This window comes from Leptospira dzoumogneensis (assembly GCF_004770895.1).
GTDB classification, from domain to species: Bacteria; Spirochaetota; Leptospiria; order Leptospirales; family Leptospiraceae; genus Leptospira_B; species Leptospira_B dzoumogneensis.
Map to the genome: position 1 here is coordinate 1 of NZ_RQHS01000005.1, position 57,671 is coordinate 57,671.

Annotated in this window: 50 protein-coding genes; 27 read left to right on the forward strand and 23 right to left on the reverse strand. The window is 41.1% G+C overall.

The window, feature by feature from the left end:
* Positions 1–359 (reverse strand): molybdopterin-dependent oxidoreductase (locus EHR06_RS01295; RefSeq protein WP_425269472.1); only part of this gene is annotated, 359 nt, incomplete at its 3' end.
* A gap of 93 nt (positions 360–452) precedes the next feature.
* On the opposite strand from EHR06_RS01295, the gene EHR06_RS01300 reads away from it, so the two are divergent.
* Entirely contained in the window at positions 453–2,492 is a 2,040-nt protein-coding gene (locus EHR06_RS01300) for an FAD-dependent oxidoreductase (RefSeq protein ID WP_244288460.1), read from the forward strand.
* Positions 2,493–2,522: 30 nt separating this feature from the next.
* Here EHR06_RS01300 and EHR06_RS19085 read toward each other — a convergent pair whose 3' ends face one another.
* From EHR06_RS19085 to EHR06_RS01325, 6 genes are all read right to left on the reverse strand, one after another.
* Positions 2,523–2,699 (reverse strand): hypothetical protein, encoded by a 177-nt coding sequence (locus EHR06_RS19085; protein WP_167492260.1) that lies wholly within the window; start codon positions 2,697–2,699, stop codon positions 2,523–2,525.
* 243 nt (positions 2,700–2,942) lie between these two features.
* Complete coding sequence (locus EHR06_RS01305; protein ID WP_008593886.1) at positions 2,943–3,356, reverse strand: nucleoside-diphosphate kinase; 414 nt, start codon at positions 3,354–3,356, stop codon at positions 2,943–2,945.
* Between the two features lie 13 nt (positions 3,357–3,369).
* A complete protein-coding gene (coaD, locus tag EHR06_RS01310; protein ID WP_135755372.1) occupies positions 3,370–3,855 on the reverse strand; it encodes a pantetheine-phosphate adenylyltransferase in 486 nt (161 codons plus the stop codon).
* Entirely contained in the window at positions 3,852–5,063 is a 1,212-nt protein-coding gene (locus tag EHR06_RS01315) for an argininosuccinate synthase (RefSeq protein WP_135755373.1), read from the reverse strand. The genes coaD and EHR06_RS01315 overlap by 4 nt, the downstream gene beginning before the upstream one ends.
* 87 nt (positions 5,064–5,150) lie before the next feature.
* Positions 5,151–6,731, reverse strand: coding sequence for a DUF2779 domain-containing protein (locus EHR06_RS01320; RefSeq protein ID WP_135755374.1), 1,581 nt, complete (start codon positions 6,729–6,731; stop codon positions 5,151–5,153).
* A 48-nt stretch (positions 6,732–6,779) separates the two neighbouring features.
* The gene (locus tag EHR06_RS01325) at positions 6,780–7,937 is read right to left on the reverse strand and encodes an ACP S-malonyltransferase (RefSeq protein ID WP_135755375.1); all 1,158 of its coding nucleotides are present in this window, start codon (positions 7,935–7,937) and stop codon (positions 6,780–6,782) included.
* A gap of 277 nt (positions 7,938–8,214) precedes the next feature.
* On the opposite strand from EHR06_RS01325, the gene EHR06_RS01330 reads away from it, so the two are divergent.
* From EHR06_RS01330 to EHR06_RS01365, 8 genes are read left to right on the forward strand one after another with little or no spacing between them, the layout of a single operon-like run.
* Positions 8,215–9,147, forward strand: a complete 933-nt coding sequence (locus EHR06_RS01330; protein ID WP_135755376.1) for an ABC transporter ATP-binding protein — start codon at positions 8,215–8,217, stop codon at positions 9,145–9,147.
* A gap of 3 nt (positions 9,148–9,150) precedes the next feature.
* Positions 9,151–9,879, forward strand: coding sequence for an ABC transporter permease (locus EHR06_RS01335; protein ID WP_135755377.1), 729 nt, complete (start codon positions 9,151–9,153; stop codon positions 9,877–9,879).
* A complete protein-coding gene (locus tag EHR06_RS01340; protein WP_135755378.1) occupies positions 9,876–11,801 on the forward strand; it encodes a motility-associated ABC transporter substrate-binding family protein in 1,926 nt (641 codons plus the stop codon). The genes EHR06_RS01335 and EHR06_RS01340 overlap by 4 nt, the downstream gene beginning before the upstream one ends.
* On the forward strand, positions 11,794–12,906 hold the full coding sequence (locus EHR06_RS01345) for a DUF4340 domain-containing protein (RefSeq protein ID WP_135755379.1): 1,113 nt from the start codon (positions 11,794–11,796) through the stop codon (positions 12,904–12,906). The genes EHR06_RS01340 and EHR06_RS01345 overlap by 8 nt, the downstream gene beginning before the upstream one ends.
* On the forward strand, positions 12,906–13,535 hold the full coding sequence (locus EHR06_RS01350) for a hypothetical protein (protein WP_135755380.1): 630 nt from the start codon (positions 12,906–12,908) through the stop codon (positions 13,533–13,535). Before EHR06_RS01345 ends, EHR06_RS01350 begins: the two co-directional genes overlap by 1 nt.
* Positions 13,532–14,932 carry a UDP-N-acetylmuramate--L-alanine ligase gene (locus EHR06_RS01355; protein ID WP_135755381.1) on the forward strand — a complete coding sequence of 467 codons (1,401 nt, stop codon included), beginning with the start codon at positions 13,532–13,534 and terminating at the stop codon, positions 14,930–14,932. Before EHR06_RS01350 ends, EHR06_RS01355 begins: the two co-directional genes overlap by 4 nt.
* Positions 14,929–15,954, forward strand: a complete 1,026-nt coding sequence (pheS, locus tag EHR06_RS01360; RefSeq protein WP_135755382.1) for a phenylalanine--tRNA ligase subunit alpha — start codon at positions 14,929–14,931, stop codon at positions 15,952–15,954. Before EHR06_RS01355 ends, pheS begins: the two co-directional genes overlap by 4 nt.
* Before the next feature lies 1 nt (position 15,955).
* Entirely contained in the window at positions 15,956–16,381 is a 426-nt protein-coding gene (locus EHR06_RS01365) for an acyl-CoA thioesterase (protein WP_135755383.1), read from the forward strand.
* Positions 16,382–16,413: 32 nt separating this feature from the next.
* Here EHR06_RS01365 and EHR06_RS01370 read toward each other — a convergent pair whose 3' ends face one another.
* Positions 16,414–16,875, reverse strand: coding sequence for an SRPBCC domain-containing protein (locus EHR06_RS01370; protein ID WP_244288461.1), 462 nt, complete (start codon positions 16,873–16,875; stop codon positions 16,414–16,416).
* Positions 16,876–17,007: 132 nt separating this feature from the next.
* Here EHR06_RS01370 and EHR06_RS01375 point away from each other — a divergent pair, with 132 nt between their 5' ends.
* Positions 17,008–17,805 (forward strand): helix-turn-helix domain-containing protein, encoded by a 798-nt coding sequence (locus EHR06_RS01375; protein WP_135755384.1) that lies wholly within the window; start codon positions 17,008–17,010, stop codon positions 17,803–17,805.
* A 103-nt stretch (positions 17,806–17,908) separates the two neighbouring features.
* Positions 17,909–19,255: a hypothetical protein gene (locus EHR06_RS01380; protein WP_135755385.1), complete on the forward strand. Its 1,347-nt coding sequence runs from the start codon at positions 17,909–17,911 to the stop codon at positions 19,253–19,255.
* Between the two features lie 30 nt (positions 19,256–19,285).
* Here EHR06_RS01380 and EHR06_RS01385 read toward each other — a convergent pair whose 3' ends face one another.
* The 5 genes from EHR06_RS01385 to EHR06_RS01405 form a co-directional block, all read right to left on the reverse strand.
* Positions 19,286–21,616: an ankyrin repeat domain-containing protein gene (locus EHR06_RS01385; RefSeq protein ID WP_244288462.1), complete on the reverse strand. Its 2,331-nt coding sequence runs from the start codon at positions 21,614–21,616 to the stop codon at positions 19,286–19,288.
* A gap of 4 nt (positions 21,617–21,620) precedes the next feature.
* Positions 21,621–22,133 carry a TlpA family protein disulfide reductase gene (locus EHR06_RS01390; RefSeq protein WP_135755386.1) on the reverse strand — a complete coding sequence of 171 codons (513 nt, stop codon included), beginning with the start codon at positions 22,131–22,133 and terminating at the stop codon, positions 21,621–21,623.
* Positions 22,134–22,251: 118 nt separating this feature from the next.
* Positions 22,252–22,686 carry a hypothetical protein gene (locus EHR06_RS01395; protein ID WP_167492271.1) on the reverse strand — a complete coding sequence of 145 codons (435 nt, stop codon included), beginning with the start codon at positions 22,684–22,686 and terminating at the stop codon, positions 22,252–22,254.
* A 55-nt stretch (positions 22,687–22,741) separates the two neighbouring features.
* On the reverse strand, positions 22,742–24,007 hold the full coding sequence (locus tag EHR06_RS01400; protein WP_086447775.1) for an acetyl-CoA acetyltransferase: 1,266 nt from the start codon (positions 24,005–24,007) through the stop codon (positions 22,742–22,744).
* A gap of 18 nt (positions 24,008–24,025) precedes the next feature.
* Positions 24,026–25,336 (reverse strand): 3-hydroxyacyl-CoA dehydrogenase family protein, encoded by a 1,311-nt coding sequence (locus EHR06_RS01405; RefSeq protein ID WP_135755388.1) that lies wholly within the window; start codon positions 25,334–25,336, stop codon positions 24,026–24,028.
* A gap of 401 nt (positions 25,337–25,737) precedes the next feature.
* Between EHR06_RS01405 and amt the strand changes: the two genes are divergently transcribed.
* From amt to EHR06_RS01425, 4 genes are all read left to right on the forward strand, one after another.
* Positions 25,738–27,837 (forward strand): ammonium transporter, encoded by a 2,100-nt coding sequence (amt, locus tag EHR06_RS01410; RefSeq protein WP_135755389.1) that lies wholly within the window; start codon positions 25,738–25,740, stop codon positions 27,835–27,837.
* A gap of 147 nt (positions 27,838–27,984) precedes the next feature.
* Positions 27,985–28,251, forward strand: a complete 267-nt coding sequence (locus EHR06_RS19215) for a hypothetical protein (RefSeq protein WP_010513955.1) — start codon at positions 27,985–27,987, stop codon at positions 28,249–28,251.
* A complete protein-coding gene (locus EHR06_RS01420) occupies positions 28,252–29,415 on the forward strand; it encodes an RlpA-like double-psi beta-barrel domain-containing protein (protein ID WP_135755390.1) in 1,164 nt (387 codons plus the stop codon).
* Positions 29,416–29,421: 6 nt separating this feature from the next.
* Entirely contained in the window at positions 29,422–29,964 is a 543-nt protein-coding gene (locus EHR06_RS01425) for a metal-dependent hydrolase (protein WP_135755391.1), read from the forward strand.
* Positions 29,965–29,973: 9 nt separating this feature from the next.
* Here EHR06_RS01425 and EHR06_RS01430 read toward each other — a convergent pair whose 3' ends face one another.
* The 4 genes from EHR06_RS01430 to EHR06_RS01445 all read right to left on the reverse strand — a co-directional run bounded on the left by EHR06_RS01430 (position 29,974) and on the right by EHR06_RS01445 (position 37,239).
* Entirely contained in the window at positions 29,974–33,138 is a 3,165-nt protein-coding gene (locus EHR06_RS01430; RefSeq protein WP_135755392.1) for a type ISP restriction/modification enzyme, read from the reverse strand.
* A 164-nt stretch (positions 33,139–33,302) separates the two neighbouring features.
* Complete coding sequence (locus tag EHR06_RS01435) at positions 33,303–35,309, reverse strand: M48 family metallopeptidase (RefSeq protein WP_135755393.1); 2,007 nt, start codon at positions 35,307–35,309, stop codon at positions 33,303–33,305.
* A 116-nt stretch (positions 35,310–35,425) separates the two neighbouring features.
* Complete coding sequence (gene cyoE / locus EHR06_RS01440; RefSeq protein ID WP_135755394.1) at positions 35,426–36,295, reverse strand: heme o synthase; 870 nt, start codon at positions 36,293–36,295, stop codon at positions 35,426–35,428.
* A gap of 5 nt (positions 36,296–36,300) precedes the next feature.
* Positions 36,301–37,239: a COX15/CtaA family protein gene (locus EHR06_RS01445; protein ID WP_135755395.1), complete on the reverse strand. Its 939-nt coding sequence runs from the start codon at positions 37,237–37,239 to the stop codon at positions 36,301–36,303.
* Between the two features lie 323 nt (positions 37,240–37,562).
* On the opposite strand from EHR06_RS01445, the gene EHR06_RS19090 reads away from it, so the two are divergent.
* From EHR06_RS19090 to EHR06_RS01490, 10 genes are all read left to right on the forward strand, one after another.
* On the forward strand, positions 37,563–37,721 hold the full coding sequence (locus EHR06_RS19090) for a hypothetical protein (protein WP_165780220.1): 159 nt from the start codon (positions 37,563–37,565) through the stop codon (positions 37,719–37,721).
* Between the two features lie 22 nt (positions 37,722–37,743).
* A complete protein-coding gene (locus tag EHR06_RS01450; RefSeq protein WP_135755396.1) occupies positions 37,744–38,589 on the forward strand; it encodes an SCO family protein in 846 nt (281 codons plus the stop codon).
* Between the two features lie 26 nt (positions 38,590–38,615).
* Positions 38,616–39,641 carry a cytochrome c oxidase subunit II gene (gene coxB / locus EHR06_RS01455; RefSeq protein ID WP_208757728.1) on the forward strand — a complete coding sequence of 342 codons (1,026 nt, stop codon included), beginning with the start codon at positions 38,616–38,618 and terminating at the stop codon, positions 39,639–39,641.
* 11 nt (positions 39,642–39,652) lie between these two features.
* On the forward strand, positions 39,653–41,236 hold the full coding sequence (gene ctaD, locus EHR06_RS01460; RefSeq protein WP_135755397.1) for a cytochrome c oxidase subunit I: 1,584 nt from the start codon (positions 39,653–39,655) through the stop codon (positions 41,234–41,236).
* Positions 41,223–42,002 carry a cytochrome c oxidase subunit 3 family protein gene (locus EHR06_RS01465; protein WP_135755398.1) on the forward strand — a complete coding sequence of 260 codons (780 nt, stop codon included), beginning with the start codon at positions 41,223–41,225 and terminating at the stop codon, positions 42,000–42,002. Before ctaD ends, EHR06_RS01465 begins: the two co-directional genes overlap by 14 nt.
* A 161-nt stretch (positions 42,003–42,163) precedes the next feature.
* Complete coding sequence (locus tag EHR06_RS01470; protein WP_135755399.1) at positions 42,164–42,823, forward strand: hypothetical protein; 660 nt, start codon at positions 42,164–42,166, stop codon at positions 42,821–42,823.
* Between the two features lie 112 nt (positions 42,824–42,935).
* Positions 42,936–43,499: a CarD family transcriptional regulator gene (locus EHR06_RS01475; protein WP_008593510.1), complete on the forward strand. Its 564-nt coding sequence runs from the start codon at positions 42,936–42,938 to the stop codon at positions 43,497–43,499.
* A 40-nt stretch (positions 43,500–43,539) separates the two neighbouring features.
* Positions 43,540–44,799: a PIN/TRAM domain-containing protein gene (locus EHR06_RS01480; RefSeq protein ID WP_135755400.1), complete on the forward strand. Its 1,260-nt coding sequence runs from the start codon at positions 43,540–43,542 to the stop codon at positions 44,797–44,799.
* A 126-nt stretch (positions 44,800–44,925) separates the two neighbouring features.
* Entirely contained in the window at positions 44,926–46,521 is a 1,596-nt protein-coding gene (gene pckA / locus EHR06_RS01485) for a phosphoenolpyruvate carboxykinase (ATP) (RefSeq protein ID WP_135755401.1), read from the forward strand.
* Between the two features lie 145 nt (positions 46,522–46,666).
* Positions 46,667–46,933 carry a phasin-related domain-containing protein gene (locus EHR06_RS01490; protein ID WP_008595105.1) on the forward strand — a complete coding sequence of 89 codons (267 nt, stop codon included), beginning with the start codon at positions 46,667–46,669 and terminating at the stop codon, positions 46,931–46,933.
* Positions 46,934–46,980: 47 nt separating this feature from the next.
* Here the strand turns inward: EHR06_RS01490 and EHR06_RS01495 are convergent, their stop codons facing one another.
* The 4 genes from EHR06_RS01495 to EHR06_RS01510 all read right to left on the reverse strand — a co-directional run bounded on the left by EHR06_RS01495 (position 46,981) and on the right by EHR06_RS01510 (position 51,297).
* The gene (locus tag EHR06_RS01495) at positions 46,981–47,697 is read right to left on the reverse strand and encodes a hypothetical protein (protein ID WP_135755402.1); all 717 of its coding nucleotides are present in this window, start codon (positions 47,695–47,697) and stop codon (positions 46,981–46,983) included.
* Positions 47,698–49,536, reverse strand: coding sequence for a CHAT domain-containing protein (locus tag EHR06_RS01500; RefSeq protein WP_135755403.1), 1,839 nt, complete (start codon positions 49,534–49,536; stop codon positions 47,698–47,700). It lies immediately after the preceding gene.
* A gap of 75 nt (positions 49,537–49,611) precedes the next feature.
* The gene (locus EHR06_RS01505) at positions 49,612–50,352 is read right to left on the reverse strand and encodes a hypothetical protein (protein ID WP_135755404.1); all 741 of its coding nucleotides are present in this window, start codon (positions 50,350–50,352) and stop codon (positions 49,612–49,614) included.
* A 39-nt stretch (positions 50,353–50,391) separates the two neighbouring features.
* The gene (locus EHR06_RS01510; protein WP_100722163.1) at positions 50,392–51,297 is read right to left on the reverse strand and encodes a sigma-70 family RNA polymerase sigma factor; all 906 of its coding nucleotides are present in this window, start codon (positions 51,295–51,297) and stop codon (positions 50,392–50,394) included.
* Between the two features lie 34 nt (positions 51,298–51,331).
* On the opposite strand from EHR06_RS01510, the gene EHR06_RS01515 reads away from it, so the two are divergent.
* Positions 51,332–52,240, forward strand: a complete 909-nt coding sequence (locus tag EHR06_RS01515) for a M23 family metallopeptidase (RefSeq protein WP_167492261.1) — start codon at positions 51,332–51,334, stop codon at positions 52,238–52,240.
* A gap of 51 nt (positions 52,241–52,291) precedes the next feature.
* Positions 52,292–53,356 (forward strand): histidine kinase dimerization/phosphoacceptor domain -containing protein, encoded by a 1,065-nt coding sequence (locus EHR06_RS01520; protein WP_135755405.1) that lies wholly within the window; start codon positions 52,292–52,294, stop codon positions 53,354–53,356.
* A 3-nt stretch (positions 53,357–53,359) separates the two neighbouring features.
* On the opposite strand, the gene EHR06_RS01525 is transcribed toward EHR06_RS01520, so the two are convergent.
* Both EHR06_RS01525 and dnaE read right to left on the reverse strand, forming a co-directional pair.
* Positions 53,360–53,902 (reverse strand): GNAT family N-acetyltransferase, encoded by a 543-nt coding sequence (locus EHR06_RS01525; protein ID WP_135755406.1) that lies wholly within the window; start codon positions 53,900–53,902, stop codon positions 53,360–53,362.
* Positions 53,903–53,940: 38 nt separating this feature from the next.
* Entirely contained in the window at positions 53,941–57,462 is a 3,522-nt protein-coding gene (dnaE, locus tag EHR06_RS01530) for a DNA polymerase III subunit alpha (protein ID WP_208757742.1), read from the reverse strand.
* Positions 57,463–57,671: the final 209 nt, after the last annotated feature.

The following is a 57,671-nucleotide window of genomic DNA, read 5'->3' on the forward strand; positions in this document are numbered from 1 at the left end:
CCCATCTTTTCCGCAAACTCCGTTAGTATCCAGGTATCAGCCTTTGCATCTCCGGGCGGATTGAAAATTTTAGGAAGATACGTTATCCTTCTATCCGAGTTGGTCATGGTACCTTGCTTTTCCGTCCAACCTGCAGCGGGAAGAACATAATGAGCAAATGGAATAGATTCATGGCGATTTGAAATATCTTGGACAACTACTAGTTCAGCGTTCCTAAGTCCGGCCTCTACAGTTCTTGCATCCGGAAGACTTACTGTTGGATTCGTACAAACGATCCAAATGGCTTTCATCTTTCCATTTTTGAGATTTTCGAACATCTCCGTAGCGGAATAACCAGGCTTATCCCGAATAGATTCCACTCCCCAAAAATCTGCGACTTCCTTCCTAAAATTTTCAATCCGCCCGGAGATGCAAAGGCTGATACCTGGATACTAACGGAGTTTGCGGAAAAGATGGGATTTGGTCCTTCTTTCAATTATAAGAATGAAGAAGAAGTTTTTCTAGAACATTGCCTTCTGACTAAAGGCACAAATCTGGATATTGGAGGTTTGGATTATTCTATCTTACAAGAAAGAAGGTCGGTGCAATGGCCTTTCCCTTCTAAGGATCATAAAGGAACTCCAAGATTATTTTCCGATGGAAAGTTTTATCGTCCGAATGGAAAAGCAAAAATACATTCCGTTGAGCCGGAAGATACCTCCGAGAAAACGAGCGAAAATTTTCCTCTTATCTTAACGACGGGCAGGATCAGAGACCAATGGCATACAATGACCCGCACCGGAAAGGTAAGAAAGCTTAAGGAGCATAAAAAGGAACCTTATCTAGAGATACATCCGATTGATGCGAAAGAAAGAGAGATCATAGAATCCCAGATCGTAGAAGTGAAAAACGAAAGAGGAAGTGTTCGAGTCAGAGCTACGATCACGGAAAGTATCCGACAAGGAACCGTATTCTTACCGATGCATTGGGGAAGAAAGAACGGAAACGATGAAGCAAGAGCGAATAACCTTACAAGCTCTAAGTTTGATCCATTTTCCAAACAGCCCGGTTTTAAAATTTCAGCGGTAGAAGTTCTTCCTTATAAAAAACCTAAGGAAAAGATCCTGATCATAGGAGGAGGCAACGGAACTCTTGCCTTTCTTAGAAAGTTCAGAGCGATCTCTACTGAGGATGAGATCACAGTATTATGTAAGGAAGAACATCCTTTTTATAACAGAATTCTATTGCCGGATCTGATCAGCGGAGAAAAACAATTTTCCCAATTATCTGCTGTGAGTGAAGAAGAGATACAATCTTGGAATATAGAAGTTAAATCGTCTATTTCCGTTTCGGAGATACTTCCGGAGGGGAAGAAGGTTAGAGATTCCCAAGGTAATTTATATTCTTATAATAAACTGATCATTGCAACTGGAAGCAGACCTTCTATCCCTAAATGCATTCCGGAGAAAATGTTGGGAATTTTCAGTCTTCGTTCCAAAAACGATGCGGATCGGATCAAAGGTTTTTTTGTTCCGAACACTCATGCTTTGATAGTAGGCGGAGGATTACTAGGTTTAGAACTTGCAGCCGCATTAAGAACTTTAAATGTAAATGTAACCGTTCTTGTGAGAACGGATCGGTTGATGTCCAAACAGTTGGACGAGATCTCAGGAGAAATTTTAAGAAAAGAAGTAGAAGCAAGAGGAATTCAGATCTTATTCGATACTGAAATTTCTAAAGTGTATGGAAGTGAAAGACTGGAAAGTGTCAAGTTCAGGGACGGTTCCAGTATTCGCCCCGACGGGATCGTATTTGCAGTAGGTACAGTTCCGAATTTGGAATTAGCTAAAGAAGCAGGGATCAATTGTAAGTCCGGGATTTTAGTGAACGACTTCTTACAATCAAGCGATCCGGATATTTACGCAATCGGAGAAGTCGCCGAACATTCTACTGGAATGTATGGAACTGTTGCGGCTACGGAAGAGCAGGCCGAGTTTGCTGCATGGCATATGTATGGATATAAGATCGGATCTTATTCAGGATCCATGCATTCGAATCTTCTTAAGATCCCTGGTTTGGAATTGGTATCATTGAGACTGCCAGAGGTTCCGATGGATGAGGCAGGTCCAGAATATGAAGAGATTGTATTCTTCGATAAAAGAAAAGGCCGTTATAAAAAATGTATCATCAAAGGAGATCGTTTGGTTGGGGCGATCTTAGTGGGAGACAAGTCGGAGTTTTCTGAATTCAAGGCGATGATCTCTTCCGGTATAGAGTTAGGAGATAAGAGAGATAGACTTTTGACCGGATCTTCTCCGCTTAAACCCCCGATAGGTGCATTGGTATGTTCTTGTAATGGAGTAGGAAAAGGTAATATAGAAGAAGAGATCCGAAATGGTGTCTGCGATCTTAAAACAATTTCTGAAAAGACAGGAGCGGGGACAGGTTGTGGGAGTTGTAAACCTGAGATACTGAAAATTTTAAGAGAGTCCGGAGCGGTCGCCCCGGCTTAAAGAACTTCAAAAGATAGAAGACGGGTTAGATTACTCTATATCCAGATCTATATCGGGTTTTTCCGAGATAAAATCGTCTTGGGAGTAGATCACTTCCAAAACATCGTCCATCCAATCCGGGGAGCCGTCGAACAAAGTATCCTTTGTCCTGTATTTTTCTATGATACGGCTATGCTTAATGATCTGCTCTTTGGTCACTGCGTTCATATTATTAGCTTCGGTCGAAACGGTGGTTTTATTTCGCCTACGTAGGAAAAATAGAGAAAGATATTTCCAAAAAGTACAAGAAAAATTTGTTATAATCCGGATTTTTTTCTCCGACAAGAATGCCGATTAAAGAAGCTCCTTATATAGAACGAATGTTAGGTTGTTGTATATTAGAAGATGATAATAAAAAACCCGGTGGTCTTTTCAGGGACACCGGGTCTATAAAAGGAAGGATCGGTCCTATTAGAACAGTTCGTTTCCTTTGAAGAAGAAGCTGATCTCTAATGCAGCGTTATCATCCGAGTCGGAACCGTGCACAGCATTTGCTTCTTTGCTTTCTGCAAATAGCGCTCTGATAGTGCCTGCAGCAGCTTCTTTAGGATCGGTAGCTCCGATCACGTCTCTCCAATGTTGAACTGCATTGTCTCTTTCTAAAGCGGCTGCAACGATCGGTCCGGAAGACATATAGCTGCAAAGGTCATTATAGAAAGGGCGAGCGGAATGCACTTTATAGAATTGTTTTGCGTCTTCCAGGGAAAGTTTCAGATATTTAAGTCCTAAAATTTTGAATCCTTCTTTTTCGATCCTTTGTAGGATATCGCCGACATGTTTGTTTTTCACTCCGTCGGGTTTGATCATGATAAATGTTCTAGCCATTTTTATTCCTTACTTACTTGTGGTATAATTTTTTAAGTAATGCTTTACTGACGTGATCCGGCACCTGAGCAGATACGTCCCTTCCGTGTCTCGCCACTTCTTTTACTATGGTAGAAGATACGAAAGAGTAATCGTTGGAGGACATCAGGAAAATTGTCTCCACTTCGGGAGCAAGTTTTCTATTCATTAGAGAAATCGCATATTCGTAATCAAAGTCAGTGACCGCTCTAAGTCCTCTGATGATACTTTTGGCTCCTCTCTTTTTGCAATAGTCCACTGTCAGTCCTTCGAAAGTGTCTATTTCCAGATTTTCCCAGCCTTTAGTCGCTTCTCTGATGAAATCTATCCTTTCTTCGATGGAAAATAGAAGACTTTTATTGGAGTTTACCGCGACACCGATGATCACTTTGTCGAATAGACCTACTGACCTTTGGAGAATATCCAAATGTCCTCTAGTTAAAGGATCGAAGGAGCCGGGATAAACAGCAATTCTTGTCATTTTTTTCTCAGCCTTGCCGCTTCTTTTGCAGGTAATCCGTATAGATTGATAAAACCTTCGGCATCTTTTTGGTTGTATAACTCTTCTTTTTCGAAGGTTGCCATTTCCGGATTGTAAAGTGAAACGGAGGATTTTCTTCCTACGATGATGCAGTTTCCTTTATATAGTTTCACTTTTACTGTTCCAGTCACGAATCTTTGGGTTTCAGAGATGAATGCTCTTACTGCAGCCATTCTGGAAGAGAACCAATGTCCGTTATAGATCAACTCTGCAAGTTCTACGGACAATTTATCTTTATGATGCTGCGTATCTCTGTCGATCGTAATGGATTCCAAGTCTCTATGTGCATGGAATAGGATTGTTCCGCCTGGAGTTTCATATACTCCTCTGGATTTAATTCCTACAAGTCTGTTCTCTACTATGTCCACTCTTCCGATCCCGTGTTTTCCACCGATCGTATTTAGAGTGTCCACAACCTCGTAAGGATTGAGTTTTTTTCCGTTCACCGCTACGCAGTTCCCTTCTACGAAATCGAGTTCTACATACTCGGGAGAATCCGGCGCCTTCTCCGGAGAAACCGTTAGAAGGAACATGTCCTCATTCGGTTCTCTATAAGGATCTTCTAATATTCCACCTTCGTAAGAGATATGCATTAGGTTCCTGTCCATGGAATAAGGTTTGGAAGCAGTTACAGGTACCGGGATACCTTTTGATTTTGCATATTCTATCAGGTCTGCTCTTCCTCCGAAGGACCAGGTCCTCCAAGGAGCTATAATTTCTTTTTCAGGAGCGAGTGATTTGAACGCTAATTCGAAACGAACTTGGTCGTTCCCTTTTCCTGTTGCGCCGTGAGCGAATGCATCTGCTCCTTCTTTCTTACCAACTTCTGCCATTGCTTTTGCGATCAATGGTCTTGCTAAAGAAGTCCCGAGCAAGTATCTCATCTCGTAGATCGCGTTTCCTTGGATGGCAGGGTAGATAAAGTCCCTTGCGAATTCTAAACGAAGATCTTCTATATAAACTTTGGAGGCTCCGGTCTTGATCCCTTTTTCTTCCAGGCCGGTAAGCTCTTCTTTTTGACCCACGTCAGCGGTAAATGCTACCACTTCGCAGCCATAGGTTTCCTTTAGCCAGGTAAGAATTACGGATGTGTCCAATCCGCCGGAATATGCTAATACGATTTTCTTTATGTTCTTTTGAGCCGCCATTCTAAGGATAGGGAAATCGCTGGACCCCTCCCGACAAGTCCGATTTTGGTTGGAATTCCTACATAAGAATCAATCTGGAAGGATTTGTTATAATTTTCCGGTCCAGTTTAACTTCTCCGCTAAAGCCCTAAGGATCAGGATCAAAGCATAGGTATCCATCTTACAATAAGCGATCAGATCGGACTCCACTCTTCTTCTTTCCTGGTCCGAAACATTCTCCGTTTTGATCCTTAAAAATTCGGAGTTAGCGATATGACCTGCGTTGATCGTAAGTTCTTTGTAATTCGCTCCCGTCAGAACAGGAAGTACAACCTTTAAAGAAGTGGTCCCTTCTTGGGCAGGATGATAATAATCGTAATCCCAAAACGGTTTTGCTAGATCCGAAAAATCAGGTTCTATGGATTGGAACCATTCCTTAAACTTTGGATAAGCTTGGACGGATTCTTTCAAACAACGTTTTTCGAAACTATCATTGAATGCGAGGATTGTGCCGCCCGGTTTGATATGGGAAGAAAGTGATTCTAAGATCCCAAGCCTTGGGTCCTTATCATGATCATCCAAGTAGGTATATTCTTCCGGCTTTTCTTTTAGATCTTTTCGGATCACATGCAAAGAATATAAAAAAGGAACATGCTGGAAAGGATGTGTATCCTTGTAAACGGGCACAGGGGGATTGATCGTCTCGAAATCCAAACAATATAAAGGAAACTTTAAATGATTTAGGTAAGATAAAAGAGAATCTTTGTCCAAATATTCTTTTCCTGTTTTTACGGTTTCTACTTGTATCTTTTGGCGGTGAGTAAATTCGGAATCCGGTTCCACTTCGGATAAATTTCGGATCCCTTGGTTCCAAAGAGTGAGAGTGAGTTCTTTTCCTTCTCTTAATGTAAACAGGTCTCCTGGAGGAGAATCCGAATAACAGGATTCCGGATGGATACAATTCCTAGGGTGATCACAATGTTTGGAGAAGGTTATAGAAGGAATTTTATCTTTTTCTAATACTTCTAGAAGATTGTACGCTTTTTCTTTGGTCTGTTCTAGATTCGCCAAAGTTTCCTTGCTGCAATCCTTTTTGTGAAATAGTCGATTCGGATCTATTTCGGTTCCCGTATACGAATATTCTGAATTTACGGTCCATACTTGGGTCGAGTTTACCTTATATCCTGCTTCTTCCAAAACCATTCTGATAAAAGAAAGCTCCGAGATATGATTTCTTTTAGCGGAAGAAGATGCTTTGATAATAATGACCTGCCAGCCTTCTTCTCCGGGAATTAGAAAGTCCGCTCTTGTATCGAAAAATTTTGTTCTGACACAAGCGCCTTTTACCGGTTGTTTTGAATCTAGATAAGATCTGGTTTTTGGATCTTTGTATCCTGCATGTTTTATATCCGGAAAAAGATTACCTGCAATGTCTTTGAGTAAGGCTTTTTGTTTGGGAGAAATGAACTGATTGGAAATATCGAATTCGGGATGAGGCTCTTTTAGAAATTTCCAAAATTGTAATTCACAATACTGGCCCGTTTGGAAAGCGGATCTTCCTAAGAGAGGAAGTTCTTTTTCCCTGTAGGGTGCCAAAACATCGAATAAAAGTTTTCGTCTGAGTGTTTCCGGAAAGAGAAAAGACAACCGCCGAATCGAGGTTCTTAGTAATTTAGGAACCGAATCCATGGCGGAGTCTTTTCTTGTCCGAAGGGAGAATTCCCTTGATCGGAAAGTTTAAGCCAAAAGTACCTTGATGTCTTTCGGGCTGGATGCGCTGTAAATTTTGTTTTCGGAAGTTCCCAAGTTTGCTTGGGTCAGTTTTTGAGAAACAACGCTTGGTCCAAAATCGATACCGACTAACTTAGGAGTTTTAACAAAAGTAGTGGTTGCTTTATCCCAATAAAGAGCTTTGATCAGAACTTCTCTGAATAGAGGTAAGCTGATGTCCGCTTCGTTTTGGTAGTTTCTTCCATCAAAGATAGAATAAACAGGGATCTTTAGATCGGAACCTTTATAGCTGAATCCGATCCTTTCCATATCTTTTGGAACGGTCTTTTCGGACTCGTCCATAATAGGGCAATGGAAAGGTGCAGTAGTTCTTAGGTAGACGAATTTTACTTTTTTCTCATCCATCTCAGCTTTGAACTTTTTGCGGAAAGCAAGAAGAGCTTCCGGATTTCCGGAAACGATATTTGAATCAGGAGTATTGAATAGGGAAACATAAATTGCTTTAGTTCCGCTAAGTCCAAGTTCAGAGTTTGTTTTTTGGACTCTTTCCGAAAGTTCGGCAGCGCTGTAACCGATGACCGCAACCATTGGAGCAGGTTGTTTGTCTCCGATCTCTTCGTTGCCTTTTAGGACTTCTTCGGAAGGATTAAAAATTCCGTAAAGTTCCTGAGCTCTGTATCCAAGATATAGAACGAATTTCAAAAATTTAACGTATTCTTTGTAGAAGTCTGCGCCTTCTTTTCCTAATGCGATCAATACTGCGGGAATGATCCCTTGGCTATGGCCGGTTGCTCCTGCAGCGTTTGCGATAAGTTCGGAAGTGGTGAAACCTTTATTAACTAAAGAGACGTAATTTGCCGTTTGTGTGAGGAAAATACCTACGATGGAAACCGTAGCACTGCAGAGATAGTTTTCGTCCGGAGCAGATTCCGGGTTTTTGATCCAGGATTCGAAATCATATCCTTGGGAGATGATTTCTTTTCTTAAGCTAGGAACTTCTTCCGCTAGAGCTTTGAATGCTGTATCAAACAATTCTTTTAAAGAAGGATCTGTTTCGTAAAGTTTAGAAAGTTCCTTCAACCAAGGAGAACCTTGGCCCCCAAATTGCAAAAATAGTTTATTGCCTTGAGCTTTTGCTTCGTTCAAAAAGTTTGCTACTGCCATACAATGCCTTGTTATAAGTCGTTAGAAGATGCTTTTCTTTCCAGCCTTGGGTTCGCAATTCTTTTTTAAAGAGCTTTTTCGTCCTAAATAGCGTTCGTAAAGAACGACCGTTCCATTAAACATCTGTTTATTCCCTTAAAATCTCTCAAAACGCCATGCTTCGGTCTTTCTCCGGGAAAATGATTGACCTAGTCGGGTCCGCATGAGGTTATTCTTTCCGAAACCCTTCTAATTAGAAATATCTTCCAATCTCCGGTAGACCGGACAGAAAAACAATATGATAAAAGTAAGGAACCTTTCCAAATTTTACGGAGAGAAATTAGCCATTGATCGTCTGAATTTCGAACTCAAAGAGGGAGAAATTGTAGGCTTACTTGGCCTTAATGGTGCAGGAAAAACAACCACGATCCGGATACTCACCGGTTATCTGATGGCAACCGATGGATTATGCGAGTTCAACGGGCTGAACACATTCGAACATCCTATTGATGTGAAGAAGAAGATAGGTTATCTTCCGGAAACTCCTCCTCTTTATCCGGAATTGACCGTAACAGAGTATCTCACGTTTGCTTCTAGGATCAAACAGATCTCCGAAGAAGATATTTCTTCCGAATTGGATCGTGTTTTAGGTCTTACGGATCTTACCCAAGTAAAAGATAAAGTGATCGAGACACTTTCTCTCGGGTTCAGAAAAAGAGTAGGGATCGCACAGGCTATATTAGGAAATCCTGAAATTATCATTATGGACGAACCTATTTCGGGACTGGATCCGAAACAAATAGTAGAAATCCGTAATCTAATCCATGGCTTGAAAGAAAAACATACGATCCTTCTTTCCAGTCATATTCTTCCTGAAGTTTATAAAACCTGTAATCGATTCCTTTTCTTACATAAAGGAAGATTGGTTTACCAATGTGACCGCCAGGAATTGGAAAGAGAGATGGAAAATCTTTCCGGTCTCGAAGTGACCTTATCCGGAAAATCCAGATCTGAAACCGAATCCTATCTGAATGGTGTTGCGAGCAAGTCAGGCGCGACATTCAAATTCGTGGGAGAAGATCCGGTAGGTTCCACTTTTCTGATAAACACTTCCTCCGAAAGGAAGTTTAAAGAAGAATTATATTCCGGAATTTCTTCCTCCGGTATCCTGCCTGAATTTATTCGTAAGCAGGATGTGACCTTAGAACAAATCTTTATGAACAAGGTTTAATTCATGTTTCGAAATATTAAATGGATCTTCTGGAAAGAAGTCAGGGTATTTTTTGGTACCTATTTGGCTCCTTTGGTTTTAGGCGGGACTGCGTTCTTAAATTCATTATTCGTATTGATCTTGAATTTTAACTCAGGAACGAATTACACCGAAACTACAATCATCACTTTTATCTCCTTCATGAGCACAATGCTCATCGCGATGTTGATCGTTGCAATGGGCTCGATTACTGAAGAAAAAAACAGAGGAACGTTGGAGTTCCTATTTACCGCTCCAATTTCGGATATGGAGATCGTAGTAGGTAAATTCTTATTCGGGACTTTCGTTTGTGCGATCATCTCCATCGCGGTGGACGGATTATTTCCGCTTTTTCTTTATTTCTTCTGGAAGGCTCCGTTATACATAGTTGCCTCCGGAACGATCGGAGTATTCTTACTCGGGTTATTTACTTTTGCAGTAGGATTGTTCGGATCCAGTTTGGGAAAAAACCAAATGATCTCCCTTTTGATCTCGATCGCGATCTTGCTAACACTTTGGGTGATCGGATACTTCTCCCATTTATTCGATGCTGCAACAAGAAGTGTTTTGTTCCACTTGCATATATTCACTCACTTTATCAGTTTTTCGAAAGGAGTGCTTCCTTTGAGCAGTACCGTTTTCTTTATCAGCGGGACGATCTTCTTTTTGTATCTGACCGTAAAAGTTTTGGAATCTAGGAGATGGAGAGGATGAGATCAAATCTAATTTCCAGAATTCTTTCCTGGGCATCCATAGTATTTTTATTACTCTTCTTTCCTGTTTATGAATCTTTTTCAAGTGCAGGATCCCGATGGGTAACTTCAATCATCGTACTATCTATCATTGCGGGATCCGGATTTTTATCTTATATAGGTTCCAAAAAAGAAGATAAAGAGATCAACTTACTCATTTCTTCCGGACTCGGGATCGTTTCCTTGGGGATTTATTTCCTGAGAGTATATTTAGAAGATCTTTCTTTGCAAAAAGGAGGAACCGCTCCTGTTTGGATCACGAACCTAAGAGAATTCCTTTTGGTCTTCTTAGTTCTATTCGTATTAGGAAGCGTGTTCTTAGGAATATTGAGAGAATGGGAGAGAAGTTCCTTTGAGAACCAATCCAGCCTTAAAGGGAGAAAACAAAGTCTTGTCCGGGACTTTTTCCTCGGAACAGGAATACTTCTTCTTATATTAATATTAGCAAATTATATTTCCGTAATGAGAAATCATAATTTCGATCTAAGCTCCAAAGGTGTACATTCCTTCTCTATAGAAGCCAAAAAGATCTTAAAAGAAATTCCGGAAGGTGGAGAAGTAGACGTAATTGCCTTCTATCCGCGCCCGCTGGACAGCACCGCTAGAAATGCGGACGGAAGTTCTTCTCTCGCTCTAAAAAGAATTCGTCCCGATCTGGAAATTTTACTCAGCCAATTGGTATCCGTTCATCCAGGATTCAAAGTAAAGTTCATCAATGCAGATGTAGAGTTGGATGAGATTGCTGAATTCGGACAGGTCTCCAACGGAAATGTTTTAATACGTTATCGTAAACCAGGCTCCACTGCGGGACCATATCCGGAGCAGAAAGTCGGAGTAAAAGATAAATCCGAATTAGAAGATCTGGAAAGAAGATTGGTCCAGGCATTCATGAATGTCACCACCAAAGAAAGAAAGGTATACTTCACGGAAGCGAATGGAGAGAGATATTCCCAGACTTTCCAAAATCTTCCGAATGAAAAACTGGTTCGATTTGCAGATGCATTATCTTTTTTGAATTTTAAATCCACAGGGATCGGCTTCCAAAACAATTGGCCTCCTAAGATCCCGGATGATGCGGAATTTTTGGTCATCGCAGGACCTACCGTTCCATTCTCTCCGGAAGCAAGAGCTGCCATTTTGGATTTTGTTTTTAAGAAGAAGGGAAAACTTTTCATTACGATCGAACAAAGAGGTGCGGAAAGTTTCGATTGGTTATTAGAAGCAGCCGGATATTCTTTTGCAAAAGGAAATCTTTCCCAAAGTCCGAGCAGGGCTCCCGGTTTGATCCTTACAAAGGCATTTAGAGATCATGCGATCGAAGAATCTCTTTCTAAAAAAGATACAGGTATAGTGTTTCCTTACGGCGGATATTTCGAGCAGAAACCTTCTGCCGACATAAAGTTAGACGCTTCTATCCTTTTAGAGACCGGTGGAGACGTTTACTTAGATAAGAACGGGAACGGAAAACAAGAGAAGGAAGAAGAGAAAAAAAATCTTCCGATCGCTTTGGTATTAAAAACTAAATCTGCAGCCCCTGTGATCCCACCTGCAGACCCGAATACACCTCCTACCACCTTGCCTGAAACAAAATCGGAAGACGAAGGAAGGATCGTGATCTATTCGGGAACTTCCTGGATCACAAACCAATATATTCCTTATGAAGCGAACTATGAACTCGCAGGTGCTTCCGTGACTTGGATGTACCAAGACGTTAGCCTTCCTGCGATCGCTCCTAAAAAAGAAGAGATTGAAACAGTTTCATTAACTGACGGACAAAAAAGAGCGGTTTGGATCCTGGGAATGTTCTTATTTCCGGGGCTCATTGCAGGTCTTGGTTCCATCTATGTGATCAAAAGAAAAAAGGCCGGACAGAAGAATGCGTAATAAACTTTATCTACTAGGCTTAGTAGTCGTTTTACTTTTTCTGGCCTTCTTCCTATTAGAAAAAACTAAAGAAGATGCGACTGAGATAGAATACTGGAAACTTTCTTTAGATCGTATCGAATACTATCCTCCCACTGAACAATGGGTAGAAAGGACCGGAGATAAGTTTTATTCTAAACCTTTTACGATCTTTGTGAAAGAAGGGATCAAGAAGGGAGAAAAACTTTTTACGGTCCTGAATAAGGATCCTGAAACCGGCAAAGATATAGAATACGAAGGCGGTTATAATTCCGAGAATACAGTCAGGGATTTAGGGACTTACAGAGTAAAAGGAACGGACGAAATTTTAGAAGGAATTCAGATCAAGGAATCCTTACAAGTCGGAGAGGATTCTCCTAAACTTGTTTTATATTCCGGGAATGTTTCCAAAACTCTGAGGATCGGAAAAAAACATTCTTTAGGTTCTACAAGAGTGGTCCTGGATGAGGGAAAGATCCGTAATATTCTAACGTCTTCTTCTTATCTATTCGATAGATTCCAAAAAGGCCCACAAGACTTCCGTCAGAAAAGTATTCTTACGTTGAATAAGGAATATGTAAAAGAAATTTCTTATATAGATGAAAATGGGACTTCTATCCGGATCGATAATACTCCTTTTGAATCCAACGGTGTTAAAAGGAATTTTTGGCGCAGACTTTCGGGAGAGATCATCTTACTAGAACCGAAACTTGGAGAAGATCTATATAGATTTATGACCGGCTTGAAAGTGGAAACTTTTCCGGACGATGAGAACGGTGCAGGTTTCGGTATAGGAAATATTCTGGCTCCAAGTGCGGAGAGATCCGAATTTTCTTTAGCAAGTGTGAAAGTTGTAATTTCCGACGGGAACGAGATAGTATATCGTTTTCATAAGGAAACAAGCATCGGAGATAAAAAACTAACTCCAGTGATCCGAATTATAAATTCTAGTTTTAAAGAACCTCCGGTTTATGTAATAGAGAATGCTTTCACTCAGATCTCGGCTGCGGCAAAGGCGATCAAAGAAGCAAAAGCGATCGTAAAACCTTCTAAGGATAAACCAGGAAATACTTCTCGGAAAAAATAATGTTTTTGATCACGCCAAACTCGGAACTCACGGAAGTGGAAAAGTCTAAACTTTCTCTCTTGGAGAAAATTTTCAGAGCACCTACGGAAGCTTTTGATCTGTATCTCAGAAATGTTTCTCTGGGTAGAAAAGAACTATTAAGATTACATTATGCACTTTGGGTGCTTGCTCCGATTTCCAAGATCGCAGGTAATCTGATCAAGATCATTTTAGATCTGGTCTTCGGTGGAGAAGTGGATTTTAATCCTTTCTCCGGAGTCCTTACTTCTATTATCATCTATCCTGTTTTACTTTTAGTAGTTTCTCAGTATGATGTGGTCCGAGTGTTTTATAGAAAAGTGGATAGAACAAAAGGGGAGAATTATCCGGCTGCGGATGTTTTGACTCTGGCATTTTTGGCATTCTCCGCATCTTCCGTGTTTTGGATCTTACCAAGTCCGATAAATTTAGGCCTGATCGGAATTTCCTTTTTATATTCGGTATATCTTTCCGTTATAGGAATGAAAAGAGTAAGCGGAGTGGACTCTAAGGAAATTCTAATATTTTTTCTTTTTGGAAGCGCTTATCTTTTAAGTATTTCTTTGGTTTTCGTATTCATCTATAATATTATTAGGACCTTATTAAATTGAAAATCCATCTGATAGGGATAGGCGGGATCGCAATGGGAAACCTGGCTTCTATGCTCAGAAGTCTAGGTCATGAAGTTTCCGGCTCCGACGCGGGAGTGTATCCACCTATGTCGGACAAATTAAAAGAGTGGGGAATTCCTTACTCGGAAGGATTCGATGCGGAAAGGGTCAAAGGCAAAGATCTGATCGTAGTCGGGAACGCAATTTCAAGAGGAAATCCGGAAGTAGAAGAAATACTAAATTCCGGATTGGAATATGTTTCCATGTCCGCCGCTTTAGAAAAATACATTCTCGCCGGAAAGAAGGTAGTAGTAGTCGCAGGAACTCACGGAAAGACCACGACCACATTTTTAATCCATCACTTACTGAAAGAAGCAGGCTTAAATCCTGGATTATTCGTAGGTGGAATTCGTAAGGATGGATTTCCTGGTTTCGAATTCACGAACGGAAATTATTTCGTAATCGAAGGTGACGAGTACGACACTGCATTCTTCGATAAGGCATCTAAGTTTTTACATTATAGACCTACTTATGCGGTATTGAACGCATTAGATTTTGATCATGCAGATATCTTCAAAGATATAGGCGAGATCGAAACAATGTTCTCCAGATTATTGAGATTGGTACCTGGGAACGGAAAGGTATATTATTGGGCAGGAGCAGCAAATCTAAAAAGGATTTGCGGAGAAGCTTCCAAATTTGTGAAATCGGAAGCATTCGAATTCAATAAAAGGGATTCAATTCTTACTTGGAAGAAGGGAGAATTATACTCCGGAGAAAGACTTCTCCGCCCTGGATTTTTCGGAAATCATAATTACAGGAACGCGGAAGTTGCACTTAGAGTATGCGAAGAAATATTAAAGAAAGAGAATATTCCTAAGGCAAAAGAAAAGTTGCTGGATGCATTGGAATCCTTTCCAGGCGTAAAACGTAGACAAGAGATCCTATTCGAGTCTGCGAAAAGTATCCTGATCGAAGACTTTGCCCACCATCCTGTTGCGGTGGAGGAAACAATCCGCTCCGTTAAACAAAGATTTCCAGGTTTTAAAATTATCAGCTTATTCGAACCAAGAAGCGCTACTTCTCACCGTAACGTTTTCCAAAAAGAATACTCTTTTGCGTTTAAGGGTTCCGCTGTGACCATGATCACCGAAATTTATAATCTGAAAAAGGTCTCCAAGGATTCTCGTTTGGACGTGAAAAAGCTGATCCTGAAACTTCCAAAACATTCAGGTACCCTTCCATTTTACTGCAAGGACCCCAAGGATCTGGTCCAGAAAGTTCGGAAAATCCTTCCCCAATTCGAGAAGGATAAAATCCTGATCCTAGCGATGTCCAATGGGGCTTTCGGCGGAATTTATCCTTCTTTGAAGGAATTGGTCGGATCTAGAAAATGAATCTATCGGAAGAATTAGACAAAATTTTTGAAGAAGCGAATCGTTTGATCGGGTCTTCCGTGGACGAAGCGGATCTAGACAAAAACAAGAACGAGTATCTTGGCAAAAAAGGTAAGCTCACCTCTGTTCTTAAAAACCTTGCTTCTCTATCTATCGAAGAAAAGAAAACGGTAGGCCAAAAGGCAAACGACTTATCCAAAAGTCTGGAAGAGATCGTTTCCAAGACTAGAGAAAATCTAAAGACCAAAGGTTTTAGAGAACAATCCGAAAAAGAATGGTTCGACGTTCTCCGCCCTCAAGGAGAGAGCGAGCCAGGCACATTACATCCTATTACAAAAATTCAATATGAGATCGAGGACATTTTTACCTCGATGGGTTTCGAGATCTGGGACGGACCAGAAGTAGAGACGGACTTTAACAATTTCGGTGCTTTGAATTTTACCGAGGATCACCCTGCAAGAGATATGCAGGATACTTTTTATTTGGAAAATGGGAACCTTCTCCGCACTCATACATCCGCCATCCAAGTTCGTGCATTAAGAAAATTGAAACCACCTTTCAAGATCATAGGACCCGGCCGTGTTTTCCGTTATGAAGAAGTGGACGCATCTCACGAAACATCTTTCTATCAGATAGAAGGTATGGTAGTCGGTAAAGATATTTCCGCAGGAAATATGCTCTATACGATGGAAGTCCTGCTTTCACGGGTTTTTGAGAAGGAAGTAAAAACTAGACTAAGACCGGGGTTTTTCCCATTCGTAGAACCTGCATTCGAGTTGGATATCAACTGTCAGGTTTGCGGAGGAAGCGGTTGTTCCGTATGTAAACAATCAGGTTGGTTGGAATTAATGCCTTGCGGTTTGGTACACCCGAACGTTTTCAAATTGAACGGTTTAGATCCTAAAGAATGGACCGGTTTTGCATTCGGGCTCGGACTAGATAGATTGGTCATGATGAAATACGGGATCCATGATATCCGCTATCTTCATTCAGGCAATCTAAGATTCTTAAAACAATTCTAATATGATTATCACTCCGATCCAAACCAGATGGAACGATTTGGATCCTTTCGCTCATGTGAATAATGCAAGATACATGTCCTATTTTGAAATAGGAAGAGTAGACTATTGTTCTAAGAAATTTAATACAAGAGATATCTATGATGTTCCATTCCTGCTCGCAAGAATGGAAGTGGATATGTTCAAAGCGGTGGAACTATTTCATCCTATAGAAGTTTGGACCTGCGTTTCTAAAATCGGGAATAAGTCCTGGGACTTTACTTCATTGATACGACATTCGGAAACAAAGGACATTTTTACGAAGGCAAAAACGGTCCAAGTATCTTATGATCATAGGAACAAAACATCTATACCGATCCCTGACTGGATCCGTAAAATTTTGGAAGAGGATTTGGAGATATTCAAAACCACTTTCGGAAAAGCGGATTGAATTCTCCATTTTTATAACCATATCCAGATCTATCAATCTTCTCCCATCGGAAGCTCTAAAGGTTTTCCTGTTTCGGCTAAACTTTTGATAGAAGATAGAACTCTCGCCCATCCCCCATCTGCAGAACGTTCGTAAGAAGGATCTCCTTCTTTAATTTGATCGTTTACTAGTTTCAACCTGGTCAATTTTCCATACGGTTCCAAAGTATAGATCGTTCTGGACTCAAAGTTTTTATAATGTTCTCCGTATACGGAGCCTACTAAAAGTGTCATGGATAGAATTTTGTTCGGAACAATTTCCAAAATTTTTCCTTCTACATGAACTGTTCTGTCTCCTGAAAGGCCTGGACCAATATAAGCATAATTACTTCCCGTTTTGAAATCGGATTCGATCCCGCATCCGTGAAAAATTTTGCTACTTTCTTCTTTAGAGACTAGAATGTTCCAAACCAGTTCGGGTTTAGCCGCTATATAAATTTCAACTTTGATTTCCATATTATCTCCTAAGTTCGATCCGATCGATCTTACTTCTCGTTTTGTAAGAAGAATAGCAGAGCACTAAACAAAAAGATTGTAAAAACGCGACAAATGCGGAGAATTTGGAAGAATTCAATCCAGGGTCCTATCTTGAAGACAGACTTAAACAAACCAAAAGGGATCATCAAATCTTTCGCTGGAGAGAATTGGAGTTTAACAAGAAGCGCTCCTTCTCATGGTTTAAGTTTTTTCGTAGAACATTATTGGTCCGTGCGTTGGGATATGAGAGAATCCGGACCTAAGGTACAGGAAAATCTTCCTCATCCTTCCGTTCATTTGGTCTTCGAAAAAGAGAACACTAAAATTTTCGGAGTGGTCAGCGGCAGATTTTCACAAAGGTTAGAAGGAGAAGGTCGTGTATTCGGGATCAAATTCAGGCCCGGAGCATTCTACCCTTTTTATAAAAAATCAGTTTCGGAGATCACAGACACGACGATCCGGATCGAAGAAGTTTTTGGGATCCCTACAGAGCCGTTAGAAAGAGAAGTATTCGAGTTGGATTCGGAATCCGATCTAGTACAATTTGCGGAAAACTTTTTATATGAAAGACTTCCGGAACAAGACGAAACAATTACTTGGATCAACGATCTCACAGAAAAAGTCTCTAATGATAGATCTATCTTAAAAGTAGAGGATATGGTCAAACTCTCCGGAGTGAACAAACGATCTTTGCAACGTATCTTCAATCAATATGTGGGAGTAGGGCCCAAATGGGTGATCAATCGTTATAGAATGTTCGAGATCTTAGATCGGATTACAAAAGATACGGATTGGGTCGAGTTAGCATTAGAATTAGGATATTTCGACCAGGCTCATTTTATAAAAGATTTCAAAAGAATGGTCGGCAAAAGTCCGGAAGAGTATTCCAAAAGTATTCCCGAATCTTAAGTAGATCTATAACCTGGGGGATAAGTTGGATTTCCCACAGAGGCAATAAATTCTTTACAAAATCCGAAAAATCTCCATCGTTTGCTTCCTTTTGGAACTCACGATGAAACGAAACTTATTTACGATCTTATTATTAACCTTCTCCATTCCCTTATGGTCACAAACGGCCAATCTTTGGCAGACGATCGTGGGAGGAGAACAATACTCCGGCATGACCGCAAAGGATTGTCCTGAAGATCTTCCCGGTAGCTTTGTAATTTTAAAAGATGGAAGCTCGGTCATCATCGGATCTGCAAACGATTGCGGAAGGATGGATACGAATTCCTTAGCGGAGAAAAGAAAATATTCTAACGCTTGGGCGGCTAAGATAGACGTGAACGGGAATCCCGTTTGGTGGAGATATTTGTTCACAAACAAACCGGTCGATCTAGGCGGATACACTCAATTCGTTTTGAATCATGAAAGTGTATATGCAAAACTTTCCAAAGAAACTTCCGACGGCGGATTCGTAACGATAGGCACAATGGGTTCCGTCGAAAAGAAACAACTCGTCTTCATAAAATACGATTCAGAAGGTAAACTTATTTGGGACAAATATCTTTTACCTAAAGACTTCTGTGATTCTTTCTGCGGAGAAACGGATGTAGGAGTCTATCATCTTCACGAACTTTCCAGTGGAAAATGGACCGCAATCGTTTCCGTCCAAGCTAGAGTGGAAAGAGAAACGGTAGAAGGTAACAAAACCACGATCTCAAGTACTATCGAGACCGCTTATTTATTCGTAAGATTTTCTAAAGACGGGGATCTAAAGTTCATAAAACAATTAAAAGATATTAAAAATTTTCCGGAAACTAGTTTAGGATTTTCTGATGGAGGAGTTCTTCTTGCCGAGAATACAAGTATCCAATCCGGAAAGGAATCCCAAAAAGACGTAATTTTACATAAGATAGATGAAGATGGAAAACCTGTTTGGAAAAAACAGTACGGCAAACCGGGTATAGAAGAGTGGGCCTCTAAGATCATTCCTGCTTCCGATGGGAATCTACTTTTTGCAGGAGCTGTAACTCCAAGTCCGAGAAATACTCAGACCTGGCTTATGAAGTTAAATCAAAATGGAGATATAATCTGGGAAACAGTCCAAAAAACGGAAGGTCTCGGATTTTTAACCGATATTATAGAGTCTCCAGAAAAAGATTTTATGGCGCTTTCTGCCGATGGAGAAGGCCCATTACGTTTGGTAAAATTCTCTGCGGAAGGTAAAAAACTTTGGGAGAAAAAACAAACCAAAAGATTGTATTTGGCCCATCGTATCCTGAATGTTCCGGATGGATTTATCATCGAGGCGTACACAAAAGGAAAACCTGCGATCTATATCGATGCACTCTTGATCAGAACAGATAAGGAAGGAAATGTTTCTAAGGATGCTGTTCGGAAAAATTTTCCGAATTAAGAATTTATAATATAATAAGAGAGAGCCGGGTTATTCCACACAGTTTACCTGGCATTCCGCTCCCGCTTTTTTCAGGATCTTAACTATATTCGGATTTTCGTATCGATTCTTTTGGACCGCCCAATCCATAGGAGTCCAGCCGATATTATCCTTTTCGTTTACTCTTGCTCCCGCCTGGATCAATAATTTTAAGGATTCAGGATCTCCGCTTTCCGCCGCCTTATGGACAGGCGTCCATCCTTCGTCGTTTTTTAGATTCAGATCGGATCCTCTTTGCAAAAGTAATCTTGTGATCTCAGGAAATTGAACTGCTAAGTGTAAAGGAGTCATACCGTCATTTCGAGTCGCATTCGGATCTGCTCCCGATCTTAAGAATAAGGTGCATAACTCGTAAAATCCGTGAAGAACCGCTCTGTGCAGAGGAGTTTCACCTTCTCCGTTTTTGGAATTTAATTCCGCTCCGATCTGCAAAAGGAACGAAGATACTTCATAATATCCGAAACCTGCGGACTTATGCAGAGGAGTATTATCTAAATAATCTTTTGTATTCGGGTCGGAACCTCTTAATACAAATCGATTGATATCATCTATTTTTCTTTGGCGAACTGATTCAAAAAAATCCGAATCTAAACTAGCATCTGTTTTGATTGAGTTCCTTAAAATTTTTAAGGAATCGGGACTGATCAGTATAGTATCAGTTTCCGCCAATCTTTGAGCCGCGTTTTTGCCGGAGTCGGATTGGATAGAATTCGGATTGGCTCCTAACTTGATACATGTATCCACTTGTGTTTTGGATTTTTTATCGATTCCTTCATGAAGAAGAAGGTCCGCTGTTTCCTGATCGAATAAATTTTTACCAACCTGGGGGGCCGCCTTGGTCCGGAAATGATTGAAATACTTGATCTGTTCTTCCGAAACAAATTCGGATCTAGCTAAAATTTCCAGGATCTGTTTGAAACCTTCTCCTATCTTTTCTATATAATTTTTTTTACGATCAGGATCCGATTCTAACGCTTCTGCAAGAAAAAATTTTTCTAGGCTTTGGTAGAGTCCTGATAATTTACTTTGTAAATAAGATCTTCCTGTAGTTTCGGAAGTTAGGATCTTTCTTTCGACCCTTGCTTTTAATGCGGAAGATTCCGGTCCGGACTTTAATTTGATAAGTTCACTTCGAACGGATCTATAGTTTAAAATAGCTCCGGTAAAATCAAAATCCGCATAAAGTCTGTCTCCTTCCTTCTCTTGGAGACCGAAGATCAAAAAATTCAGCTTTTCGATCCGATCATCCAATGCTTTTTCGAATTCGGACAATCTAAAGGAAGAAGGTGTTTTGGTAGTGTATTCTTTTCTGAGATCCTTATACTCTTCGCTTAATTTTTTCAAAAAGGAAATTTCTCCGCCTTTTCCGGCAGATAAGTCCATTGAAGAAAACTTATCCTTATACATTAAAAAATAAGAATTTGATATTTTGCCTCGGATATTTTTTAGATAATCCGACATCTCGGTTTTGGATCTGTCCGAAAGCCTTTGTTCTAATGCGTTTAAGGTGTCCACATATTCTGGGATAGATTTTTCATAGAGTTTTTCTTTTACAAGATCATCCGCTTTTGAAAGTTTTGGCCGGATGGTTTCTATAAAACTTTTGGCACTTTGGTCTTCTATTTTGAAATTTAGAACATTGATCTCGCCTGTTTTATCGTCTTGTACCTTAAAACTGGGAAATTCTATCTTCTCCACCGCTCCCGGAAATGCTGCCGCAAAATTGATCGCATATCTTGGATCGATCAGTTTGCGGCCGGCTTCGGAAGAATAGTAATCGATTTGGTACTCAGGAAATTCCAGGTCGAAAGAGGTTTTGATCGTATAAGTTAACGCAACAGAATCCCTTTTTTGGGACCTTAAATTGATCTTATAACCTTTATTTGTTTGAAAGATCGTGCCTGAAATTAACTCATCCGCATCGATCGCATCCGCGATCTGTTTCATACAGATCTCGTCGCTGCAGTTTAGCTTTTGATTTAGCTCCACTTGTTTGAGAAGTGCTGCCAATGAATCGTCATCAGCTATATTGTATCTTCCTTCAAAATTTTTTAATATAGAGTTGATGATACCGTTCCTGAATCTGCTTTCTAGATATTTTGGAACTCCATTTTCTAATTTGAGCTTATGGATATAGATCTTCTGGACTGAATTTTCTTTGGAGAAAAGTTCCGAGCTGGAGAGAAGGAAAAATAAAAAGACGCAAGCAATTTTTAAAAAAACGCCTTTTGTAGGAGTTCCTACATCATAGGATTGCCGATCAACATTCACATTAGAGTCAACCAATAACCAAGCCAGCGACTTTACAAAAAAATTTCCCAAAGGATTATCTCCTATTTTCCAGAACGGAAATCATTTTGGACCAGTTTTCCTTAGTGTATCCGTATTCTTTGAATAGGACGTTTTTCTTTTGGACCACCATGGTTGTAGGAGTTCCCGGAAATTCTAAAAGTCTCATACTGGTTTGTAGACTATCAAAATATAAAGAGGCTTGTTTTTTGATCCCAAGTTCATTCGCTAATTTGGAAACGGAACTAGGATCATCTCCTACAAAAACGATCCAAAGATGTAGTTTTCTTTTTGGATGAGAGCCGTTCCATTTTTTAGAATATTCTAATAGATTCGGGACTTCTTCTTTGCAAGGAGGGCAATCCGAGCTAGTAAAATTTAGAATTACTAGATCTTCTTCCGGAATTTGGTTAAGTTCTTGGTATAATGTTTTTCTTTCTAGATCCAAGGAATAGAGTGGAATGTTTTGGATCTCGTTTTGATCTTTTGGACCGGCGGTTAAACTTCCAATAGAAAGTAATGAGATCAGAAACCAAAGGATCGTTTTCATACAAAAAACCAAAAGGGATTTCCCTTTTGGAAATTGGACCCTGGCAGCTTAAGATTTACTCCCAGGGTTTTTGGATTTGGAATGAAGTTATGAAAATTCGGAGTGGATTTTGGATCAGTTAATCTTCTTCGCTTGAAAAAGTGAAAACGAAAGATGCTAAGATACATAGGACGGATTGATAGAAAACCCAAAGCCAGATCAGTTTTACCGGGAATGCGCCTGTAAATTGAGAGATCGCTAAAGCGGGTGCCACGAAAGCAGCGATAGAAAAACAAATCCCTAAAAGTAATCCGCCTAAAAGTCCGTAAGGCAAAGCAGGTCTAACAAGAGATGCTAATATTCCAATGAAGAATACTTCTAATAGATCCGCAACGATAGGTCCTATCCAAAATACTTGGGACATAGGAACGAAAAAGTTTTTTAAGTTCGGATCAAAGTAGAATGTGGAGAATAATAAAGTTCTAAGGGAAACCGAGGCTACTTCCCAAATTCCAAGAGCTACGAAGAACCTAAGTAAGAATTGATTCCAATCTTTTGCCGTGCGTAAACCCATATAAACGAAAAGCCCGGACTTGCCGGGCTTTTCCATTCTTTTTTTTAGAAGGAAATTATTTTCCGACTACGAACACGTAATTGGTGGTTGCTGATCCGCCGATATTGAGCATCAGTCCGTTTTTCGCGCCTTCTACTTGGTAATCACCTGCGGTACCGGTAACTTGTTTGTAGATGTCTAACATCATTCTAACACCGGAAGCTCCCACAGGGTGTCCCGCTCCGATAAGTCCACCGGATGGGTTGATCGGTTTTTTACCGTGGAAATCGATCACTCCATCTTCGATTGCTTCGTGTTCTTTACCGGGTTGAGTGATCCCGAAAGCGGAGATCGCTGCATACTCGGAAGAAGTGAAACAGTCGTGAGTTTCGAATACGTCGATGTCCTTAGTGTTCATACCGGAACGATCGAATGCATCTTTAACGGTTTGGCGAGTCCAAGGAAGAACCCATTTGTCACCTTTAGATTCTGCAACTTTCGCTTCGAAAGTGATTGGAGCAACTCTGTGTCCCCATCCTTTGATCTTAGGATAAGCGGAAAGTTTCGTTCCTTTTTTCTTAGCGAATTCTTCCGCGTAATTCTTATTAGCAAGAACTACTAACGCAGCTCCGTCGGTTACCTGAGAACAGTCGGTGATCGCAAGACGTCCACCCACTGCCATATTGAACTCTCCGCCTCTTGAGTTTGCGTGTTCATTATTCATGAACCAAGAGCGAGTTTGAGCTTTAGGGTTACGTTTTGCGTTTGCGTAATTGATCCTGGAAATTTCAGCAAGAGCTCCCATATAACGTTTTTCATCTAACTTATAACGCTCTAAAAGAACGTCTGCGAGTTTTCCGAAAAGTTTAGGGAATGGGAATTGAACTCCCTTAGCTTCTTTTTCGTAATAAGCTGCTGTTCCTAAGAAGTCTCCTCCAACGGAAGAAGAAACTGTCTTCATGATCTCCATACCGACAACGATCGCTACATCATAATCTTTAGCGCGAAGTTTAGTTTGAGCTGCATCTAAAGCAACAGATCCGGAAGCACAAGCTGCTTCATAACGAGCGCCTGGAACTCCGAAGAAACAAGGATCTACTTCGGTTAAGAAAGCGCCCAAATGTCCTTGGACTGCATATTGTTCCGCATCGAAGTTTCCGATGAAAACACCGATACGATTTTGTTTGTTTAACTTTTTGATTTCGTCAGGAGTAAGACCAACTTTTTCTAGTCCGTCTTGAACGGCTTCCCTGAACAAGGACATGAAGGTTTTTCCTTCTTTAGTCCAGTTACGCTGGAAATCTGTTTGTTCTCCGCCGAGTACGTAAACTGCATCTTTCATGTAATCTTTCCTCCCTTATTATCCTTTAAAAAGAGAACGAGCGTCTAAAATATCTTTCAATTGATAGAAAGGTTTTCCCGCTTTCGCTTTTGCCAATACTTCCGGAACAGGAAGTTTTGCTTTAGTGATTAGACTGATTGCTTCCTTAGGTCCGCCTAAGAAGTCTACGAATGCAGATGCAGGCGCCCAGTTAAATCCGGTTCCCATTGCAAGGTCGCTCATTTCTTTAGTATCTACAACTTCTCCCACGATGGAAAGAGAGTAGCTTACATAACGAGCGATAAAGTAACGAGCGATGTCCGCTTCCAGACCTTTCGCTTCTTTTACGATATTCATTGCGCCGATATAATCAGCTTCGCCTATTCTGCTGTTAGCTGCTTTGATAAAAGGAATATCAAATTTAGGGACCGGAACATATAGGTCACCTTTGATATCATAATACAATTTTTCCTTTTTACCATCAGGAGTTTTGGTCATTTTATAAAGACCTTGTCCGGACTTTCTTCCTAAGTCGCCTTTATCGATCAACTTTTGGAAATAACCGGGAAGTTTGAATGTAGAATGTGCAGCATCTTTAGTCATCTCATAGAGGTTGTCTACGATCGCTTTGTGAACATCTAAACCGACAAAGTCGGCAGTGTCCAAAGGTGCCATTGCTCTTCCGGTGTATCCGCTCATGATCGCGTCGATAAGAGCGATACCACCTTTGTCGGAATATTCTTCCGCTTTGATAGCAGCTTCATTGATCAATTGGAATCCGATCCTGTTACCTGCGAATGCCGGAGTATCATTCGTATAAACTACGGCGCGTCCCAGAGTTTTATCCAGATACTCGCCTAGTTTTTTAGTAACTTTTTTGTCGTTTCCTGCGTGAGTTACCAATTCACAAAGGATCATTTTATACGGAGGGTTGAAGAAGTGAGTTCCGTAATAATGTTTTTTACCGTCTTCGTCGAAAGCATCCGCTAGACGAGCGATAGAAAGACCGGAAGAAACAGTGGATACGATAGTACCCGGTTTACGAGCTTTCGCGATCCTTTTGTTGATCGGTTCTTTTACTTCATAACTTTCTGCAACAAGCTCGAAAACCCAATCGGATTCGGAGACTGCTTTTTCCAGGTCTTGGTCATAAGAACCAGGAATTAATCTAGGACGGATAGTGTCCGTTTTGATGGAAGAAATTGCTTTTTCGATCCCTTCTTTAGCCTTGTTTACGTCACGGGCTAACATATGGACTTTCGCTTTGCCGAAGGCTGCTACGATTGCTGCGGATCCGGCGCCCATTGTCCCATTTGCGCCAAGAACGGTTACGGTTTTGATTTCCCTCATGGAATTATACCAACATCTCGGTTTTTATAGAGTTAAGTCCTTGTTTAAAACAGGCTTTTTAGAGGGAAAGGCTTTTTTCTCCTTCGAAGCGCCTGCTTTAGCCGTTATCTATAAGACTTTGTAGAACGGTCGTTACGTTCGAAATAAACACTGTTCTTCAAAAAAATCGAATTTTCTCTCAAATCCGGGAAGGTTTTAGGATTTGAAGAAGTAGCCGAGTCCTTTAAAGAGTTTAGAACTCACTCAAATAGGGGAAGGATTTTGGGGCATTTATCATCCTTCTTTGCCGTATTATTATAAGGTTTCCCGCTTGCCTCTTCTTACATTAGAATAAAATGATTCCGATAATTTGTATTGATAAGCGAAACAATTGTCAGGAATTATTCGGGGGAACCTTTTCTATGATCTTAGAAAAGAGCTTATTAGATATACTTTGGGTCTTGGTGTGTTCGGGACTGGTGCTAATCATGCAAGGTGGTTTCCTTGTATTAGAATCCGGACTTACTAGAGCCAAGAACTCGATTAACGTTGCTATCAAGAACGTGGCCGACTTCGGAGTAGCCACTCTTCTTTTTTATACATTCGGATTCGGGCTCATGTTCGGAGTCACTTGGAACGGTCTCATAGGAACTTCTTTATTCGCTCCTGTGTTTCCGGAAGGTAAGGCTTGGCCTCCGACCTTCTTCTTATTCCAATTAGTTTTCTGCGGAACTTCCGCTACGATAGTCTCTGGAGCAGTTGCAGAAAGATTAAAATTCCATTCTTATCTATTTGCCACCGCTCTTATCTCGGGAGTGATCTATCCTATTGCAGGTCATTGGTGTTGGGGAGGAAGTCTGACTGATGAGAATCATGGTTGGCTGGCAGTGAGAGGATTTCACGACTTCGCAGGTTCTACTTTAGTTCATAGTGTGGGCGGTTGGGTATCACTTTCACTTCTTCTTATAGTAGGAGCAAGGATAGGAAGATTCCCGGAGAATGAACCGCCTAAGGCTGTGACCGGAAGTAATTTACCTATGGCGATGTTAGGCGGAATTCTTCTTTGGTTCGGATGGATGGGATTCAATGGGGGAAGTACCTTAGGTTTTAATGAAAAAGTTCCGGGAATTATATTAAATACGATCATCTCTTCCGGATTTTCTCTCATGGTTGCGATGTTGGCTGCATGGTTGATCAAAGGATTTCCGGAAGCGACTGCTCCTCTAAACGGATCCTTGGCTGGACTAGTTGCGATCACCGCCGGAGCGGATTGTTTTACCCCGGTTCAATCAGCGATCATCGGTAGTATCGCAGGCTTATTCGTTCTTCCGGCAGAAAAACTTTTAGAAAAACTCAAGATAGACGATGCGGTAGGAGCGATCCCGGTCCACTTGATCGGAGGGATTTGGGGAACGATTGCAGTAGGAATTTTCGGCGATCTGAACCTGATCGGTCATAATGTTACGAGGTCCTCTCTTCTTCTTACCCAGATCGTTGGAATACTTGCTGTGGGAGGATTTGCATTCGGACTTTCCTTGCTGATCTTCTACCTGATTAATAAATTTTTCCCTCTCCGGGTGGATGGGGACGAAGAGAGAATGGGCCTAAATATCTCGGAACACAAGGCAACTACAGAGTTGATCGATCTATTCTTAGCGATGGATTACCAGAGAAAGACCGGGGATCTGGCAGTGGATGTTCCAGTAGAACCATTCACAGAAGTAGGGCAAATCGCAGAACGTTACAATTTGGTTCTTGGAACAGTGCGTTCTACACTTGCAGACAATGAAAAAGCAAGGGTAGAAATCGCGGATGCTTATGAAAAGGTGCGCATCGAGCAGGATAAGGCGGAAAAATTACTTCTGAACATTCTTCCTGACTCTATCGCTCAGGAATTGAAATCAAACACGGGGCTCATTGCTGATAGTTATCCGAATGTTTCTATACTTTTTGCGGATATTGTAGGTTTCACTAAAATTTCCGCAGTGATGAAGCCTGAGTCCGTAGTACGCATCTTAAACGAAGTATTCTCTCATTTCGATATTCTGGCAGAAAAGTACGGTTTGGAGAAGATTAAGACCATTGGAGATGCTTATATGGCTGTAGGAGGCCTTCCTTTACCGAATGAAGCGCATCCTTTGCTCGTAGCTCATATGGCTTGGGACATGAAGGAACTTCTTTCCAAATTCAAACTTAAGAAAATGGGTACTAAACTGCGTATGAGAATAGGGATTAATACTGGTCCAGTAGTCGCAGGAGTCATCGGAACTAAAAAATTCATCTACGATATCTGGGGAGATGCAGTAAATCTAGCTAGTCGAATGGAATCTCATGGTGTTCCGGGAGAAATTCAGGTCACAGAATCCACTGCTGAACTAATTAAAACCGATTTTGCGTTAACAGAAAGAGGAGAGATCAAGGTGAAAGGAAAAGGTTTAGTCAAAACCTTCTTAATTAGCCATCGACTACGTTCTCCTGAAGAGAGTTTTACCGATCTAGGATACTCATTCAGCGCAACTTAAGATAGAAATGAAACATTATGAAATGTTTTAGATTGCTTTAACGAAAGAAAATGAAAAAAGGTTTTACTCTTTTGGCTCTAAGTCTTACGAGTGGAAATTTACTCTAGGAATAACGGAAAGATTCCCCAGATACAAGGAGTATCTACCATGGTAGCTAAGAAGAAAGCAAAGAAAAAAGCCGCACCTAAGAAGAAAGCGGCAAAGAAGAAAGTAGCGAAAAAAAAGGTCGTTAAAGCCACTAAGAAGAAAGCAGTTAAGAAGAAGTCTGCGCCTAAAAAGAAAGTAGTTAAGAAAAAAGCTGCTCCAAAGAAACCGGCGCCTCGTCCTGCTGCTCCAGTTGCGACCCCAGAACCTACGCCTGCACCAAGCCTGTTCCCAACTGGCGGTTCCAGCGAAGGAGAGAGCAACATCTAATTGCTCTTTTTTCTAAAGAAACTGGTCCCGCTCCCTTTTGGGAGCGGGATATTACTCTACCTTCTACTCTTCTCCGCCCCCTTATTCGCCCAAAACACTCCTCCGGTTTACGCAAAAGTACTCTGCATGAACTCTCCGGAAGGTTGTGAATGTAAGTTTCCCGAAAAGGAACATGGCATCCGTATATTTCACGGAGAAGCCGTCATTTTAGAAGATCCATTTACCAAATCAGAAACTTCTAAGATACGCCGCTCTAAAGAGTCCTGCATCTATCCAAGGACCAATTTGAAACCATTGGCATACCAACATGCCTTTCGACCCATGCAGACGTCTCTGGATCATTCTCCTAAGCCTTTAGAAAGATTTCTCTCCCAAGAAGACTTGGAACGTTTGTCGGAATTCCAACCAACGAGTCTAGGGGCTTATTATCCAACGTATTATCATTTAGCATTGGAGGAGGCATTTCCAGGAACGGAAGTGGCCGCCTATTCTCCTTCCGGAAAAGAAATCGGCAGAGCGTCCGCTACATTCTTAGAGCAAGTACGTTGGGAAGGTTCCGGCATCGCAAAGGATGGGAAGAAGTACCATTTTGCTGGAGAAGGAAAATACGAACTATATGATCTAGAATGGGGTTGGGGCGCCGGATATAATTACCAGGTGTTTCCATATCGCACCTTGGCGGTGAGTTTTAAGGATCTATGTGAGAAGATCGGGTCCAGAATTTCTTCCTGCAATAAGTCCAAGGTGATCGGCACATTGGCTTTTATTTCTAAGATCAAAGAGAAAAAGATCAAAATGCAGAATGGAAAGTACCATGACGGGTATTTCTGCCTAAACGATACTGGATCTCCTATGTACATCAGAGATGATAGAGTGGATATATTTGTGGGAGTTCATGGAGGAGGAAGTCCTTACCAACCTCAGGAGCTTTCCAGGAATTTATTCTTAGATGCTGGGATCCATCCTCTCTATCCTTCCGATTGGAAATTGTACAGTTCCGAAAAGGAAAGATTCTGGTGCCCTAAGGAAAAACTTCCCCGAAATCCTTTCTCTCCTTCTGAATCGGAATGTAAATTGGATTATCATGCCCAGGCACCTGAAAAGGGAATGGAGATGAGGATTTTTTTCCGCAAGGATGGAAGTTTGGTCCGTTGCAGGACTTGACAATCAATGGCTACTATATTTTCCCACCCGGCAGTTCCAATCTCGCTCTTCTTCTTTTTCGGAAAGAAGAAGGTTCCGATCCTACTTGCAATTTTTGGAATATTCTTCTCCATTCTTCCCGATTTTGACGTGGTCGCTTTTAAATTCGGGGTCCCTTACGAAAGTGACTGGGGCCATAGAGGATTTACTCATTCTATATTATTTGCTTTGATAATGTCCTGCATCGTGGCATTCTTCAGGACCAAACTGAAGGCGAATTGGATTACTATTTTTTTATTTCTTTTTGTATCCGCGATTTCTCACGGAGCTTTGGATGCGATGACCACAGGCGGTTTAGGAGTCGGGTTCTTGATTCCTTGGAGTTCGGAAAGATTCTTTTTTGAATATAGACCGATCAGAGTTTCGCCTATCGGTCCACGGAACTTTTTTACGGAAAGAGGTTGGATCGTGATCCAGTCGGAGCTTCTGAATGTCTGGGTTCCGGCAGTTTTGGTTTCGGTGGTCGGGGTCGGCACAAGAGTACTTTTCAAAACTAAAAAAGTACCGTAAATTAATGGATTATTTAAAAGGAAATCCTCCCGATTTAGTGATATGTTCATCTATCTCAATTTCGAATTGAATTGTTTGTTCGATTGAATGGACTATGACCGAATAATGTTGAATATCTAAAAACGTTAGCTGCCTGCCTTTTCTATCCTTTAACCATTTTTCACAGATTTGAAAACCGCCTATATTGTAATTCCATACCTTTTGGGAAATAGGACCGAAGTATTGAGTTTCATTTATCCAAACGGTTTTTTCTCCGTCGTAAAAAATGGATTTGATAATAGAATCCCCTTCCATTGGAAATTTTAAACGAGCATGTACATTCGATTGGAATAAATGACATTTAGTTAGCTTCTTTCCGATTTGAACAAGTTTTTTGAATAGATCGCGATTCGAAGTTAAAGGGATTCTTGGAAAATCTATTTTTAAGAATTCCGAATATCTTTTCCGGAATTTCGGGGAATATAATATCGCATAAATATAATAGAACAAGGCTTCGGGATCTTCGGTTCCCTGTTTTATCCTTAATTCTTCTATAATAGGATCTGAAAAATTGGATCGTTTATTTTTTCCGGAAAAAAGATCTTCTTCGATCGTATATAATGGGAAAACCGTTCCTCCGCCTCTTCTAAAAATATTCTGATCAACAAGTTTATTTACTACGAATACTAGATTCCAAGTATCCCCGCCTACGGCTAAACCTTGGCGCCCAATAACTAAAGCTAAGTTTTCCGGATCATCAAAATGATCCATAACCTTTGTATTCGGCCTCGCTATAATATTCTCATAGAAATAGATAGATCGGCTGTCAAAAGGACGATACGTGTAGTCTTTAATGAATTGTTTAGAACCGAATTTTTTAACTTCTTGTCTGGCTTTTTTCAAATCCCAACGATCTTTATCAATAATCGGAATTGAAAATTCTTCGGATACTTCTTCATCCGATAAAGAAGAGTCTGTGAAATGGGATATTTTTCCCTGTAATTCTTCTTCCGTGAAAGCAACCGTTAAGGAATCTCTTTTTGTAAGAATTCCTAGCGAGAAAGTATACATTATCTCGGTGATTTTATTATTACTTTCGTATTCCTCTCTTCTTCTTTCATTCTGAGGTTTAAAAAGGCAAAATTCTTTGGAAGGGTTGATTTCTTCCCATTCAGTATTCTTAATGTTATGTTTGGATAACCAGTCGTATTTTCCTTCCCTATCTCCGAAAATTTCAGAATGAAAAACGCGGCCCGGTTTTTTTATAGTATTGCCATCGGTTATTCTTTTAACGAAGATCCCGATAGCAACTCCTTGTTGGATCTCAAATACATTTTCATCTTGGGAACCATCGCTCTGTTTTTCTTTCTTTTTTGAATTCCCATGAAGATCTAAAACGTAGATTTCATCGAAAGTTTTTCGAAGGCTTTGTCTCATTCCCCGGAATGTAGGATTATCTAAATAGCCGTGATTAGTAACGAATGCTAGGATACCGTGGCCTGTATTTTCAATTTTCCATTGAGCAAAGCGTAAGAATTTTACATAGTCGTCGTTTAACCATTTGAGGTTTTGTTCTTTTAAAGGTTTGCCGTCGAATTCAAAATAATTCCCTTCTTTACTGTGTAATAGATCGGTGATCCAGTCTCCCGAATTTTCCGAGTGGCCGGAATACGGCGGATTGCCTACGATGATCGAGACCGGTTCTGAGTTTTTAATTTCCCAGGCATCCTGAGCTTCTTGTTCTAAAAATTTATCTAGGCCGTCCGTTTCTTTTAAAGAAGGCGCATCTTCAAGACTATTTGTTAAATATATCTTTAAACGTTCTTCCGAATCGAATTGATAACCTAATTCTCTCAATTGAAGAACTATCTTTAAATGTGCGATTGAGTAGGGAGCCATAAGGAATTCAAATCCGAACATCCTGGGTAAAAGATGGGATTGGACGTAATCCTGCCATGAGCCCTTATTTTTCTCGAAATGTTTAAAGACGGTTTTAATTAATTCGAAGAGAAAGGTCCCAGTTCCTACTGATGGGTCTAAAATTGAGATACGATGGACCTTTTCTCCCGGTTTTTTAGGATGTGGAATTATTTTCGAATCCGCCAGTCCATTAGGAATATTGAATCCTTTCTTTTCTTTCAGTAAGGAATCGACACTATATATAATGTATTTAACAATCGGTTCAGGAGTATAATATACTCCTCTTTTCTCTCTAATATTCGGATCATAAGAGGATAAGAAAGTTTCGTAAAAATGAACTACAGGATCCTCTTGTTTTGTTTTTTTCCCAAAATCTTTTAGGATCGAATCGAAGTCGGCTCTATCTAAAAGATAAGCTAAATCATCCACAATCCAAGTGACACTTTTATCTAATTCAGTTCCTGCGATCGAGTTGAACATTCTTTTCAAAAAAGGGTTCGTATTCGGTAATTCGAAAACCGCTTTTTCTCTATTAAAAGATCCTGATATGTGATGGTTACATCTAGCTGCAAATAGTCCGTAACATATGGTCTGCGCATACATATCTGCAAATTGTTCTTCGGATAATCCTTTAATTAAACGAGAATGAAAGGCCTTCATTTGATCTTTCAATACGGATGGGGATTTGGACTTTTCGGCTTCTTTTATCGTCTCTTTGATAGTATCTCGGATCATCCTTCCTAATTTTCCCATCCGGATAGCCAATTCTTTCGGGTCTTTAGAAACGGGAGTTTCTTCGTTTATAAAACAATCAAGAAGTCCTAAAACTTGATCTTTCATATTTGGGAACGGAATGATCCGATTATTTTTGAACTTTCCAATCGAAGAAGATAAACGGAACTCTCCGTCCACGAACCATCTAAATTCCAAATAGTCGGTAAGGATAAGATTAGATAAATCTGAACGATATCTTTTTAATTGATCTGAATTTTCGAGGGAGTTAAGATTCGCGCCGATTTTTTTGGTTTCGATATATCCTATCGGAACGTTATTTTTATACACTACGAAGTCCGGTGCGCCGCAGGCGACTCTCATCGGCTCATTATTAGCTAGAATATTACTTTCGATAGAATGTACAAAATCCGCTAGAGGTCCTCTGAACGATTGCTCCGAAAAGGATTCCGTTTTTGCTATCGTTTCTAAGGAATGAATATATCGATCCAATGCTTGGATCGTTATCTTATCGAACGGCTTATTCCGCGGGGAAGTAGGCATAGACCCAATATATCCTAAAATAGAATATTCTAAATTGGGATATATTGGGTCAAGAATAGTCTCTCGGTTAAAATCAGGAAATTTAAGGATATTTGGAGATTGTAAAAATAAAAAAGCCGATAAATCCTGAGATCTTCGGCCTTATGAGGTAAGGTTTGGGTCGACTACTGAACTACCATTGAATCTATCTTTCCGTGTTTATTATATTTCACGAAAGCTTTTCCTTTTTCGTAGTAGTCATGATATTCCCCTTGTTTTCTGAACTTAGAACCCAGCAGTTTTTCCGCAGCGGGTTTAGAAGATCCTACAGTGACACCTTGTCCTAAACCGGGACTGGAATCTCCAACTACATTCACTTGCACGACTGTTCCCATATCTAAGATAAATGCAGTTTCTTTGTTATCGTATTCGAAATATTCTAAACCGCTTTTTTTATCCGTTTTGATACGAGTTGGTTTTCCCCAGTTTTTCAAAAGATCTTCTAATTTATCACCTGGACCGACTCCGCCAACTTTGAAAGCATTCACTTCGTTCGGAGCTGTAGGGGCAGTCAGTTCGATAGAATGGATCTTCGCTAATACCTTTGCCCAACCGGAAGTAGAATCATAATTGGACAGATAATAATTTGCGAGTCCTTTGGATTTTGGATCTACTGCAGAATAAGATTCTACCAATGCGATGTTTAATATAGGAGTAAAGTTTTCATAAATATAATCCGGATCCACCTGTTGTTTTTGAGCGGTGGATTGGCCGATCGTTCTTAGATACTGAGCGATCTGAGGATTATTCCCGCTTTGGTTTGCAAGAGTTCTGATCTTTTGGTCAATAGAAGTTGCCAAACGATTGAAAAGTTCTTTCGCTTCTTCTCTTTTGTCCGTCCAGAATAAAACCACTCCTAGGTTATTTGCTAGAGCAACAGTTCCTTCTGCCTGGAAAGCTTGGTTGGCAACATTCACTGCAACATCTAGATCTTTTTCGTCCGCAGAATAAGAAAGTAATACAGCATAGTTGGAAAGAAAATAAGGATCATCCGTTTTTACGATCACCTCTCTATATGCTTTGAGTGCACGATTGTAAGCGGCCTCGTTTCCTGGAACGATCCTCATTACCGCACGTTTACTTTTATCCGGGGGAAATACCATAGTGTCTCTGAAAGAAGGCATGTCCAAAACCGGTTTTAATTTTAATTCTTCGTTGGAAGCGGTTGCCATCCAGATCTTATGCATACAAACTGCGAGTGCTTTACTTAAGTAAGTGTTCTCTGGGAATTTTTTGAGCCCGTCTTCTAAGTTGGATCTTGCTTCGTCTAAATTTCTTCCCAATTGGATATCATCGAATGTTTTTTCCATCTTAGCTAAGAAGCTATACAGTTCTTGTTTATCCGTTTTGAGTCTGGACAATCTTTCATTCGGAGAAGGGTGGCTGGAGAAATAATGAGAACCGATCAGTTCAGGCCTGGTTTTATCCGCTTTAGAAGAAGCTAATGCTTCTTTATAAGATTGTTCCACTTCGTTCAGAGTTTGAAGAGTGATGAGCATGAAATCGCCGCCATAACCTGCCTTATCCAATAAGAATAAACCTGTTTGGTCCGCATCCAACTCTTGCTCTTGGGAAAATTTACTATTTTCCAAAAATGCTTTTCCGGAAGGTTCATCTTTAAGCGCATAAAACTTTTTTACACTATTGAAAACATGTCTGTTATAGAAGTGAGCTAACTCGTGAGACAATACTCCGGCGATATATCTTTCACGATGAAAGTCCAACTTCTGAGCCGCATCCGCTTCTTTTTGTTTTATAATTTCATCTAAAGAATCCAAAGCTCCCGAATGAATACAGAACTGTCCGCCAGCCATTGCAAATGCGTTGAAGCTTGCTTCTTTTACGATTTTGTAAACTAGAGGAAAAGGAGGGTTGCCTGAATTTTTGGAAAGTTTACCGAACGCTTTGTCTATCGGCTTCTTCCAACCTTTATGATCTGCAAGTACGGTCTTGGACTTGATCAGATTTGTGAACTGCACATTACTTTGTCTTACTAACTGAGCATACAATTCCGAGTCGAATTCTCCCGGTTTGTTTTGAGAAAAAATTGGAGAGCCCGAGAATGATACTAATCCTAAAACCACCAATAGTTTCAGGACATAAGGGCGAACCGAATTCGAAAGATCGATCATAGGAAAAACCTCTTGAGGAGAGAAAACTATACGCTCTTAAACGACTGTCAACTCTGAAAGGTTTAAAAATCGAGACGAAATTTTTTGACCGAAAAACCGATTTGGAGAACTTTTAGTTAAGCAGCGATGGAGTGATCGATCAGAATTAAAATATTGATCAAAAACAAGTGAAGAATACTGAAAAAGAAAAATCCTCTGGCAAACTTAGGCTCCGGATTCTGGAATAATTTTACGGAAAGATAAAGTATAGAGATACTCAGCGCCACGGAAGAGATCATATACAGCCAACCCATAGTAGGTTCCGCCCAATAGAACGCGATCACTGATCCCACATACAGAATCGTATAAAACAAAATAGAACGTCCGGTTTCCTTTACACCTTTCACAACTGGGAGCATAGGAAAATTCGCATCGCTATAGTCTTCTTTCAGGAAGATCGCAAGAGCCCAGAAATGAGCCGGGGTCCAGAGAAAGATCATCAGAAATAAGATCCAAGCAGGTAAAGGTAAAGAATTACTAACTGCCGCGTAACCGATCAAAGGTCCCACACAACCTGCCACTCCACCTATTACTATATTCTGATGTGTTCTAGGTTTTAATAGAATGGTATAAAGAAAAACATAAGCGAGAAGTGCCGCAAACGCACATAATGCAGTGAGAAGATTCGCAAAATAATATAAGATCCCGAATGCGGCGAAAGTCATCGCAAACCCAACGATCCAAGCCTGAGGGATGCTGATCCTTCCCGCAGGAAGCGGACGATTCGCAGTCCTTTTCATTTTAGAATCTCTATCTATTTCAATGATCTGGTTGAAGACAAAAGATGCGGAGGACATTAAAAAAGTCCCAAGCATAGTCATAAAAACCAGAAGTGTGCCGGGTGCATTAGGAGCGCCTAGATATAAACCAGGCACGGCAGTAGCTAAAACAAGGGAACTTACCCTTGGTTTGATCATTTGGTTCCAGTCTGAAAGAAAACTATTCATTCTATTTAAGAAACCTTACTCTTAGACAGCTCGGAAGCTCTCTGCACCCAAACTGCATACATGGATAAGAAAAGAAGAATGGCCACTCCGGTATGAGCAGCGGTCACTAATTTCGGAAGTTTCATATATACGTTCACAACTCCCAATCCTATCTGTATGAGCAGGAGAATGATAGCTATTCTTACGTATTTTTTGGTTTCCGCTGTGAATCCTTTGAATATTCCATAAAGGTTTATTAGAAGAATATAAAATGCCACTAAGTAGGCGCCCAATCTATGCTGGACTTGGATCTGTATCTTGTGTTCCGGAACGGAAGGGATCCATTCTCCGTTACAAGTCGGAAATTCTAAACAAGCGAGTCCTGCGTAATTGGAACTAACTCTTCCCCCCAAAATAATTTGGAAGAAGATCAATAATACTCCGATCAAAAGAGGGATCTGGTCCTTCTGCAATAAACTTTGTTTCGTTAAAAACTCGTTTGAATTCGTGGAATTTGCAAGATAGGCGGCCTTGAAAGTCGCGGTAACTATACAAAGTAAGAACAAGATCGCATTCAATAAATGAAGATTAACAGTCGCAGGATCTAAAGAAAGAAGAACAGTTAAACCTCCCAAAGTAATTTGAGAAGCAATCAGTAAGATCCCAACGATAAAATAACCTAAGAAAGGTTTTCTTAATTCAGGAACGATCGCAGTCCAGATAGTGCCTGCGATCAGAACAATTCCTAAAAGTCCGGAATAATATCTATGTCCGACTTCCATAAAAATATTAAAATCGAAGTCTGGAAAAAATTTACCGAAACAAAAAGGCCAATCAGGACAAGCGAGTCCGGAGTCAGTAGCTCTGACAAGAGGTCCGTATAATAAATTTAGAAAAATTAAAACCGAATACACGACCAGAAAGAGAGAAAACTTTCTGAAATGAGAATAAGTAGAAGCGATCATTCTGTTTTTTCGGAGGATCCGAGCTCTTCTTTACCATACTTGAGCGAGATTGATTTGGGGCAAGAGATTTGATGTTTGAAAATCGAAAGCTTACATTTTGATCTGAGACTAATTCTCATGCAAAGAACATTCGATGAATCTAAAGAACGAGCGTTCTGGTGTCCCGACCTTCGGTCAGATGCTTTTTATGTCGGTTCTAAATGGTTGAAAACACTGAAAAGCAAAAACGCTTTCAAAAAAAGGACAGGTCTTCAAAACTGGTTGGTATCTTTCGCTTTTTACAAAAGTGAAACGTTTTTTTCTGATACTTTAGGAGTCATTCCATGAGCCAAAACGGAGACCATTACAACAAGGCAGGTTTTTGGACATTCGTGGTCGTGTTGACCGCTAACATTCTTTATTTCGTTTATCTTTCCGCATTTCACAAAGGTGTTAAAGATTATAACGAAGTAGTTCCTTCCCACACTTCGGCAGCGAAGTAAGGAAAGAATCCGGGATAGAACGTTGTTCTCCTCCAATCATCCGCGGCGTTTTTCTAAAGGTGCTGCGGCTCTTATTCTTTTTTTACCATTCTTGTCCGTTCTATCTTTCGATACGGAAAGAGAACTACCTGCTCATGCGGTTCCTCCCGAACTTGAGGGCGTAGGCCTGGAAGAAAAATTAGGGAATCATATAGATACCAATCTATCTTTCGTGGACGAACAGGGCAAACAAGTCCGCATAGGCGACTATCTGAAAGAAGGAAAGCCGCTTCTTCTTACATTAGTATATTATAGATGTCCCACACTCTGCAGTCTTTATCTGAATGAGATCTCAACCGCACTCAAAGAACTGAATCTACAAGTAGGAAAAGAATTCAATTACGTAGCGGTAAGCTTTGATCCGAAAGAAAAGTCCGATCTGGCAAAAGCGAAAAAAGAAGTATATGTGAAAGATTATGGAAGAGGGGACGGTTCCGGCTGGAGTTTTTTAACCGGAAATGATCCTGAAATAAAGGCTTTGTCTTCCAGCTTAGGTTTTACTTACAAATGGAATCCTTATAATGATCAATGGGTGCATGTTTCCGTAGCCTATGTGATCACCCCTGAAGGACAAATTTCCAGATATTTAAAAGGCATCCCGATGGATGAAAGGACTCTACGATTATCTCTCGTAGAGGCTGGAAACGGTAAAATCGGCGATTTGACTGACAGTGTTGCCCTTTTTTGCTTCCAATTTGATCCATCCAAAAATAGGTATACATTATACGCATTCAATATCATGCGAATCGGCGGTTTTCTTACTGTCGTTATCCTTGCAGCGTTCTTATTCCGCTTTTGGAAGAAACAAAACTCGTCTAGTACAGTATAAATAAAGGAAGGAGTGATTTCGATCCGATGAACTGGTTCTCTCTTATTACGGCGACAAGCTTCATGCCGGTTCCAGCGACTAAAGAATCGGGAGATGTAGACAGCCTCTATATCTTTCTTCTTGTTTCGGGCCTTATTTCTTTTATCATTCTCATTGGGGGAATGGTAATATTCATTTTCAAGTATAGAAGAAAAACTGAAGACCAGAAAAGTGCGTACATCACGCACAATACTCTTGCTGAGTTTCTTTGGTCCTTCATACCTTTCGTGATCATGATGATCATCTTCGCTTGGGGATGGAGTGTATTTCACGATCTTCGCAGAGTCGGAGAGAAAGGTGATGTTGAGGTTCACGTAACTGCTCGTCAATGGGCTTGGACTTTCAAATACGCGAATGATATCGAGATCAATAGCCCTAGCGATAAAAAGTTAGTGGAGAATGATCCGGACTCTACTCTTCTCAAACCTGAGATCGTAGTAGTTCCAGTAGGTAAAACCATTCGTTTCATTCTTACTTCTGACGATGTTCTACATAGTTTCTATGTTCCTGCATTCAGGAACAAAATGGATGCGGTTCCCGGCCGAAGAACAACTTTCACTTTCACTCCGATTGAGAAAGGGGACTTCACAGTATTCTGTACTGAATATTGCGGAACCAAACACTCCAATATGATGGCTACGATCCGCGTGGTAGACGGCGAACAATTCGCTGCTTGGCAGGCTGAAAAAATTGCCGGAATGGCTGGCGCTAACAACAAGGGACCTGCGGAAAGAGGAGAAGCTCTTTTCAAAGGAAGCCTTGGATGCAGCGGATGTCACTCCATCGACGGATCCAGGATTGTCGGACCAACTTTCAAAGGTCTTTATGGTAATAAGAGAGACTTCGCAGACGGATCTTCTGTAACTGCGGATGACGCTTATATCAAACAATCCATCCTTGTTCCAACAGCTAAGATTGTAGCTGGATTCCCTCCTGCGATGTCTTCTTTCCAAGGAAGGATCAAAGAGGACGAGATCAAGGACATCATCGAATTCATTAAGACGCTTAAATAGGATTACGGACAATGGCCCACGAGCAACATAATTACCTGAATCACCAAAAGGGGATTTGGTCCTGGCTTACTACCTTAGATCATAAGCGTATCGGGATCATGTACTTTGTCGCGATCATGAGCTTCTTCTTTTTAGGAGGAGTTTTCGCATTATTAGTTCGCGCAGAATTATTCACACCGGGAAAAACCCTTTTCTCCGCAGACGTTTATAACAGAATGATGACCTACCATGGAGCCATTATGGTGTTCATGGTAATCGTTCCTGGTATTCCTGCAATTTTCGGAAACTTCGTTCTTCCGATCATGATTGGAGCGAAAGACGTAGCTTTCCCAAGATTGAACTTAATGAGCTGGTACATGCTGATGATTGGTGCCGCGATCACCGGTTCCACTCTATTCTTGGAAAACGTAGATACCGGTTGGACCTTCTACACTCCATATTCTTCCATTAAAACCGGATTGGGAGTGATCCCGATGGTTCTTGGAGTATTCATCATCGGATTCTCCTCCATTTTAACCGGTTTGAACTTCATCGTTACCACTCATAAACTGAGAGCGCCTGGAATGACCATGAACAGAATTCCTCTCATGGTTTGGGCACTTTACTCAACTGCGATCCTGCAAGTATTGGCAACTCCGGTTCTTGCGATCACTCTGCTTCTTTTGATTGCAGAGAAAACTCTCGGAGTGGGGATTTTCGATCCTCAGTTGGGAGGAGATCCGGTCCTATTCCAGCACTTCTTCTGGTTTTATTCTCACCCTGCGGTTTATATCATGATCCTTCCTGCGATGGGAGTGATCTCCGAGTTGGTTGCTACTTACTCTCGTAAAGTGATCTTCGGATATACTGCAATCGCTTACTCTTCCTTAGCGATCGCCGGGGTTTCCTTCTTAGTATGGGGACACCACATGTTCGTTTCCGGGCAATCCGAGTTTGCGGGAATTCTGTTCTCCTTCATCACAATGCTTGTAGGGGTTCCTACAGCGATCAAATTGTTCAACTGGATCGCAACCATGTATAAAGGAAGTATCCGTCTGGACGCTCCGATGCTGTTCGCGATCGGGTTCATGTTCTTATTCACCATCGGTGGATTGACCGGAGTGTATCTGGCTTCTACCGGTATGGACGTTCACTTCCACGATACTTACTTCGTGGTGGCTCACTTCCATTACGTAATGGTTGGTGGAACTTTGATGGCTCTTATGGGAGCGTTGATCTACTGGTTCCCTAAAGTTACCGGAAAAATTTACAGCGACCTAACAGGAAGAATTTCCTGGGTATTCATCTTCTCAGGATTTAACGTTACCTTCTTCCCTCAATTCATCTTGGGAAATATGGGAATGCCTCGTAGATATTACGACTATCTTCCTACATTCACTGAATTAAACCAAATGTCCACTTTCGGATCTTGGTTGATCGGAACAGGATTCTTGATCGGACTTTTTGGAGTGATCTATGCACTTCTGAAAGGTAAAGAAGCAGGAAACAATCCTTTCGGAGGAAAAACTTTGGAGTGGACTATTCCTTCTCCTCCTCCACACGAAAATTTTGAATCTACCCCAGTACTAACCGGAGGGCCTTATGAGTACCGCTAATCACTCGGGTGGTTTTCATCACGCGCATCATTTTAACAGCGCAGAGCATCAATACGAATCTTCTAAACAAGGGATCTGGTTATTCCTTGTAACGGAAATCCTAATGTTCGGTGGATTATTCGTAGGATATTCCATCTACCATTCTCTTTACCCTCAAGTTTTCCATGCGGGAAGTAAGCAGCTTTCCGTAGTTTTGGGAGCTTTGAACACAGTAGTTCTTCTATTCAGCTCATTCACTATGGCGCTTGGGATCAACTATGTGCAAAGAGGTCTTAAAAACAAAGCGATCATCGCTCTTGCAGTGACCATCGCTTGTGCTGCGATCTTCATGGTCGTAAAATTTTTCGAATATACTCACAAGTTCCACGTAGGTACCGTACCTGGAAAATACGCTTACACTGAAGAGTTAAGCGCTTCCGGTGAGAAGGTAACCAAAGTGGGTGCTCTACTTGCAGAAGCTAATAAACTTAGCGTAGTAGAAAGAGAGCACAAACTTCACCTGGACGAAACTGAATACGAACACCTTACCCTTTTGGAAAAAACCAAAAACTGGCCTTTGTTCTTCGGATTCTATTTCGTAATGTCCGGTATTCACGGTTTGCACGTTCTTGCAGGTGCATTCCTGATCTTCTGGGTACTTTTGAAAGTGATCAGAAACCAAGTTGGTCCTGAATATTACACTCCTGTAGAAGGTGTGGGTCTATTCTGGCACGTGGTAGACTTGATCTGGATTTACCTCTTCCCACTTCTTTATCTGGTAGGATAAGTCCAAATCACAAGAAAGCGGCCGAAAGGTTTGCTGCAAAAAAGCCGGGGTACTTCTCCGGCTTTTTTATTTTCTGCCTTTAAAGCAGCACATAAAAAAACTGCGAAGAAACGGCGAATCCTGCCGATATTTGAGAAGAGACAGGTTTTCCCGGACGCAATATGCAAAATATAGATTATTCCAGAAGACTGAGACAATCCGGAACCAGAGGTCCGGCCCCACGTCAGGGAGAGTCTTTTCCAACCGTGCAAACAATCCAGCATGTGAGGGGAGGAAATTCTCCGATCCGTTCTTTCCCAAGTTCCAGATCCATCTTTTTAGTTTTGGTGGGAGCCATTTCTCTTTTTACAGGCGGGGTAGTAGTCGGTCTTAGATTGGATCAGAAGGAGCAGGCATTTGCTCAAAACGAGACCCAGTCTTTTTATAATGCGGGAAAAAATGTTAGAACGGAACAATCCGTAGAAGAAAGAGAAAATTCTTCTTCCGAAACGGTAAGTTCTAACACTAACGAACCTTCTTCTGAAACTAGCACTTCTCAGAATTCCAATAAAAGTCCTGGGCTTAAATTTCCAGCCAGATCGGATAAGGAAAATTATTTCTTATCTATCCCAACTGAGGATTCGGTCGAGGCGATGGAAATTGGAAAAAAATTGCTCAGAGCAAGACCTGAGTTCCAAGGAAGATTTTTCAGATCCAAAGACGGAGAATTATTCCTAGGATATTTTTACGGAAAAGAAGAAGCTACCAAGGCTCTGGAATCGATTCGTCCTCTGAACGATCCGATTTTTCACAAAACTTCCGTTCACAAACTTCAATTTTGATCTGAATCTTCTGACAATATTCAGTATCGAGCGTTTCCTTATTTTTTCCTTGACTTTGCCTCAAAATTTGCTATATTTTTGGGCAGAGTTTTAACGGAAGTCTTAATACTAATTGGCTGGCAAAAAGAAACAATCTGGCTACGATCATGGCGTAGGTGACTACGTCGTATATCCGATCCACGGGGTAGGTGAAATCACCGAAATCGCTAAAAAAGTTATCCTGGGAAAGAAAAAAGAGTGCTACGTAATGGAAATCCAGGGTAGCAAGATGAAGGTGATGATCCCGGTCGATAAAGCAAAACAGGTCGGAATTCGACCGATTATCGACAAGAAGGATATCAAAAAAGTTATCAATCTACTCAAGAAAGACGAGGTCGATACTGAAGAGGACTGGAAGATCAGGTACCAAAACAACCTGAACAAAATAAAGTCCGGATCGATCTTCGAAGTGGCGGATGTGTGCAGGAATTTATTCCGCAGGGCAAACGGTAAAGAACTGTCCATCATGGAACGTAAATTGTACGAAAGTGCGTACAATCTAGTGAAGATGGAAGTCGCCCTAAGCAAAGGAGTTTCCCAAGAAGAAGCTGGGAACCTTGTGTCAGATGTTCTAGCTAGTACATTCGCTCCGGGAGAAAGAGTTCCCGTAGCTGCAGTCGACATAGACGAAGAATAATTTCCGATAAAACTCGAATCTTATTTAAAGGATTTGAGTTATGGCGTATTTTTATAAAGGTCTAACGGCCGTCCTACTCTCCTTAGTGTCATTTTTTGTGACACAAAAACAAACCCAAGAGTTTGTATTCTCAGGCTCTAGTGCAGGGCTTGTACTCGTTATTTCTCTCGTACTTTTGTTCGGTGAAACTAAACTATTTCCAAAACTTCGCGGAGACGTTATTTTTTGTGTAGGCGTGGGTGCATTATTAGGATTTGCCCTAGCTTGGTTTATTGGAACTATCATCCGTTTCGAGGAATTGAATCTTGCATTATATCTAATCCTAGGTCTTTTCGGAGCTAGAGCAGGTAAGTCATTCGCAAAAGAACCCGGCCTTTCCGTGTTCGGAGGCGGCGGCGGTGGACCTACTTCTCTCGTAGATCCATTTGGTGTTGCTTCTATCGGAAAAGACGAAGTCAGAGATAAAATTCTGGATACTTCTGTCGTGATCGACGGAAGAATATTAGATATTGCTGATACACATTTTATCGATGGTCCTCTCATTCTACCAAACTTCGTGTTGAGAGAGATCCAGCTAATCAGTGACTCTTCTGACCCAATCAAAAGAGCAAGAGGACGTCGTGGTTTGGAGATGTTGAACAAACTCCAAAGAAAAGGTTCCATCGAAGTTAAGATCACTTACAAAGATTATTCAGACACCAGAGAAGTTGACGCTAAGTTGATCAAACTGGCTCGTGATACCGGTGGAAAGATCGTAACTAACGACTTCAACTTGAACAAAGTCGCAGAACTCCAAGGAGTAAAAGTCCTGAACTTGAACACCTTGGCTAACGCATTAAAACCTGTCGTTCTTCCCGGCGAAGAATTGGCTATCCAAGTCATCAAAGAAGGAAAAGACGAAAACCAAGGTATCGGCTATTTAGAAGACGGAACCATGGTAGTGATAGAGAACGGCGGACATCTAGTCGGTAAAGAAGTGAAAGTTACCGTTACTTCTATCATCCAAACTGCTGCCGGAAAAATGATATTCACCAAAGCTAATGGAAACAGCGGTTTTGATAAAGGTGAACGCGCCCCTGAAAAAGAAAACAGAGGTGGTAAGGGCGGAGAACGCGGAGAAGATCGTGGAAATAGATACGATCGTGGTGAACGAGGAAACGAGGAAAGAGGAAATCGTAAAGATTACCAAAACAAAAACCAGAACCGCGGCAATTACCAAGACAGAGGCGATAAAAACGAGAGCAGAGGAGACGATTTCGGAAATCGTAAAGACTTCCAAGATCAGCAGCAACAACAGTAATAGCCTTCTCTAAAGAGACAGAATGCGGGTCGGATTAGGAATTGCCTTCAAATTCGACCCGGTTCCGAATTGACGGTATCCTACCCCGAAAAAAAATTGAAATACGATCTCAATAAGGAGAGCCAAATGCAGGCCCAAGCGCAAGTGAAGGGACTGAAGGAGCTCGGTATAGAGCCCTCCGAAGTCTTCCATAACCTTTCATACGACGAAATTTTCGAACACGAAAAGAATAACGGTGAAACCGTTCTTTCCTCTAACGGAACCATGATGGTGGATACCGGTATTTTCACCGGACGTTCTCCAAAAGATAAATACTTCGTAGATGAACCTTCTTCTAACAAGAATATCTGGTGGTCTCATATTAACTTTAAAGCTTCCGAAGCGGTATTCGAAGAGCTTTATCAAAAATGTGTAAACTATCTTAGCGGAAAAAAACTCTACGTATTCGACGGATACGCAGGAGCAAATCCTGAGACCAGGATCGGTCTTCGTGTAGTTTCCGAAAAAGCATGGCAGCACCATTTCTGCACCAATATGTTCCTTCGCCCTAGCAAGGAAGAGTTGGCTAACCTTCTTCCTGAATTCACTATCATCAACGCTTGCGGAGTGAAGAACGAAAAATACAAAGAGCATGGCCTGAACTCGGAAGTATTCGTGATCTTCAACCTTGCAAAAAAACTCTGCATCATCGGCGGGACCGAATACGGCGGAGAAATGAAGAAGGGTATCTTCTCCGTAATGAACTATAAGTTGCCATTACAGGGAATCGTTTCTATGCACTGTTCCGCGAATATCGGAAACAAGGACGGAGACACCGCTCTATTCTTCGGACTTTCCGGGACCGGTAAAACTACTCTTTCCACTGACCCGAACCGCAAACTGATCGGAGACGATGAGCACGGTTGGGACGATAACGGGATTTTCAATATCGAAGGCGGTTGTTACGCGAAAGTGATCAACCTGGATCCTAAAACTGAACCTGAAATTTTCGAAGCAATCAAAAGAGATGCTCTTTTAGAGAACGTAGTTTACGACGAAAAAACGAAAGTTGTAGATTATACTTCCGCTGCTAAAACCGAAAACACCAGAGTTTCCTACCCGATCTACCATATCAAAAACATCCAAGTTCCTTCTAAAGGCGGTCACCCTAAAGTGATCATCTTCTTGACTTACGATGCATTCGGAGTTCTTCCTCCAGTGTCTCGTCTGTCTATCGAACAAGCGATGTATCACTTCCTTTCCGGTTACACTGCGAAAGTTGCAGGAACTGAAAGAGGTGTTAAAGAGCCTACCGCTACATTCTCCGCTTGTTTCGGAGCTGCGTTCATGACACTTCACCCGACTGTTTATGCTCAGTTATTAGGTGAGAAGATGCGTAAACATAATGTTCGCGCATATTTGATGAACACAGGACTTGTTGGTGGAGCTTACGGAACTGGTAAGAGAATGAATCTTCCTTCTACTCGTAAAATTATCGACGAGATCATGAACGGAAACATCGACAAAGCTCAGTTTGTGAAGCACCCGATCTTCCAAGTAGAATATCCTAAAACCGTAGAAGGTGTGGATAGTTCCATCCTGGATCCTCGTGAGGCTTGGGCGGATAAAGCTGCTTACGATGAGTCTTCTAAAAAGCTTGCCGGCATGTTTATTGAGAACTTCAAAAAATATGTAGAAGGTTCTAAAGACTTCGACTTCACAGCGTTCGGACCTCAGATATAGGCTGATCTCTAAAAAGTCGGATCTATTCCGGAGGAGTAAGTGGAATTTCCCCTTACTCCTTTTTTATGCCCTCATAGTGTCGGTAAGTTGTTGACAAACCGTTGTGCGGCGCATAATCATCATACAATACATAGGGATCAAAAGTATGGAAAAGGAAATCAAAGAAGCACTGAATTTCGCGATCGGAGCGGCAAAAACCCTGAGGGAACAAGCGGACAGTATTCTTTTAAAAGTGGAAAAAGAATTTAAAGAGCTCTCCGCAAAAGGTTCTCAAGACCAAAGCGAAGTTGCAAACAATCTTAGAAAGTATATCGAAGACGCATTACGTTCCGTGGAAGGTCTTGCGGGCCAAGTGAATTCTAAAGTAGAAGAAGCTAAAAAAGAATTCGGTAAGAAAAACTCTAACGACTAAGATCTTTTCGTTTATCCTTCCCCGCCAATCCAAATCAATTTTACAAATCAAAGCCTGGGATCATCCGATTCCAGGCCCAACCATTTCGCCAATCTTTCCTTGAAAGAGATTGGAGGAGGACTTTCCATATCCAGCTCGAAAGAAGTATTCCATAAAGAAATATTCTGATCGAATTTGATCTGAAGAATGTTCCGGATGATTTTCTTGGAGTCGGTAAACCATTCTGAAGAGGGGATCCCTTTTTCGGTCAGATAACCTTCTATCAAATCGATCGTTCTATAATCGGAAGAAAGAGAAGAATAAGAAAAAGAATCATCTGCAAATTCCGAGAATATATTCTCCCATTCATCCGCAAAATTTCTTTCTTTGTTCCTGCAATCGTAGGCTTGGCAGATGGATGCTCCGTAAAAGGAATAATTCTGACTGCGGGGATCTCCTGTATAAACGGGATGGATCATACATCCTATTCTACTTCTAACTTTTATTTCCGGAGAAGCTCCGCTTACTTCTTCCGTTAGCATTCCTAAGAAGGGGCAGTTATAGGTGAGTGGGTCCTTCTTAATGTAATTTTTTTCCGCTTCTTCTCTTACCTTTCTGAACTCCGCCATAGTATAAGGTCTGGAGAAGTCGACGGATTTTTTGAAAGTTTCAGTTCTATCTTTTAAGAGGGTTTTGAATTGATCCGGTTTTAATTCTAGATTGAATAATCCGCAACAAGCTCCGCAAGAAAACGGAACATCTGCGGAAGGTTGGCAAAGTCCCACTTACAGACCGCCGTGAGGCAGATTCCCGGGTTTAGAAGGAAGAAATCCCAAGAACGAAAGTTCCAATTCTTTAGTCTCAGGATTTTCTACTATATTGCAATTCAGAGGGAAGATCTGCATTCTATCTTCGTGGAAAACGATTACCTTTCCTCTGTACTTTTCGATCTGCTCTCCTATAAAATCCTGTTTGATCATCGGAGCAGCGACTAGAGAAGATTCGGATTTTATACCACGGAAGAATAGATGATTATTCGAGTTAGTAGAAACTAAGAAGATACTGATCCTCTCTAATTCCTCTAACTCTGTCAGAAGGTTTTCAAAATAATACTGGAATGTGATCAGATATCCGTCTGCGGATTCAGGCTGGATCTGACCTTTGGAGTAAAGATCGATCCAGTTGATCATCTTGTAGATCGTATCCTTATTCGCAAAAAGTATTTCAGGTAGATCCGTAACGACAGGAGTGATCTCTAATTTTCTGAAATCATGTAGGCATTGGAACATCAGTTCCCACCATCTTTCCGTATTATAAGCGTCGTCAGGATTGTTCGGGATGTATTTTCCTAAAGAGTGATTCTGGTGATCGCTGAACAGGATACCTCCGATCACTTTTGAAAATTCCTCGAAAGCGAAGATCAGATATTCCATCAATTGATAGGAAGTAAGTGATTCTTCTTTTTGTTTTTCAGTGAATTTATAATAAGACGCTGCGATCGGATTCGGATAAAATTTAAATATCAAAGAAGGGTTAATGATCTTATGGACCGGTTTCCCTTTTGTAGGATCGGAAACCACTCTAATGATCGGTTGTCCATGTAAGCTATAGTTCGTCCAAGTTAGATCGCTTGGATCATAATTTCTTCTGGCATGTTCCTTTGCTAAATACAGGGACTCGCCTATACTTCTGTCAGCGAATAAGTTCGTATAAAATTGGATCGTGAAATCGATCGTATTCTGATTGTCTGCGATTTCCCAGTTAGTACCGATAAAACTTTTGATCCCGGACATCAAGAATGATCCGGCAAAATTGTTCATTAGGTCCGCATTCAGATTTCTGGTAGCGCTCTTATTGGATTGGCAGGAGTTAGAGAAAACCATATCCGTATTAAATCCGGAGTTTTTGATCTCTCTTGCTTTTAGGATCTTTCCTTCAGAGATCAACCATCCATTCTCCAAAGGATCATCGGAGAAATACAAATGTCCAGAGTAATGGATGATATTCTTTCCTTTGATCAAAGAAAGAAGTTTTAATTTAGTAACTTGGCGTCCGCCTATGAATTCTATTTCTAATCTGGAACTTGGTACCTTCTCACTTAAAACCCTAAAGATCTGCTCTCCTTCTTTCTGGGCCCATTCTAGATCCTCGGTTGGATCCGCGATGATGAGCATACGGAGTTTCTCTTTCTCTTTAAATGCACCGCTGCTGGATTCTCCTCTTACGGTTTTTCCTATATAAAATTTGTCTGAGAGAAAACAAGTGCCGTCATGTAGGAGTTCCCACGGAATCACTCCTAACTTAGGATCTATATTAAAGTGAAGGTATTTTTCAGTAGTAAGTCTGAGTTTTTCTTGGATGGCCGCAGGAAAAAACTGATCGTAAAAAGTTTCTCCCAGGATCTTTAGATCATGAAGAATGTCGGTTTCTAGAGTTGGAGTATGTCCTGATTTTTGGTGGATCGCTACGGAAACACGAACTAAGTTTTCGATTTCCTTAATATACTCTAGGATTAGATCTTCGTCCATTGTGGACTGAAGATGTGATTCCGATCCGCTGCCGGAACTATCCAGAATATTGAATACGTTTACGGCACCGACTCTGTCTATGATTAGGTTCAGCATTGGATCTACAGACTGCGCCTAAGAAGTTTCCTCGCCGTGACATAAGAGTCAGGAAGGAAACCGGTTACAACGCTCTTAATCCAAAAGGATAAAGAGATCTATGGATTTAGACAAGTCTTTTCCCTGAAACTCTACTGTGTACTTTCCTTCTCTCAATCCGGAGAAATTAGTGATCCCTTCGGAGTTGAATTGGTTGGAAAGTATGAATCTTCCGTCCTTAGAAAGATTTACTCTTTGGAAATCTTCCGGTCTTGGACATTCGATTTTGACACTTAAGTAAGCGGTTTCGTCGGTTTCTTGTACGACTTGGTAAGTGAACTTGCAGTCCTTATCCATTTTTTCTTCAAATACGATGAACTCGGAAGAAGAAGGCGATTTTGCTACTGCGGAACGCATAGCAGGCGCATAATCTACACGAGTGTTGATTTGAAGAGTTTCGATCAGGCTTCCGAAAAGTTGTGCTCCGGATTTTCCTAATTTAACTACGATAGATTCTTTTCCTTGTGCCTTACGGGATAATTCCATTTCCACATATCTTTTCAGATATTCCGGAAAAGGTTTCACCTGCCAGCCTTCGTTTAGTTCGGCCTTATTCAGATCCAGATCCTCTTGGAAGGATTGGAAAGAATGTGTACGTGAAGCTGAATCGAAGTAAGACTCACCGGCAGCTTTTAGACTAGCCTGGAGTGCTTCTTCCATTCTAATAAGTTCGTTTTGTAGTTCGGTGTCTTTTTCTAGTTTAGTCAGAACTTCAGGTTTCCCTTCAAATAGTGACTGGATGATTTCTGGCACCGAGTTTTCGCGGTTGGATTCCATTTGAGTAAGATTCTCCAATAGGTTTTAAGACGATTGTTTCTACTCGGACAATTCCGAAAATTTGAGTTTTTTTTGTATTTTTTCGATCAATCTGAGTAGTGTAACGCTCACATTTCCCTCGGTTATCCCTAAAAGGTCAGCAACCTCTCTGTATGGGGTCCTTGCCAGGAAATGGCCTTTTTTGCGCTTTTCTAAGAGTTTTTTCCGTTGTTCGTATTTCTTCTTTAATGCTTGGGAAGTTTTATCTATTTCTTGAGGAAGTAAGGGGGCTTTCTTAACAGTTACAGTCTGCTTTTCTTTCAGCTCCAGAATATTTAAATATAGAGACGTAATCTTGTCTTCCATACGTATATTCTCTTCTTCCCGCTTGGAAAGTTCGGAGCGAAGGCCTAAAATTTTCTTTTTAATTTCGTCCACGCTCAGATTCGTTTTTTCGATCAGGAATTGGATCTCTTCTTCGTCTAGGTTCAGGTAATATATATAAGAAAGTTTAAAAATGACTCTCTTCTCTACGCCTATCTCTCCGAGCACCTGGTGGAAATGTTTGGTTAACTCTTGGGCTTCTTCCACTAGATCCGGGCGAAGATCCGGTTCGTCTTCGATAGTCGCGTATTCTTTTCCTTCCTTGTTGATCTTTCCAAGGTTGGTCATCTTTAGCTCTCGTTTGGTTCTTTGCCAATCGATGAGCATATTACGTAGAACTGAGTAGAACCATGTTCTAAAACTTGATTTACCTTTGAAGCTAGAGAACCTAGCTCCGGTTTTCAGTCTTTCGAACGCGTATAAGAAAAAGTCTCCGGCATCATCTTCACTGAGGTGGAAGATCTTCATCGGAAAATTGTAAATATCTTCGGAATAGGACTCGAAGAATAACTTGAGAGCGGCCTCGTCTCCTTCCCCGCATCGGGTAACTAGGTCGAGGGTTTTATCCTTTGACAAATTCATTCTTTATGTAACCTTGCACCTGAGAGCCAACGATATGAGACGTAGTATATCCCTTGGAATTATCTTGGCCGCGTTCCATCTAAGCACCTTTGCGCAAAACGATAAAGTAATAAATTTTCTTTTCCCGGTGAAAACCGACGGAATCGAGAATAAGGTTACCTCAGTGTTCGGAGAATCCCGGGGGGACCATTTTCATAACGGAATGGACATCGCTTCTACTGGAGACCCGGTTTTGGCGATGGCGGAGGGAAAGATCCTCTACTCATGGTTTGGCGAAGACGATCCTTTTGGGGAAGAATTCGGAACCGGAAACTCGGTTTGGCTGGATCACGGAAATGGGACGTATTCTTCCTACTACCATTTGAAGGATGGACGACTTCCCGGTTTATTAGAAGAACGTCTAGTCGCCGGCGGAGAGAAGATCGCCTATACCGGAAACACAGGCCACTCCAGCGGAGCCCACCTGCATTTTGTTTTACTAAAAGATTTCGGAAAGACCATCCAAGATCCTATGAAGGTTTTGCCTATCGTGGAAGATGAAAATCCTCCAGTGATCGGAAATCTACTGATCCATCAGGACGAATATAAATACAGCCAGGTCAACGACGGAGACAATATCAATATTTCGAAGGCATTTCCTGTTACGGTAGGGATCCAAGACGCGGGAAAAAAACCGGGCCAAAGAAGAGGTGTTTCTCAGATCCAAGTCTCCTTGAACGGGCAATTATTGAAGAAGGCAAGCTTTTCCAATCTACATTACGAAAAAGGAGAATGGAAAAACTCAGAGGGTTTTCCTTTTACGGAACTCTATTTTAAGGACCAATATTTGATAGGTCATTTAGATTTTCGTAATGGGGAGAATGTGATAAAGGTTCTTGCCTGGGACTTTCGTCAAAATCTTACCGAAAAAACGTTTACCTTTTACGTAAACCGCATCCGTTAACCGTCCAATAAGTTTATTCTATCCGGTCCTTTCGGAAAATAGGGTACCCTTATGTTTGAAGTCGTAGATCTCCCAGGTTTGCCTAGGAAAAAGTATCTTTTAGGGATCGCGATCGTTGTAGGCTTGATGTCTGCAGGGATCTTGGGCTTTGAATTTTTAACAGGCAACCATACTTTCAGGCCTGGATATACAGTTGCAGGGATCACCTCTATCCTATGTTGTTTTCTACTGTATAAGTCCAGATACAAAGAAGCGGTTTATCTTTCTTCTTTTTTGTTCGCTTTAGCTTTAGGACTCGGAGTTGTTTACGGTCCTGGTGTTAAGAATGCAGCAGTTTGGTTCCCTGTTTTAGTTTTTTTTCAACTCTATTTCTTCAATCGTAAGATGGCAGTTCTTGCAATGTTCTATTGTTTAGGACTTATCTTTTGGAAAACCGGAATTTCGTTCGGATCGGTTGGTGGTGAAATTTATACGGATTCTATTGCATCACTTTGTGTTCTTACGTTATTCGCCGTTTTGATAGGTGCGAACATGGACAAGCTGATCCTGGATAAGGATGTTCTTTTAAAAGAGCTCACTCATAGGGTCAGAAATAATATGCAGGTGATACTGGAGATGGTCTCTTTTTTGAAAGATTCGGAACATTCTTTAGAAACTCATAATGTACTTCAGGTTTTGGAAAGAAGAATATTAGCTCTTACTTCCGTCCATACTGTCTCCCAAGATGCGGCACATATACAAAGTGTTTCTATAGGAGAAGTGATCGAAAATTATCTGAATCGTATCGTCTCCAAATACAAGGCTCTTCCGAACTTGGATCCGGTTGCAAAACATTACCAGTTAGATGTGAAAGAAGCGAACCTTCTTCTTTTAGTGTTGGGAGAAATAGTTTCCGCAACTTCAGAATCGGTTACGAATCATGTGGAAGATCTGAAGATCAGTTTTAGGAATCCTACGGTTAAAACCTTGGAACTACAAGTAGAGGGTGCAAGTTTAACGGAAGGGGATTGGAGTCGTTTTTCTAGAGATTTACTCAGTCATTCGGGCGGAGATCTAAAGGTGGATCCTAGCGGAAGTGGAAAAGTTTCGGCGAGTTTGGTGACTTTAAAAAGATAAACCTTATTTTTTGTTTTTCCAATCTTCAAAATCGATCCTATAAAGAACATGAGTTCTGAGAGAGGATCCTAATTTAACTCTAGGATGTTCGAATTCTCCTGAATAATGGAATCCTAAACTATTCATCACTCCTCTGGAAGGATGATTGATCCTGGAAGTAAAAGAAACGATCTTTTTTATTTGAATATTCTCAAATCCGAATCTCAAAACTTCTGCGGCAGCTTCTTTTGCGAATCCTTTTCCCCAAAAGTTTTGGTCCAATCTCCAGCCTATTTCCAATGCGGGTGTGAAGAAGGATCGAAAATTTGTGTACATAAGTCCGGTGAATCCGAAAAATTTTCCGGAAAACTTTTCTTCTAATGCAAATAATCCGAAGCCGAATTTTTCCCAATGCTCGTCGATCTTAAGTATGAGTTTTTCTGTTTCGGATTTATTGAGTAATTTGGGAAAAAATCTCATCACACTCGGATGAGAGTTCATTCTGGAAAATGGCTCCAGATCGTCCGGTTTCCATTTTCTTAATAGTAAGCGGGAAGTTTCCAGCATCTGCAGATCGTAAGAGTAGGGGTCAATCCGGAAAGAATTTAGATCTTAACCGCTTGTTTGGTTCCGTTCGTTCCGTAGACCCTTACATTGTCTCCGAAACTTTCGTATACGGTTTCTTCTCCCAATAATGTAACCAATCGATTCATCAGTTCAGGATTCGGCTGTACTGAGTAATGATTATGAGCGCGGATTACTTTCTTCTCTTCGTCCCCGGAGATTAGATGGAAATATACTTGGGAATTTCCCTGATATGCTGCCAGTAAAGTATGCAGTTGCCCGATGATATCCGGCATTTTTCGATGGCGGTCTCCAAGTTTGATATGAAGAGCCTTTTCCATTTTATCTTCGATGGTAGCATCGTTCAATATTTCGAAACTATTTACTTTGATCTGTCCTCTGAGCTCGGATTCTCCTGCTTCTATCCTGTCCAGATCTCCTTTTAGGAATACCGCCTGGTCTTCTTTGATGATCTCTTTGAACTTTTGGTAAACTTTAGGGAAGGCCACACATTCAATTTCTCCGGTGCGATCTTCCAATTTGAAGTTTACGAATTCTTCTTTTTTCTTGGTGAATTTGATCTTTAAGGAAGTAAGAATTCCGGCTATTTCTACCTTATTGCCTGCTTTAATATTATCTAATGTTTCAATCGGAACCGAGTTTAGACTTTTTAAGTGGCCTTTGTATTTATCTAAAGGGTGTCCGGAAAGGAAAAGGCCGGTGACAGATTTTTCTCTCTTTAGTCTGTCTTCCATTTCCCATTCGTCTGCGTCTTTAGGAAGTTTTAATTCGTAGCTGAGCCCGCTGTCTCCGAAAAGAGAGAATTGACCTTCTCTTGATCTTTCCTGTTCTTTTTGTGCGAATGAAACCAGGCTATCCATGGACTCGAATAGGCATTTTCGAGTGTAGCCGAAAGAATCTAATGCACCACCTTGCACTAACGCCTCGAGGATTTTTTTATTCAATACTCGAGTGTCTATATTGGTCATGAACTCGGTGATCTCTTTAAAACCTCCGAGATTCTTTCTGGCTTGGATAATATTTTCTGCTGCGCCTTCTCCCACACCTTTCATTGCAGAGATACCGAATCGAATTGTTTGGTCGTCGATTACGGAGAAGGATACGTCCGACTCGTTTACGTCAGGAGTCAAAACGTTGATCCCCATTTCGCGGGCGTTATTGATATATTTTGTGATATCGGTGGTTTTAGAATGATCTCCCGCGAGCAATGCTGCCATATACTCGGTAGGATAATTTGCCTTCATATAGGCGGTTTGGTAAGTGACTAACGCGTAGGCCACGGAGTGGGATTTATTGAATCCATATCCTCCGAATTTTTCCAACTGATCGAAAAGTTCTTCCGCGAATTTTTTTGCATGGCCTTGCGCTTGGGCACCGTCGATGAACTTGACCCGCAGAGGATCCATAAGTTCTTTTTTCTTCTTGGCCATTGCTTTTCGGAGCATATCCGATTCGCCCATGGTGTATCCGCCCACGACACGGGAGATACTCATCACCTGCTCTTGGTAAACAGTGAGCCCGAATGTTTCTTTTAAGATAGATTCTGTGGAAGAGTGTGGATATGTAACGGGCTTTTTACCGCTCTTACGCTCCAAGTATTCCTCTAACATCCCTGATTCCATAGGACCGGGACGATAAAGTGCGATCAAGGCTACAATCTCGTCGAAATTAGAGACCTGGCTTCGCGCCACAAGATCCGTGATACCGGTGGATTCTAACTGGAAGATCCCAAGTGTATTCGCTTTTCTTAATAAAGCATAGGTGTTTGCATCATCCAGAGGGATTTTATCCAGATCTAATTCGATCCCTCTTCTTTCTCTTACAAGTTTGATCGCATAGTTCAGGGTCGTTAAGTTTTTGAGACCCAAGATATCCATCTTGATGAGACCGACGGCTTCCAAATTGTTTTTTTCATACTGAGTTACGATAGAACGGAAGCCTGGTTTGTCCTTCTCCGCAACTGTGGAAAGAGGAACAACTTCCTCTAAAGGAAAAGGTGAGATTACAACACCGGCCGCGTGGCGTCCGGGTTGTCTATGGTTTCCTTCCAGACGTTTTGCGATCGCGAATATTTTTTTGTTTAATTCGTCTTTTTCACTGGCTAGTTTTAAGTCACCGGACATAGCCAGAGCTTCGTCGATTGTGATACCGGGTTTGCTTGGACAATAACTTGTGAGTTTATTAGATTCTTCGAATGGAAGATTCATCACTCGTGCAACGTCTTTGAGTGCTGCCTTTGCGCCTAAGGATCCGAACGTAATGATCTGACCGACTCTATCTTCTCCGTATTTTTGGCGGATATAATTGATTACTTCTTCTCGGCGTTCCACGCAGAAGTCCGTATCTATATCCGGCATGTCCTTCCTGTCCGGATTCAAAAATCTTTCGAAGAGCAGGTTGAACTGTAAAGGTTCTACGTTTGTAATTCCAAGTGCATAAGCCACGATGGAGCCTGCTGCGGATCCTCTACCAGGTCCAACCGGGATCCCGGTTTTTTTGGCAAAGTTAATATAATCCTGAACGATCAAGAAGTAACCTGCGAAGTGCATGCTCTTGATCGTGTTTAGCTCGAATTCCACTCTTTCTTTGATCTCGGGAGTGACCTGAGGGTAACGTTGGCTTATTCCTTCCCAAACCAGTTTTTCCATAAAACCGTATTCATCGAAACCGTTTGGAACTGCAAACTCAGGTAGAAGATAATTTCCGAATTTTAATTTGAGATCTACTTTATCACGAACTTCTAATGTAGAATAGAATGCCTGAGGAAGTTCAGGGAAGAGTGCCTTCATCTCCGCAGGACTTTTAACGTAGAAGTGTTGGTTGAACCCGAACTCCATCTCGTCTTCGATGTTCTTTCTCATTCCGATACGAAGAAGAATGTCCTGCGCTTCTTTATCGTCTTTTTTCAGGAAGTGAGAATCGTTTGTGACTACTAATTTGATCCCGGTTTTTTGAGCGAGATCGTATACACCTTTTGCAACAATATCCTGCTCGGGAATTCCGTGGTTTTGGATCTCTAAGTAGAAGTCTTCTTTATTGAAAATTTCGTTTAGTTTACCTGCAAGCTGGAAGGATTCAGGCGCCTTACCTTCTAAAATTTTGCGGTTCACTTCTCCGGCGAGGCAAGCAGTAAGACAGACCAAACCATCGCTATGTCTGTCCAGAAGATCGTAATCGATCCGTGCCTTTTTATAAAAACCTTCGGTATAAGATTTACTCGCGAGCTTTATTAGATTTTTGTAACCTACTTCGTTTTTAGCGAGAAGAATAAGATGGTATGCGTTTCCGTCGGCGATCTTAAATTCTTCCGTTTCCGCTTTTCTGTTAGGGGAAACGTAAAATTCGCAGCCGATGATGGGTTTTACGCCTGCTTTGGTCGCTTCATTGTAAAATTCGATGGCACCGAACATGTTTCCATGGTCAGTCATTGCCACGGAGCTCATACCAAGCTCCTTAACATGCTGCATTAGCTCTTTGATCCGGATCGCCCCGTCGAGCATAGAGTAGGTTGTGTGGAGATGAAGGTGGGCGAAGTCTTCCATACCAAGGGACATAATAGAAATCGGGTCCTGTCTCCGTCAAGCGGAGTAGCCGGAAATCTCAAAAACCGGTTCTGGATTTACGGATCGAAATGCCAGAATTTCCCGAAGCCTTTCCTTGAGAATCATAATGGGAAAAAATAATAAAATCTACTCTTTCTAAAACGATTCCCATGGGCGATTTACCGAAGTCTAAGCCGACTTATCGAAAG

What these genes read in the sequence shown, in the direction of transcription:
- EHR06_RS01300 (WP_244288460.1), top strand. Translation starts at nt 453, where the DNA reads ATGGGATTTGGTCCTTCTTTCAATTATAAGAATGAAGAAGAAGTTTTT.
- EHR06_RS19085 (WP_167492260.1), bottom strand. Translation starts at nt 2,699, where the DNA reads ATGAACGCAGTGACCAAAGAGCAGATCATTAAGCATAGCCGTATCATA.
- EHR06_RS01305 (WP_008593886.1), bottom strand. Translation starts at nt 3,356, where the DNA reads ATGGCTAGAACATTTATCATGATCAAACCCGACGGAGTGAAAAACAAA.
- coaD (WP_135755372.1), bottom strand. Translation starts at nt 3,855, where the DNA reads ATGACAAGAATTGCTGTTTATCCCGGCTCCTTCGATCCTTTAACTAGA.
- EHR06_RS01315 (WP_135755373.1), bottom strand. Translation starts at nt 5,063, where the DNA reads ATGGCGGCTCAAAAGAACATAAAGAAAATCGTATTAGCATATTCCGGC.
- EHR06_RS01320 (WP_135755374.1), bottom strand. Translation starts at nt 6,731, where the DNA reads ATGGATTCGGTTCCTAAATTACTAAGAACCTCGATTCGGCGGTTGTCT.
- EHR06_RS01325 (WP_135755375.1), bottom strand. Translation starts at nt 7,937, where the DNA reads ATGGCAGTAGCAAACTTTTTGAACGAAGCAAAAGCTCAAGGCAATAAA.
- EHR06_RS01330 (WP_135755376.1), top strand. Translation starts at nt 8,215, where the DNA reads ATGATAAAAGTAAGGAACCTTTCCAAATTTTACGGAGAGAAATTAGCC.
- EHR06_RS01335 (WP_135755377.1), top strand. Translation starts at nt 9,151, where the DNA reads ATGTTTCGAAATATTAAATGGATCTTCTGGAAAGAAGTCAGGGTATTT.
- EHR06_RS01340 (WP_135755378.1), top strand. Translation starts at nt 9,876, where the DNA reads ATGAGATCAAATCTAATTTCCAGAATTCTTTCCTGGGCATCCATAGTA.
- EHR06_RS01345 (WP_135755379.1), top strand. Translation starts at nt 11,794, where the DNA reads ATGCGTAATAAACTTTATCTACTAGGCTTAGTAGTCGTTTTACTTTTT.
- EHR06_RS01350 (WP_135755380.1), top strand. Translation starts at nt 12,906, where the DNA reads ATGTTTTTGATCACGCCAAACTCGGAACTCACGGAAGTGGAAAAGTCT.
- pheS (WP_135755382.1), top strand. Translation starts at nt 14,929, where the DNA reads ATGAATCTATCGGAAGAATTAGACAAAATTTTTGAAGAAGCGAATCGT.
- EHR06_RS01365 (WP_135755383.1), top strand. Translation starts at nt 15,956, where the DNA reads ATGATTATCACTCCGATCCAAACCAGATGGAACGATTTGGATCCTTTC.
- EHR06_RS01370 (WP_244288461.1), bottom strand. Translation starts at nt 16,875, where the DNA reads ATGGAAATCAAAGTTGAAATTTATATAGCGGCTAAACCCGAACTGGTT.
- EHR06_RS01380 (WP_135755385.1), top strand. Translation starts at nt 17,909, where the DNA reads ATGAAACGAAACTTATTTACGATCTTATTATTAACCTTCTCCATTCCC.
- EHR06_RS01390 (WP_135755386.1), bottom strand. Translation starts at nt 22,133, where the DNA reads ATGAAAACGATCCTTTGGTTTCTGATCTCATTACTTTCTATTGGAAGT.
- EHR06_RS01395 (WP_167492271.1), bottom strand. Translation starts at nt 22,686, where the DNA reads ATGGGTTTACGCACGGCAAAAGATTGGAATCAATTCTTACTTAGGTTC.
- EHR06_RS01400 (WP_086447775.1), bottom strand. Translation starts at nt 24,007, where the DNA reads ATGAAAGATGCAGTTTACGTACTCGGCGGAGAACAAACAGATTTCCAG.
- EHR06_RS01405 (WP_135755388.1), bottom strand. Translation starts at nt 25,336, where the DNA reads ATGAGGGAAATCAAAACCGTAACCGTTCTTGGCGCAAATGGGACAATG.
- amt (WP_135755389.1), top strand. Translation starts at nt 25,738, where the DNA reads ATGATCTTAGAAAAGAGCTTATTAGATATACTTTGGGTCTTGGTGTGT.
- EHR06_RS19215 (WP_010513955.1), top strand. Translation starts at nt 27,985, where the DNA reads ATGGTAGCTAAGAAGAAAGCAAAGAAAAAAGCCGCACCTAAGAAGAAA.
- EHR06_RS01425 (WP_135755391.1), top strand. Translation starts at nt 29,422, where the DNA reads ATGGCTACTATATTTTCCCACCCGGCAGTTCCAATCTCGCTCTTCTTC.
- EHR06_RS01430 (WP_135755392.1), bottom strand. Translation starts at nt 33,138, where the DNA reads ATGCCTACTTCCCCGCGGAATAAGCCGTTCGATAAGATAACGATCCAA.
- EHR06_RS01435 (WP_135755393.1), bottom strand. Translation starts at nt 35,309, where the DNA reads ATGATCGATCTTTCGAATTCGGTTCGCCCTTATGTCCTGAAACTATTG.
- cyoE (WP_135755394.1), bottom strand. Translation starts at nt 36,295, where the DNA reads ATGAATAGTTTTCTTTCAGACTGGAACCAAATGATCAAACCAAGGGTA.
- EHR06_RS01445 (WP_135755395.1), bottom strand. Translation starts at nt 37,239, where the DNA reads ATGATCGCTTCTACTTATTCTCATTTCAGAAAGTTTTCTCTCTTTCTG.
- EHR06_RS19090 (WP_165780220.1), top strand. Translation starts at nt 37,563, where the DNA reads ATGAGCCAAAACGGAGACCATTACAACAAGGCAGGTTTTTGGACATTC.
- coxB (WP_208757728.1), top strand. Translation starts at nt 38,616, where the DNA reads ATGAACTGGTTCTCTCTTATTACGGCGACAAGCTTCATGCCGGTTCCA.
- ctaD (WP_135755397.1), top strand. Translation starts at nt 39,653, where the DNA reads ATGGCCCACGAGCAACATAATTACCTGAATCACCAAAAGGGGATTTGG.
- EHR06_RS01465 (WP_135755398.1), top strand. Translation starts at nt 41,223, where the DNA reads ATGAGTACCGCTAATCACTCGGGTGGTTTTCATCACGCGCATCATTTT.
- EHR06_RS01470 (WP_135755399.1), top strand. Translation starts at nt 42,164, where the DNA reads ATGCAAAATATAGATTATTCCAGAAGACTGAGACAATCCGGAACCAGA.
- EHR06_RS01480 (WP_135755400.1), top strand. Translation starts at nt 43,540, where the DNA reads ATGGCGTATTTTTATAAAGGTCTAACGGCCGTCCTACTCTCCTTAGTG.
- pckA (WP_135755401.1), top strand. Translation starts at nt 44,926, where the DNA reads ATGCAGGCCCAAGCGCAAGTGAAGGGACTGAAGGAGCTCGGTATAGAG.
- EHR06_RS01490 (WP_008595105.1), top strand. Translation starts at nt 46,667, where the DNA reads ATGGAAAAGGAAATCAAAGAAGCACTGAATTTCGCGATCGGAGCGGCA.
- EHR06_RS01500 (WP_135755403.1), bottom strand. Translation starts at nt 49,536, where the DNA reads ATGCTGAACCTAATCATAGACAGAGTCGGTGCCGTAAACGTATTCAAT.
- EHR06_RS01505 (WP_135755404.1), bottom strand. Translation starts at nt 50,352, where the DNA reads ATGGAATCCAACCGCGAAAACTCGGTGCCAGAAATCATCCAGTCACTA.
- EHR06_RS01510 (WP_100722163.1), bottom strand. Translation starts at nt 51,297, where the DNA reads ATGAATTTGTCAAAGGATAAAACCCTCGACCTAGTTACCCGATGCGGG.
- EHR06_RS01515 (WP_167492261.1), top strand. Translation starts at nt 51,332, where the DNA reads ATGAGACGTAGTATATCCCTTGGAATTATCTTGGCCGCGTTCCATCTA.
- EHR06_RS01520 (WP_135755405.1), top strand. Translation starts at nt 52,292, where the DNA reads ATGTTTGAAGTCGTAGATCTCCCAGGTTTGCCTAGGAAAAAGTATCTT.
- EHR06_RS01525 (WP_135755406.1), bottom strand. Translation starts at nt 53,902, where the DNA reads ATGCTGGAAACTTCCCGCTTACTATTAAGAAAATGGAAACCGGACGAT.
- dnaE (WP_208757742.1), bottom strand. Translation starts at nt 57,462, where the DNA reads ATGGAAGACTTCGCCCACCTTCATCTCCACACAACCTACTCTATGCTC.